Below are 57,142 nucleotides of genomic sequence, written 5' to 3'. Positions count from 1 at the left end.
GCTCGTCGCTGAGCTTGTCGAGGGTCTTTTCGCGGTTTTCGGTGTGGCCGACTTCGACGCGGGTTTTCCAGGTTTCGTTGACCCGGGCATCGACGTAACTGCTGACGCTGCTGACGTTGAAATCGCTGTAGGGCTGCTGCTGGACCGATTCGAAGGTGTTCATGTCGAAGCGGCCGAACGGGTTGTCGAACTCACTCTTGCCACGGTTATCCAGCAGATTGGCGCCGACTTCGATGTCATCGGTCAGCGCGTGGCTGAGGCTCAGGCTGACCGATTTATTGCGATAGGCATCGTGATCGCCATCGCTTGGATACGACTCGTGGGTACGGTCGATCCCGGCAGTTTCATCGAGGCTGGCGCCGAGGTTGAAGCGGGTTTTGTCATCGCCACCGGACAGCCCGATGCTGCGTTCCCACGTTTGGTTGCTGCCGAAGCCAACATGCATGCGTGGCTGCAAACCTTGCTCGGATCCGCGCCGGGTGAAAATCTGAATCACCCCGCCAATCGCGTCGCTGCCGTAAATCACCGAGCGCGAACCACGCAGTATTTCCACGCGTTCGATCTGATTGATGTTCAGGTGTTGCAGATTGCTGTCGCCGGAAGTCGAACTGCCGATGCGCTGGCCGTCGACCAACACCAGACTCTGCGCCGATTGCGTGCCGCGAATGTAGATCCCCGGCAGGCTGCCGCGCCCACCAGCCTGCGCCACTTGCACGCCTGGCACGCGCCGCAGCAGATCCGGTACGTCGCTCGGTTGCAGGCGATCGATGTCTTCACGGGTGAACACGGTGTTGGCGGCGCTGCTGTCGTTGCGCGCTTCGACCTGACGGTTGGCGGAGATCAGCATGTCCGGCAGCTTCAACGCCTGGTCACGTTCAAATGTGTCGGCGAAAGCGTTGGCAGCAGGCAGCAGAATAAGGGGCAGGGCGAGGCGCGAGAGTTTCATGGACAGTCCACTGGTGCTTCAGGTGTACACAAATCAAATGTGGGAGCGAGCCTGCTCGCGAATGCGCTGGGTCAGTCAGCAGTGATTTGACTGACAGTCCGCATTCGCGAGCAGGCTCGCTCCCACAAGGGTATTGCGTTTATTTGTCGAGTAAGGCCAGACGCTGACGAATCGACGCTTCGATCCCTGCTTCATCCAGTCCGCACTCGGCCAGCATTTGCGCCGGTTTCGCGTGCTCGACGTAGATATCCGGCAAGCCCAGATGCAGCATCGACTTGAGGATGTTCTCGCGGGCCAGGAATTCGCTGACCGCGCCACCGGCGCCGCCCATGATCGCGTTCTCTTCGATGGTCACGAGCAATTCGTGGCTGCCGGCAATCTCGCGTACCAATGCTTCGTCGAGGGGTTTGACGAAGCGCATGTCGACCACAGTCGCATCGAGCTTCTCGGCGACTTTCAGCGCTTCGGCCAGTTGTACACCGAACACCAGCAAAGCGACTTTGCTGCCTTGGCGACGGACGATGCCTTTGCCGATTTCAATCGGCTGAAGATCTTTCTCAATGGTCGCATTCGGGCCGTTACCGCGCGGGTAACGCACAGCCGCCGGGCCGTTGTAGAGGTGGCCGGTGGTGAGCATTTTGCGCAGTTCGTTTTCATCGCTCGGGGTCATGATGAGCATGCCCGGGATGCAGCGCAGATAGGACAGATCGAAACTGCCGGCGTGGGTCGGGCCGTCTTCACCGACCAGACCTGCGCGGTCGATGGCGAACAATACGTCGAGGTTTTGTACTGCGACGTCATGCACCAACTGGTCGTAACCACGCTGGAGGAACGTCGAGTAGATCGCCACCACTGGTTTCGCGCCCTCGCAGGCCATGCCGGCGGCGAACGTCACCGCGTGTTGCTCGGCAATCGCCACGTCGAAGTAGCGCAGCGGGAAACGTTCGCTGAACGCCACCAGATCCGAGCCTTCCTTCATTGCTGGCGTAATACCGACCAAACGTGGATCAGCCGCCGCCATGTCGCACAGCCATTCGCCAAACACTGCCGAATACTTGGGGCCGCCAGCCTTTTTCGGCGCAGCAGCCGGAGCGTCGACAGGTTCCAGTTTGGTGATCGCGTGGTAACCGATCGGATCGACTTCCGCCGGAGCGAAGCCTTTGCCTTTCTTGGTGACGATGTGCAGGAACTGCGGGCCTTTCAGATCGCGCATGTTGCGCAGCGTGGCGATCAGGGTTGGCAGGTCGTGGCCGTCGATCGGGCCGATGTAGTTCCAGCCCAGCTCTTCGAAAAGGGTGCCGGGGACCAGCATGCCTTTGGCGTACTCTTCGGTGCGACGGGCGATTTCCCAGGCGCCGGGCAGGCGCGACAGGACTTTCTTGCTGCCTTCACGCATGCTCGCGTAAGTGCGGCTGGAGAGGATCTTCGCCAGATAATTCGACAGACCGCCGACGTTGCGCGAGATCGACATGTCGTTGTCGTTGAGGATCACCAGCATGTTGGCGTTGACTTCCGGCGCATGGTTCAGCGCCTCGAACGCCATGCCCGCGGTCAGTGCACCGTCGCCGATCACCGCAATCGCCTTGCGATCACTGTTCTGCAGGCGGGCGGCAATCGCCATGCCCAGCGCAGCGCTGATCGAGGTGCTGGAGTGGCCGACGCCAAAGGTGTCGTATTCGCTCTCGGCGCGGCGCGGGAAGGCAGCGATGCCGTCCTTCTGGCGCAGCGTACCCATGCGCTCGCGGCGACCGGTGAGGATCTTGTGCGGATACGCCTGATGACCGACGTCCCACAGCAACCGGTCGTCCGGCGTGTCGAAGACGTAATGCAACGCGATGGTCAGCTCGATCACGCCCAGGCCAGCACCGAAGTGCCCACCGGTCTGACCGACCGTGTAGAGCAATTCCAGGCGCAACTCATCGGCCAGGGTTTCCAGCTCGGCTTCGCCTAACCGGCGCAGGCCGTCCGGCGTATTCGCGCGGTCGAGCAGGGGCGTGGTCGGGCGCTTGCGGGGAATCTCATGAAACGTCGTGGGCATCAGGCGAATCGTTATAGGTATAGAAGAGGCGGCAGTTTACCTGATGCATCGGCCCCTGCCCACGCGTTGGTTTTTTTTGGCTGATACGCCGTCAGCTGCGGCGCTCGACGATATACCGGGCCAGCTCGCGCAACGGCTCGGCCGCCGCGTCAAACGGTCGCAGGGCCTGCAGGGCCTGATCACGCAGTTCCAGCGCGTAAGCCTTGGCGGCGTCGAGACCAAGCAGGGCCGGGTAGGTTGGCTTGTCACGGGCAATATCGGCGCCCTGGCGTTTGCCGAGGGTTTCGGTATCGCTTTCGACGTCGAGAATGTCGTCCTGCACCTGGAAGGCGAGGCCGATGGCCTGTGCATAAGTCTGCAAGGCTTTGAGTTCGTCCAGCTCGGCGCGGCCGCTGGCGAGTGCACCGAGTTTGACGCTGACCTCGATCAGCGCGCCGGTTTTGTGCCGGTGCATCTGCTCAAGGGCTTTTTGATCAAGCTTGAGGCCGACCGACCCGAGGTCGATGGCTTGACCGCCGACCATGCCGGCCGGGCCTGCGGCATGCGCCAGTGCAGTGACCATTTGCAGGCGAATGTCGCTGGTGCAATCACTCAGGCGCGGGTCGAGCAGGGCGCTGAAGGCCAGGCTCTGCAAGCCGTCGCCAGCGAGAATCGCGCAGGCTTCATCGAATTTTTTATGAGTGGTTGGCTGGCCGCGACGCAGATCGTCGTCGTCCATTGCCGGCAGATCGTCGTGCACCAGCGAGTAAGCGTGGATCAGCTCAACCGCACACGCGGCGCCGTTAGCCTGCTCAGCCTTGCCACCGAGCGCTTCACACGCGGCGTAAGCCAGCAGCGGACGCACGCGTTTGCCGCCGTTCATCACGCTGTAGCGCATGGCCTCATACAGACGCGCCAGTTCCGGCAGCGGCGCGTTGAACAGGGTTTCCAGCGCCGCGTTGACCCGGGCCTGGCTGGACGCTGTATACGCTGCAATCATTCTGGCTGTTCCGCGTCGAAGGGTTCCTCGGCGAGTTCGCCATCGCGCTCCAGCAGCACTTGCACCTTCTGCTCGGCCTGCGCCAGCGCTGCCTGGCAATCACGGGTCAGGCCGATGCCCTGCTCGAAAGCGGTCAGCGAGTCTTCCAGCGACAATTCACCGTTCTCCAGACGCTCGACCAGTGTTTGCAGGTCGGCGAGGGACTGTTCGAAATCCAGTGCAGCTTTTTTGCGGGCCATGGCGGCGATTTCCGGTTGACGTTAAACCGGCGCGACACTAGCAGATAGGGGGGTTGTGGGCAAATGAGGTGGCTGGTTCAAAGACCATATGTATATCTTTGTGGCGAGGGGATTTATCCCCGTTGGGTTGCGCAGCAACCCCAAAAACAGCCGACCGGTTTTTTCAGGGAAAACCGTGGGTAACGGTTTACGACTGCTTCGCAGCCGAACGGGGATAAATCCCCTCGCCACAGTGATCTTCTTATTGCTCTAGGTTGGGTAGCTGATCTGATACCGCGTACTGCGGCCGCCTCCCGGCAATCGTTGCAGGCAACCCTTCTCCAGCAACTCCGCCAGATGCCGGGTCGCGGTGGCTTTAGATACCTTGGCCACAGCCTGATATTGAGCCGCACTGATGCCGTGCTCACCGCCGTCAAGCAGGCGATTGAGCACTTTGATCTGTTCCACCGACAGTTCGGACTCACGATGCGTATGCCAGAAACGTGTCTTTCCCAGCACGCTTTCAATCCGTGCGATGGCTTGTCGAAAGCTGCGCAATAAAGTCTGCAGGAACCACGTCAGCCATTCGCTGATGTCCAGCGTAGCTTTCTGACTCGACTCCAACGCCCGATAGTACCCGGCGCGATCGTCGAGAATGCTGGCCGACATGGCATAAAGACGGATTGCCCGGGCTTCACCCTGGGCTAGTGCCAGATCGGTAATGGAACGGGTGAGTCGGCCGTTGCCATCGTCGAAGGGGTGCAGTGTGACAAACCAGAAGTGCGCGATGCCGGCGCGCAGCAGAGGATCGAGTCCAGCTTCATGCTGACTGGTCTCGAACCACTTGAGGAAACGCTCGAGTTGCTGCTCAAGGCCTTGCCTTGGCGGGGCCTCGAAGTGCACGGTCGGCCGCTCGATCCGTCCGGAAACCACTTGCATCGGCTCATCACCGCGCAGCGCAGCGACATTGATTGCGCGTGAGGAAAGACCATTTTCCTGTTCTGGAAACAGCAGCGAATGCCATTCCAGCAAACGCTCCAGCGTCAACGGCTCTGCGAAACGCCGGGTGGCGTCGAGCATCAGTCGCGCAAGGCCTTCACTGCGTGGACTGACGTTATCGTCATCAGCCGTTTCCAGCCCGAGGCGCCGCGCCAATGACGAGCGCACGGAGCCGACATTCAATTGCTCACCCTCAATGGCCGAGGAGGTCACGATGTTTTGCAGCAAGGCATCAAGTTCGGACTGAACGCTCAGGGAATTGCTCACTGAGCCGGCCATGCCCAGCAATTGGCCTTGCGCCTGCACACACTCGCGCAGCAACAGCGTGAGGCGGTCTGCCTGCCAGTTGAAGTCGGGCCAATCGGGTTGCTGCCAGATCCAGAGAGTCGCCATGAGGTGTGTTTCCTGAGCGCGTGAGCCGAATAGAAAAGCTATTCGGCTCATTTTGTGAGCCGAATATGATGCCTATTCGGCTCACCGTCTACCGGGGCCGTGATTCCCACAACAAATCCAGATGTATCCGATTGTTAAAAAACTGCCGAATGGCTAATCTTCGCGCCTTCTACGACCCGGCAGTCACGGGTATTTCAGACGAAACGCAGTTTTCACCGCTGTGAAGTACCGAGGATCGGGTGCAAGGTTTCGTTCAGGCATGGCAGGAGGCATCACATGCGTTCATTTCTTATGCTGCTGATCGGGTTGGCCTGCGCGCCTGCGCTGCTGGCGGCGCCGACGGCGGAAATGTCGGAACCGGTGGGCGGCTGGCGCTATCACGGTTTGCTCGACCGCACGGAAAACCCGCAAGTCGCCTATCCCACGCCGCCAATCGATCGCGGCATCCAGCGCAATCGCACGATGATCCAGGGCCAACTCAAGGCTATTGGCAATCAGCGTGGGCCGCATACGCTGGCGGTCAACGGCAACCCATTGAATCTGTACACCGACGATGACGGGCGTTTCGCCCGGCCCTACGCGTTCGGCGCCGGTTCCAACAGTGTCGAAGTGCGCAGCGCCGAAGGTCAGTCGCTCAAACGCGTGCAGTTCTATGAAGCCAACAACCTGCGCACGCCGGCGAAAATTCGCGTGGTGCTCGGCTGGGACGATCCCAAAGCCGAACTCGACTTGCACATCATTACCCCGGACGGCCAACACGCGTTCTTCGCGCATACCGCGTTGACCAACGGCGGCGGTCTGGACCCGGATGGCGTCGATGGCCCCGGCCCGGAAATGTTCACCATGACTGCGCCGTTGCATGGCACCTATCTGGTTTACGTCAACTATTGGGGCAACTTTGGCGATGGCGGCTATAACTTCGAGGAGACCAGCAACCAGAACGAGGTAATTACTTCGCAAATCACGCTGGTACTCAACGAGAACACCGTCGACGAAAAACGCGAGACCTTCATCGTGCCCCTGCGGGCGATCGGTGATCTGCTGCTGGTAAAGACTTTCAACTATTAAGCATCCCGCACCACGGATGAACTTCGGGTTTTGTGAACATGAGTGATAACACTGTTACTCCGGCCGTTGAAACGCCTGCCGGCAAACCTTCCCGGCGCTGGCCACTGCTGCTGGTCGGGCTGTGCCTGGTGGCCGGCGTGGCGGGTGGTTTTGGCTGGCTGCTGCTCAAGCCCAAGGCACCGCCGACGGAATTGGCCGGCGACAAGCTTGGCCTGAGCCGTCCGGACGCGTTGCTGGAAACCCGCTCCCTGAGCCAGTTGCCCAAGGACCTGCTGACGGTGCCGTTCCTCAAGGTCACGCTCACCGAAGATTTCGTTTTCTATTACGAAACCCATGCCGATCGTCTCGGCTTGATCGGCAGCCTGCGCCGGATCATCTACGAGCATGATCTGAAGTTGCAGGACAGCTTGATCGAGCAGCTTTTCGACCAGCCGGCGGATGTGGCGTTGTGGCGCGGGGCTGATGGCCGCCTGAAGGATTTCCTGCTGGTGATGGATCGTGGTGGTCTGGCCAAACTGCTGGAGCCGCTGGCAAAAGTAGCGCTGGATGACACGCAGCTCAGCCAGATTGCAGAAATAAAGGTCGGTGGCGACACCGTGCCGTTGTACCAACTCACCTACAACGCCAGCAAAGCGCTGCTGTTCGCCTCGCATGGCGACAAACTGGTGGTGCTGTCCAATCCGGCCAAGTATTACGACCCGCAAAGCGGCGCGTCCGAAGAGTCGGGGCACGTCTCGCCGCAAGCGTTGGCGGCTCTGCTGAACGGCGAAAAACTGTTCCCTGAAGCCTTTGGTCTGCCGGCCAAGACACCAGAAACCAAGCAACGTCTGTCGGTGAACTCCAGTGTTCTCGCCATGGGTTACCAGCGATTCATCCCGAATTTCGCCGGGCTGCGCTTCGACATGGACGATAAGGGCTGGCACAGCTACCTGGCCATGGACGAATTGGAAAACCAGCCTGACTTCGATTTCAAACCGGTCTGGAAAGCCATGCCGCTGGGCGCGAGCGCCTGCGTGACTCTGCCAGTGGCCGCTGAACCGCAAAAACCATTGCTGGTGAAACTCGGCGCCGAAGAAGCCGTGGCGCAGACCCTCACCGAACACGTGGCCGGCGCGGCGGGCCTGTGCTGGTACGCCGACTCACGCTTGTACACGCCACTGTTGGTCGCCAGTCTGAAAGACGAGGACAGCAGCAAACTCGATGGTGATCTCGGCAAATTGTTCGGTTCGATGGTCGGCGCGTTCGAATCCAACGTCGAAGAAAGTGTGTTCCCGGTGATCGAGAAGCAGGAAGGCCAGAGCCACGTCTGGCAGCGTCAGGTCAGCTCCAACTTCGGCCCCTACGCGGCCAAGGATGCTGAGAACCCGGACGCGATCAGCGGCAAGGCGTTCATGAAAGTCAGTCTCGCGCGCCACGGCTCGACGCTGCTGTTTTCCCTCGACGACAAACTGGTCGACAAAGCCCTCGGTACCCTCGACAAACGCTTCCCGCCGATGGCTGATGTGCTGCCGAAAGATGTGCTGATGCCGATCTACTTCGGCCCGGATTCGATGGCGCAACTGATGCAGCAGGAAACCCTCGACAGCCTGCCGCAGGACATGGAGCCAGTGTTCTACAACGCCGCGCAGACTTACCTGATTCCGAAACTGCGGACCCTTGGCGGCTACGGCAAATATGCCCTGACGTTGCCCGAAGGCAGTGAGCCCGACGGCCACTGGCAATGGCTGCCGCTGGAATGGAAAGCGCTGTGACGGCACTGATTCGCAGCCTCGGCCTGCTCGCGCTGTTACTGAGCGCGGGCGCCCGAGCCGTCGAGGCACCGGCTCTCGATCCGGCGCAATCCCAGGTATTCCGTGCCTGGTTCGTGCGCATCGCTCAGGAGCAACTGAGCCAGGGCCCGAGCCCGCGCTGGTATCAGCAGGATTGCGCGGGACTGGTGCGTTTTGCCGCCAACGAAGCGCTGAAAGTCCACGACGACAAATGGCTGCGCAGCAATGGTTTGTCCAATCGCTATCTGCCGCCGGAACTGTCGCTCAGCGATGACCAGCGCAAGCTCGCCCAGCAATGGCAACAGGGTGGCGGCAAGGTCGGGCCGTACGTCAACGCGATCAAACTGATTCAGTTCAACAGTCATCTGGTCAGCCGCGATGTGTCGCAGGCAAGGCCCGGTGACCTGATGTTTTTCGATCAGGGCGACGACCAGCACCTGATGATCTGGATGGGCCGCTACATCGCCTATCACACCGGCACCACCACCCCCACTGACAACGGCATGCGTTCGGCAAGCCTGCAGCAACTCATGACATGGAAGGACACCCGATGGATACCCGACGCAGCCAACCCCAACTTCATCGGCGTCTATCGACTGAACTTTCTCTCCCAATGACCGGTGCCCGCATGTTGCGTATCTGCTCCCGAGTTTCCTTGCTGCTGGCGCTGTTGCTGCCGGTGGCGACTGTAAATGCCGAAGACTCGGTTGAGCCGAGCAACTACACGCCGGTATCCGGTGAAAGCTTTTTCCTGCTGGCCGATAGCAGTTTCGCCGCCGACGAGCAGGCGATGGTGCGCCTTGAAGCGCCGGGCCGTGATTACCGTCGGTTTCGCATGGAACCTTACGGCGGCGCCGACATTCGCGTGTACCGCATCGACAAGCCGCTGGACTTCCTCAAGCGCCAGAAGAACCTGCATCGCGTAGTCAGCGACGGTCAGTTCAAGGGTGAAGGCCTGTCCAACACCCTCGCGTATCTGTGGGACAACTGGTATCGCAAATCCCGGCGAGTGATGCAGCGCGCGTTCTCCTATGAATCGCGCAAACAGGTCACCGAAGAAGTGCCGGAACTGAAGATGGGCAATGCCATCGCAGCGCCGACACCGTATGACGCACAGCCGCAATTTGCGCTGATTCCGGGTCTGCCAGTTGTCAGCCAGTTCCGTTATCCGCTGTGGCAGGCGAAACCGATTCAACCACCTGCCGGGGTCAATCTGGCCGGCTCTTCCAGTGATTTCGTCAGCGTCGCGCCGGGCAACGTTTATATCCCGTTGGGCAACCTGAAACCGGGTCTGTATCTGGTCGAAGCGCTGATCGGCAAGTACCGCGCGACCACCATGGTTTTCGTCTCCAACACCGTCGCCGTGAGCAAGATTGCCGGTGATGAGTTGCTGGTCTGGGCGGCGCGCAAACACGAAGGCAGTTCGGTGCCGAAGGTTAATGTGCTGTGGACTGACGGCCTCGGCGTGATGAGCAGTGGTGCTACCGATGCCGATGGTTTGCTGCGCCTGAAACACGTCAGTCCCGAGCGTTCGTTTGTGATTGGCGAGGACGAGGAGGGCGGTGTATTCGTCTCCGAGAACTTCTATTACGACAGCGAAATCTACGACACCAAACTCTACGCCTTCACCGACCGGCCGCTATATCGCCCGGGGGATTGGGTGTCGCTGAAGATCGTTGGCCGCGAGTTCAAGAACGCGCGGGATTCGGTGTTGCCGGGAGCGGCTGACGTCACTGTCAGCGTGCTTGATGCGACGGGCACCGAATTGCAGCATCTCGATTTGAAACTCGATTCGAAGGCCGGCACTCAGGGGCGCTTCCAGTTGCCGGACAATGCCGTCGCCGGCGGCTACGAGATTCGCTTCAACTACAAGGATCAGGCCTACAGCAGCGCCTTTCGTGTGGCCGAATACATCAAACCGCACTTCGAAATTTCGCTGAACCTGGCCAAGCAGGATTACCGTACCGGCGAGCCAGTCAAAGGCAGCCTGGTGCTGCTCTATCCGGACGGCAAACCGGTGGCCAACGCCAAACTGACCCTGAGCCTGCGCGCCCAGCAACTGTCGATGGTCGATAACGAGCTGCAGTACCTCGGGCAATTCCCGGTGGAACTGACCAGCACCGAACTGACCACCGACAGCAAAGGCAACGCGACCCTCGACCTGCCGGCCGCCGACAAGCCGAGCCGCTACATGCTCACCGTGTTTGCCAGTGACGGCGCGGCGTACCGGGTCAAGACCACCAAGGAAATCCTCATCGACCGTGGCGCCGCAAGCTTCCGCTTGAGCGCGCCGCAACGCTTCAGCGCCGTCGGCGACAAAGTCGCATTCAGCTACGCCAACGAAGGCGGCAGCGAGCAAGGCAAAGCGGTGACGCCGAGCACCTATGGCTGGGTGCGTCTGGAAGATCAGAGCACGGGCGAAGGCAAACTCGCCTCGACGGATAAAGGTTTCAGCCTCGCGTTCGAGCGTCCGGGCACTTACAACCTGACCCTGAAAGATCAGCACGGTCGCGTGCTCGGCGCCACCGGCCACTCGGTCACTGGCGACGGCGTCAAAGCGGTGCCGGGCACCGTCGAAATCGTCCTCGACAAACCCGAGTACAAGGCCGGCGATGAAGCGCTGGCGTTGATCACGTTCCCGGAACCTGTGAGCGATGCCTTGTTGTCGCTGGAGCGCGACAAGGTCGAAGCCACCGCGCTGCTGGCGAAGGGTGGTGACTGGCTGAAACTGGAAAAACTCAGCGATACCCAATACCGCGCGCGCATTCCAGTAAAAGAAAACTTCGCGCCGAACCTGACCTTTTCCGTGCTGTACACCAAGGGCGGTCAGTACAGCTTCCAGAACGCCGGGATCAAGGTTGTCGCGCCGCAAATCGACGTGGCGATCAGCACCGACAAACAGGTCTATCTGCCGGGCGATACCGTTACGGTTGACCTGACTACTCAGTTCGCCGGCAAAGCAGTTCCTGCGCATCTGACCGTCAGCGTCGTCGACGAAATGGTTTATGCGCTGCAACCAGAAGTCGCGCCAACCATCGACCAGTTCTTCTACCACCCGCGCCGCAACAACGTGCGGACCAGCGCCAGCCTGTCGTTCATCAGTTACGACGTGGCGTTGCCGGGCTGCCCGGGTGCGCCGGGCAAGGCCAACCGTAGCGAGCGAGGGGTGAAAGTGTTGGAGCGGCCGCGTCGTGAAGACGTCGACACCGCCGCATGGCAGCCGGAATTGTTGACCGGTGCTGACGGCAAAACCCGTTTCACCTTCAAGATGCCGGACTCGCTGACCCGCTGGCGCATCACCGCTCGCGCCATCGCCGATGACGGTCAGGTCGGGCAGAAGAAGCAGTTCGTCCGTTCGGAAAAACCGCTGTACCTGAAATGGAGCGGGCCGAGCAAATTCCGCAAAGGCGATCAGCCGCAGTTGGGTGTGTTCGCGTTCAGTCAGGCCGAGAAACCGGTGAAAGCAGAACTGGTGACTCATTACGCCGGGGCCGAACAGCGCCTCCCGGTGACCCTGAACAACGGCATCAACTACCTGCCGCTGCCGGCATTCGCGCTGGCTTCGGGTGAGTGGACGGCCGAGCTGGTACAGGACGGCAAAACTGCGGATTCCCTCGCTGTGCGCCTGAGTGCGACGGGCGACGGCTGGCAAGTCACGCAAACGCAAAGCCTCGACGTGGCCAGCGGCGACACCGCGCTGAGCCTGCCGGCGGATGCTACGGATATTCGCCTGCGTCTGGATGACAGTCCGCAAGCGCTGTTCCGTTCCGCACTCGATGATCTGCTCAGCTACCCGTATGGCGGCGTCGAGCAGACCGCCAGTCGTTTGCTGCCGCTGAGCATCGCCTATCCATCACTGGCGTCGAGCCCGCAGACCCGCGACCGCTTGCGCCTGATCATGCAAAACAGCCGTTTGCGTCTGGTGCAAATGGCCGGGCCATCGGCGAGCTTCACTTGGTGGGGCTACGACGGCGAGCCGGATGCATTCCTCACGGCCTACGCCTATTACGCCGACTGGAACGCCAGCCAGGTGCTGGAACTGACCTTGCCGCCGGAGCATTGGCAGCGGGTGCTGGAGGTTTACGCCAAGCAGGCGCCGAACACGCCGTTGCTGCAACGGGCGCTGATTCTGTCGTTCGCCAAGCAGATGCATTTGCCGGTCAATACGCTGCTCAGCGGCTTGATGGACGATCTGGCCAAGGCCGGTGAAGGCAACGCCGAAACGCTGCTGGACGATGGTGAAGACAGTCTGGTGATGGGCGATCCGGATTCGGCGCTCGGTCTGGCGGCAGCGCGAGTCTTGACCGCAACGCTGGCCACACAGTCGAAAGTGGCATTGCCCGACGTGTTCAATCGTCAGGTGGGCGCGGCGCAACAACGTCTGTCGGTCAGCTCGCAACCATTTGCCGAAGCGCTGAATCTGTCCCTGCAACCGTTCGATCAGGCGCGTGCGACGGCGTTGCTGCAACGCTTGTTGCCACAGCAATCGACCCTCGAACGTGCACTGGCGCTGACCTGGCTGCAACGCAGCATCGCCCAGGCTTCGCCGACCATCGCGCTGACGCCGGGCGAAGGCTGGAAGAAAAATTACGGTGCGACGGGTGAGATGTTCTGGACCTGGCAAGGCGCGACGCCGGTGCCGAGCGTGTTGACGGTGTCCGGAACGCAGGAACGTCCGTTGCGCGCAGCGTTGAGCTTCCAGACGCAGCAGCCCGCCGTCGATCCAATGGCCGTGACCATCACCCGTCGCCTGTCGCGATTGGTGCCGGGCGACGAAGCGTTCACCTTCAAACTGGAGCCGGTTGGCACCAAGCCGCTGTCCAGCGACAGCCTGTATCTGGACGAAGTGATCCTCACCAGCAAAGCGCCGAAACCGCTGCGCTACGGCATGCTCGAAGTGCCGCTGCCACCGGGTGCCGATGTCGAACGCACCACGTGGGGAATCAAGTTGCAGGGCAAGGACGGCACCGAGCCGACCGCGTTGGAGAAGGCGCGTTTCGAGCCGGGGCAACTGGCTTACGCGGTGCCGGTGGATGCGCTGAGTGGCGAGTTGCGCCTGCGTCATCTGGTGCGCTTCTCGCAGAAGGGCCAGTTCACTCTGCCGCCGGTGCGCTTCACCCAGATTTACGCGCCGCAGCATCAGGCCCAGGAAGCGAAAGCCGCCCTCGGTCAGGTCACGGTCAACTGACATGACCCGGCCGCTGCTGTGGCTGCTGATATGTGTGATTCCTGCGCTGGCGACGGCGCAGGATGAGCCGTTGCGCGTGGCGTACAAGGGTGAGTTATTGTCGTTGAATCAGACGCAACTGGTCGCTCGTGAGCCGTTGTCGTCGTCGCTGGATACGCCGGTGGGCAGCCTGTGGAAGCTGTTTGTTTACGCGTGGCTGGTGGATACCGGCGCTCGCGAGCCGGCTTATGAATGTCGCGGGCAGTCGAAAGAGGAAGTCTACTGCTGCTCGGCCGGTGGCAAGATCGAGCGTGATCAGGCGTTGGTGAAATCCTGCGGGTTGTATTTCGAGCCAGCGCGGTTGGGTATTGCGGCTGCGGATTGGCGAACTTATTGGCAGGCGCGGCAGGCGCCTTCGTGGTTGCTGGAATTGCCTTCGGTGCAGCCAGCCACGCGAGTTTCCGTGGCTGACTTGCTCAAGGTGTTGGCTTCGCTGCCAGCGCAGGATCAGATGCGCCGGGTGTTGCTCGATGTGGTGCTGAATGCAGCGGACGGCAATGTCGTCGGTGAACTCGGCGGACGCCTGCGGGTGAAAACCTGGAGCTGGCTCGGCGATCAGGATCCTCATTCGCGGCAGGGTGGTTTTGCCGGTTGGACGGTCGATGGTTCGCCGATCTGGGCGGGCGGGCGTGGCACCAGTCAGATGGTTCTGCGCCATTACGGTCAGGCGTTGGCGACGGTGTTGCCAGCGGCGTGGCCGGCGGAGGCGGGGCGCTGTGTCGAGGTCGGGCTGTTCTCGCGCTACCCGGTCACCCGCGTTCTGGCAGGTGACCGGGTGGTAACTTCCGGCCCGTTACAGGGCGACTACCGCGTCGAATTCGCCAACGGCAACGCGCTGGATATCCACAGCGACGGCGAACTGTTTCTGCTCAACGACAAACTCGTCGCCAGGCTCGATCGCGAAGAATACGTCGCTCGTGTTCTTGAGCGCGAAGCCAAACCCGAGCCCGCCGAAGCCGCCAAGGCCCTGGCTGTGGCGATCCGCACTTATCTGCTGCAAAACGCCACGCGCAACGGTGACTGCCTGAGCATCGACGACAGCAGCACCCGTCAACGGGTCGCGCCACGTCCTGCTTCCGCCGAGTCGCGCAACATCGCCGCATGGACCGCTGATCTGGTACTGGCCGGCAGCATCGTCACCTATCATTCCGATCAACCCGGCCCGGACAAACTCGCTTGGCAACAAGCCGTTGAGCAAGCCAATTCCGGCCAGCGCTACGACGCCATTCTGCTGCATGCCTACCCGCGCGCCAGCCTCAGCCGTTGGGACAACCCGGTCGCCTCCTGCGAGGCATTGCCCGCCGCGCAAGACTGGCTGCAAAAGCAGCGACGCGGCTGGCGTCCGAAGCTGGAGAGCGAAACCGGCTACAACGAAGTCAGCACGTTCGCCGTGTGCAAACTCGCTTTCGGTCGCCCGTTCGTTGATCGCGAACGCCAGCGTATCTATGTGCGCGGCGTCCTGACTTTGCAGGATCGCCTCGACCTGACTCACGAATATCTGCACCTGGCCTTTGAAGCACATCCCAATGGCCAGGATGAAACCTACATCGAAGGGCTCGCCCGTCACCTTTTGCTGGAATAGACCATGACACTTCGTTATCCACAGGTCTTGCTGCTGCTCTGCACGTTGACCGCGCTATCGCCGGCGATGGCCGCCGACAGCGTCAAACTCGACACGCCGATCGGCGGCTGGCGCAGCGGCGCACCGGAAGGCGAGGGCGAAAGCTTCCGTCAGACCGTCAACTACCCGGCCTCCTCGGTGAACACTCCGATTGGTCAAGCCAACACCGCCCGCATCAGCGGCCAGATCAGAGCCACACCGAAGAGCAACGAGCCGGGCCGGCTGATCGTCAACGGCGTCAGCATGCCGCTGAAAATCGACGACAGCGGCCGCTTCGACCGTCCGTTCTCTTTCCCCAACGGTAGCAACAGCGTTGAAGTGCGCAGCCCCGACGGCCAGCAACGCCGCCGCACGCAATTCCTCAACACCAGCGGCGGCGCCACCCCGGCGAAACTGCGCGTGCTGCTGGCGTGGGACAGCGACGGCACCGACCTCGACTTGCACCTCGTCACCCCTGACGGAGCGCACATCTGGTACGGCAACCGCAGCGCCGCCAACGGCGCCGCCCTCGACGTCGATGTCACCACTGGCTATGGCCCGGAAATATTCGCCATGCCGGCGCCCATCAAGGGCCAATACCTGGTGTATGTGAATTATTACGGCGGCGGGTATCGCGGGGATGACGAGGGCGGGGATGAAGCAGTGCAGGCGCTGACCACGGCGCAGGTGACAGTGATTACTGAAGAAGGCACGCCGAGCGAGAAGATGGAGACGTTTTTGATCCCGATGCGCGCAGTCGGCGAACTGACGCTGGTGAAGTCGTTCAGTTATCCGTGAGTCATCTGTTCATTGTTATTGATGGCGAGGTTGTTCAGCGTTGAGGCGAAAGTCGATCTTGCGCGACATCGTAAGCAGCCTCTCGCTCTCGCTTCCCGATAGCGACAACGAACACCAGAACTTCCTGATCAAGTACTTGATAAATCAAGCGGTAGCCTGCGCTTTTGAGCTTCACTTTGTAACAGTCCGGGAGCTCGCGAAGCCGGTTGGCATCTACTCGAGGGTTTTTGAGAACCTCTGCGAGCTTCTTTTTAAACTGCTGGCGAATTGTGTCGCCCAGCTTGTCCCATTCCTTTAAAGCACGACGATCAAACTCGAGACTATAGGTCATCCAGACTGACCTTGACTCGCTGCGGTGCAGCGAGGCGTTCCGTGACTACGGCGATGAGTGCTTCATCTTCATCACTGATCAACGCAGTCTTGAACGGCAATTTGCCTCGCTCGGCGACGTATTGAAGCGTTTGGCGCAATAGCTCGGAGGGCGTTACACCGAGCTTTTCCAACTGTTCGAAGGATCGCTGCTTGAGTTCGTCATCAATTCGAATATTGATGGAGGCCATGATGAAATTCCTGTAATGACAATTGTCTTTACGGTATCAACTGGAGCCTGTGCGGGACAAGAGGTGATTTGAGTTCTAGACGGGAGGGCGGCATTTCCCAGGCATTAAAAAGCCGGCTTGTGGCCGGCTTCTCGGGGACTGGCTTGGCCTATTTTTGGTAAGCCTTGCCAGCCTTCAAAACGTACACCCGGATCTGCGTCCGGCTGTGGGACTTGGTCAGACGTTGGTCTGCCGCGTCGGGCGCTCTCTGAGCCGCGGGGGCGGGTCGATGCGCAAATGTGGGGCGCAGGATACTGAGTTTTGCTTGGAATTCCCAGTCTGAAGTGCGGGTTAGAGCGACTGCTGCAGTAGAAACTCAGGATTTGTACCGCTTTTCAGGGCCTCATCGCGAGCAGGCTCACTCCTACAGGGGGAAGTGCTAGTCGTCAAATCAGAGAAACGGCACCACCGGTCTGCGTTTGCTCAGGGTCGACCACCAGAACACCCAGCCCAATATGTGAATCCTCTGTTCCTCAATCTGTGCCGGCCGGAAGATTTCGTCGGGGTATTCGGCGCTGTTGTGGCTGCGCAGGCGCAGGCCGTTGCCGGGCATGCGGTGCAGGTATTTGATGCGCAGCATGCCGTCGTGTTCGATGGCGTAGATTTCGCCGTCGACGACTTGGGTCAGGCCGCGGTCGATGGCGACGACGGAACCGTCTTCGATACGCTCGGCCATGCTGTTGCCGATCATGTGCGCGCAAATGGCGTCGGAGTGGCGGATGTCCAGTTGATCGAGGTGGGCACGCAGCAGGCGGATCGATTGGTCCGGGTCCTGGATGACGTGGGTTTTGCCGGAGCCGTTGTTGAGCGACGTCTCTTTGAAGAACGCCAGATTGATGTCGTTGGGGTCGATGACGGTGTAGACGCCGCAGATGGCCTGAGCGTCGAAGGTGTCGCCGTTGCTGGCCGGCGTGTTCAGGCTCGGCGACTCTTTGATGCCTTCGCCGGTTTTCAGCCATTCGCTGTTGACGGACAGCAGGCGTGAGACTTCTTCCATGCGATACGCCGGGACGCCCCGGGTGTACCAGTTGTGGACATTTTGGGCTTCCGTGCCCCAGAACTTTGCGAAATCCGTGGTCGAGATGTTCGCTGCTCCCAGGAGTGCCCTGAATCTTGGACCGCTAGTGTTCTTTCTCATAAACACGGAGTCTACGGCCGTGCCAGAGCGGTTTGAATAAACCGGGCGTTCAAAAACGAGCTGAATTTTGCGACCGGATGTAAGACGCTCTTGTGGGAAATTACACAGATTAAAACTTTTCTGTAGTCCGTCATAAACACACTGTTTAAGACGGCTTTTACCGAGCATAAAAAACCCCGGATCAACCGGGGTTTTCTTCAGGCGTTACGCGAGTCGCAGATGCTTAGCCTTTGTAGGCAGCAACCGACTTGGTGATCGCGTCGCGAGCGGCGTCAGCACCGGCCCAGCCTTCGATCTTGACCCATTTGCCTTTTTCGAGATCTTTGTAGTTCGCAAAGAAGTGCTCGATCTGCTGGATCAGCAGTGGCGGCAGGTCAGTGTATTCCTTCACGTCGACGTACAGCTGGGACAGCTTGTCGTGTGGGACTGCGATGACTTTGGCATCGCCGCCGCCGTCGTCGGTCATGTTCAGGATGCCGACTGGACGCGCGCGGATCACCGAGCCTGGCGCAACCGGGTAAGGGGTCACAACCAGCACGTCGAGGGGATCACCGTCGTCAGCCAGGGTGTTCGGGATGTAACCGTAGTTGGCCGGGTAGAACATTGGGGTGGCCATGAAACGGTCAACGAACAGGCAATCGCTGTCTTTGTCGATTTCGTATTTGATCGGCGCGTGGTTGGCCGGGATCTCGATCGCGACGTAGATGTCGTTCGGCAGGTCTTTGCCAGCCGGAATCTTGCTGTAGCTCATTGGGCGTTGCCCCCGTAGTTGACCAAAAACACTTGGCCGGATTGACCAAAAAGTGGCGGCGATTATAGGCATATTCCTACGCCGACGCCACGTACCAGAAGTCGTGCAGCGCTTAGTGTTGCGACTGATAGACCGGGTCGCTGGCCTGAAGTTGCCGCAACCTGGCCAACGGATCCTGACGGTAGAAAAGCTTCAACTGCGCATAGACCTGTGGATAAGCCTCGTGCAGCAGATCCGGAGCACTGAAGAAGTATTCGCTGGTGACCGCAAAGAACTCCGCCGGGTTTTCGGCGGCGTAAGGATCGATGGCCGTTTCGGCATCGGGGTTACGCTCAAGCTGGCCATCAAGATCGTCATAAGCGGCCTGCATGACCTCGGCCCAGTCGCTGACGCGCATGTCGGCGTGCAGCGGCGGCAGTCCGTTGGCGTCGCCGTTGAGCATGTCGAGTTTGTGCGCCAGTTCGTGGATCACCAGGTTGTAACCTTCCCAGCCGCCGCTGGCCATCACGCCCGGCCAGGCGAGGATGATCGGCCCCTGCTGCCAGGCTTCACCGCTGTGCTCGCCGTCCCACTCATGCTCGACGCCACTGGCATCGCGATGACGCTGCGGGCTGAGAAAATCATCGGGATAGAGGACGATTTCGTGGAAACCCTGATACCAGTTCAGATCACCGAGGTTGAGCAGCGGCAATTGCGCCTGGGCCGCGAGCAACAGGCGTTGTTCCTGATGCAACTCGACGCCGGGCAGGGCGGTCAGGTGTTTTTCTTCGAGGAACAGCACGCTGGCTTCGCGCAGCCACTGGTCTTGCTCGGCCGTGATGCCGTCGAGAAAGCTCAGGTGATGGCGCACCCGTTGCCACATGTCGTCGGCAATCGGGTGTTTGGCCAAAATGCGCCGGCGTCGCCAGGCGCTCAGCGACCACATGGCTCAGCGAGTTTCGGCTTTGGCACCGCCGAAACGGCTGCGGACCACGCCGATGATCATCGGCACCAGCGACAGCAGAATGATTGCCACGACCAGCAACGACAGATTTTTCTTGATGAACGGGACGTTGCCGAAGAAGTAGCCCAGCGTCACCAGGCCACCCACCCAGAGGATGGTGCCCAGCACGCTGAAGCCGAAGAAGCGCGGGTAAGGCATTCTCGCCACACCCGCGACGAACGGGGCAAAGGTGCGAATGATTGGCAGAAAGCGCGCCAGGGTCACGGTCTTGCCACCGTGCTTGTCATAGAAGTCGTGGGTCTTTTGCAGGTAGTCGCGGCGGAAAATTTTCGAGTTCGGGTTGTTGAACAGTCTTTCCCCTGCCGTTCGTCCGATCACGTAGTTGGTGCTATCGCCGAGTATGGCCGCCAGCATCAGCAAACCGCCCAACAGTACCGGATCCATGCCGCCACCCGCCGCTACGGCGCCCGCAATGAACAGCAGCGAATCGCCCGGCAGGAATGGCATCACCACCAGACCGGTTTCGCAGAAAATCACCAGAAACAGAATGGCGTAGATCCACGGCCCGTAGTTGGTTACCAGCAAATCGAGGTAAACATCGAGATGCAGGATAAGGTCGAGCGGGTTGAAATCCATGGAGGCACCTGTGTGTCGGCCCGACTCAGCGGGTCTGTGCGGGTGAATCGGGTGTAAGCCTACAGCGAGGTGTAGTTTTTCTTACAAGCCGGAAAGATCGCGATTATACGGTCTGAAAGATGAAAAGCGCGTTGGTTTTGTAGCGGGGGATGTCGGGGTGTGAATATTTGTCAGGGACGCAGGAGTGTTGGGTAAGGCGAAAAGATCGCAGCCTTCGGCAGCCTCTACAGGCTGCGATCTTTTGATCTTAGAGCTCGTCGCTGATCGGCAGCACGTAGTTCTTGAATTCGGTGTCTTCCTTGAAGCCGATGGACTCATAGGTTTTCTGCGCGACTTCGTTATTGCTGCTGGTGGAAACGCGCATACGCACGGCTTGGGTTTCCTTGGCCATTTTCTTCGCGGTGCGGATCAGGTTGTCGGCGACCAGTTGGCGGCGGGCGTCTTCGGCAACATAAATGTCGTTGAGGATCCATACGCGCTTTAGCGATAGCGAGGAAAAGCTCGGATAGAGCTGGCAGAAACCCATCAGTTTCTTGTCGTCATCGTCGGCCAAGGCCAGATAGATCACCGATTCCTTGCGACGCAGACGTTTTTCCAGAAACGCGCGGGAGGAATCCGGGTAAGGCAGGGAACCGTAGAACTCGCGATATTTGACGAACAACGGAGTCAACAAATCCAGATGTTCGAGGGTCGCTTGAATAATCCGCATGATAGGTCTCGTCTTCAAGTGGCTGTCTTCAACTGCTCTGACGGCGATGGGAAACCCTGGCGGCCGTGCATCGATCCTGCCTGAAACCGGCGCAGAAACGCAATGCGGAAACGGTTCAGGTTGTGGGCGGATCGAGTAGGAAGTTTCCTTTAATGTCCGTTTTGGCGTCCGACTCAAGCGTCTGAACCTGCGCTTCGTCTTTCAGATTGACCCCTGACAGCTGCCGCCGACAGGCTTCGCGCATCAGGTACAGCAAGCGATGCGCCGCCATGCCGTAGCTCAAACCTTCCAGCCGGACATTGGAAATACAGTTGCGGTAGGCATCCGTCAGCCCTGTTTTTGGATTGTAGGTGAAATACAAACCCAGGCTGTCCGGCGAGCTGAGGCCCGGTCGTTCGCCAATCAGCATCACCAGCATTTTCGCACCGAGCAATTGGCCAATTTCATCACCGACGGCAACGCGCCCCTGTTCCACCAACACTATTGGCGCGATTGACCATTCATCACCGTCCATTTGCTCTTCCAGACGGCTGAGAAACGGCAGTGTGTGGCGATGCACCGCCAGCGCTGACAGGCCATCGGCCACAACAATTGCCAGATCGACGCCGCCCGGATGTGCCGCCGCGTAATCGCGCAGGTGTTGCGCCGACTCATCACTGAGCTTGCGCCCCAGATCCGGGCGTTGCAGGTAGCTATTGCGATCCGCTGCCGCGCTGTGCAGCAACAGGCTTTCGCGCCCGCGTTCACTCAATTGTGTGCTGAGCCCGACGTGATCGAACGGCAGGTGTACGGCGTCGCGCGCCTGGGCGTGGGCAAACTGGAAATCCAGTTGTGCGCGGGTCGGCAGGCTGGTGCCGGTGCGGCCGAGGGCGATTCGCGCCGGGGTCAGGCGGCGCAGTTCCAGCCAAGGGTTTTGCGGGTCGATGGGCGGTTTTTCCATGTGACTCATCCCAGTTGCGCCAACGCCTGGCGGAAGGCCGGCGGCAGGTTGTTACCGAAGCGAACCTTGCCGTCCGCCTGGGTGAAGATGCCCATATTGGCCAGCCACAGCTCGAACTCTGGCGCCGGTTTCAGCCCCAAAGTCTGCCTGGCGTAGAGCGCGTCGTGAAACGAGGTGGTCTGGTAATTGAGCATGATGTCGTCGGAGCCGGGGATGCCCATGATGAAGTTGATTCCGGCGACACCCAAGAGCGTCAGCAGGGTGTCCATGTCGTCCTGATCGGCTTCGGCGTGGTTGGTGTAACAGATGTCGCAGCCCATCGGCACACCGAGCAACTTGCCGCAGAAGTGGTCTTCGAGGCCGGCGCGGATGATCTGTTTGCCGTTGTAGAGGTATTCCGGGCCGATAAATCCTACGACGGTGTTCACCAGGAACGGCTTGAAATGTCGCGCCACGGCGTAGGCCCGGGTTTCGCAGGTCTGCTGGTCGACGCCATGGTGGGCGTTGGCCGACAGCGCACTGCCTTGGCCGGTTTCGAAATACATCAGGTTCTGTCCGAGGGTGCCACGATTCAGGCTCAGTCCGGCGTCATAGCCTTCCTGCAAGACATTCAGGTTGATGCCGAAACTGGCGTTGGCCGCTTCAGTGCCGGCGATGGACTGGAACACCAGATCCAGCGGCACGCCTCGGTTGATCGCTTCTATAGAAGTGGTGACGTGGGTGAGCACGCAGGCCTGGGTCGGAATGTCGTAGCGCTGGATGATCGCGTCGAGCATTTCCAGCATCGCGCAGATCGAGGCGATGCTGTCAGTGGCCGGGTTGATGCCAATCATCGCGTCACCGTTGCCATAGAGCAGACCGTCGAGAATGCTCGCGGCAATGCCCGACGGTTCGTCGGTGGGGTGATTGGGTTGTAGCCTTGTGGATAACCGTCCGCGTAGGCCGAGGGTGCTGCGAAACTTCGTCACCACGCGGATTTTTTGCGCGACCAGAACCAAATCCTGCACGCGCATGATCTTCGATACGGCGGCGACCATTTCCGGGGTCAGGCCGGGAGCCAGATCACGCAGACTGGTTTCATCGGCGGCGTCGCTGAGCAACCAGTCCCGAAAGCCGCCCACGGTGAGGTGACTGACGACGGCGAAGGCCTGTTTGTCGTGAGTGTCGATGATCAGTCGGGTGACTTCATCGGACTCGTAGGGAATCAGCGCTTCCTGTAGGAAATGCGTGAGCGGGATGTCGGCCAGCGCCATCTGCGCGGCCACGCGCTCGCCGTCGTTGAGTGCGGCGACACCGGCGAGAAAATCCCCGGACCGCGCCGGGCTGGCCTTGGCCATCACATCCTTGAGACTGTCGAAGCGAAAGGTCTGGGCGCCGACGGAATGGGCAAATGCGGCCATGGGGCGGTGTCCTCCGGTAATTACTGCAATCTGCTTTATATAGGAGTGAACCTTTGTGGGAGCGAGCCTGCTCGCGAATACGGACTGACATTCAAACAGTTGTCGACTGACACTCCGCCTTCGCGAGCAGGCTCGCTCCCACATTGGATCTGCATGCACTTCAATAATGCCGGCACCAGGCGAAAGGCCCGGTGCCGGTGCAACTAGATACCTTCGAGCATAGCGTCTGCCGGCGCTTCGGCGCGTTGCTTGGCGGTCAGCTGGAAATACAGGTAACCGGCGGCCATGAAACCCAGGAACACGCAACCGATCAGCGTGTTGAACCACGCCATCGCCACCAGGCATACCACGGCCAGAAACAGTGCAATCGCCGGCACTACCGGGTAGCCCGGCGCGCGGAAGGTGCGCTCCAGATTCGGTTCGGTTTTGCGCAACTTGAACAGGCTGAGCATGCTGATGATGTACATCACGATGGCGCCAAACACCGACATGGTGATCATCGCCGCCGTCAGGGTCATGCCTTGCAGATTGACCAGACCGTCGCTGTAGATCGCCGCGATGCCGATCACGCCGCCGGCCAGAATGGCGCGGTGCGGGGTCTGGAAGCGTGAAAGTTTGGCCAGGCCTTTCGGCAGATAACCGGCGCGGGCGAGGGCGAAGAACTGCCGTGAGTAGCCGAGAATAATCCCGTGGAAACTCGCCACCAGACCGAACAGGCCGATCCATACGAGCATGTGCATCCACGATGAGTTATTGCCAACCACGGCTTTCATTGCTTGCGGCAGTGGATCGTTGATATTCGACAGTTGGCGCCAGTCGCCAACGCCGCCAGCCATGACCATCACACCGATGGCGAGGAACACCAGGGTCAGGATGCCGCTGACGTAAGCCTTGGGAATCGTGCGTTTCGGGTCTTTGGCTTCTTCGGCCGCCATGGCCGCGCCTTCGATGGCGAGGAAAAACCAGATCGCGAACGGTATCGCCGCAAAGATCCCGGGAATCGAGGCCATGCTGAACTCGTTCGAGCCCGACCAGCCGTTGAGCACGAAATTGCTGAAGCTGAAGCCCGGCGCGACCACGCCCATGAACACCAGCAGTTCAGCGACGGCGAGCACGGTGACCACCAGTTCGAAGGTCGCGGCGATGCTGACGCCGAGGATGTTCAGCGTCATGAAGACGAAATAGGCGCCGACGGCGGCGATCTTCGGATCAAGCTCGGGATATTGCACGTTGAGATAAGCGCCGATGGCCATGGCAATCGCCGGTGGTGCAAAGACGAACTCGATCAGCGTGGCGATGCCGGCGATCAAACCGCCTTTCTCGCCGAATGCCCGGCGGCTGTAGGCAAATGGCCCGCCAGCGTGTGGGATCGCGGTAGTCAATTCGGTAAAGCTGAAGATGAAGCAGGTGTACATGGTCGCGACCATCAAGGCTGTGACCAGAAAACCCAGGGTGCCCGCAGTGCCCCAGCCGTAACTCCAGCCGAAGTATTCGCCGGAAATCACCAGGCCGACGGCAATGCCCCATAGGTGCAGGGTGCCGAGTGTGGGTTTGAGCTGTGTGGTGGAAGTCATAAGTCCTCGCTGTCTTTTTTATTGTTTGATTTGTTGGACTTTCAGGTGCGGCGGTTCGGGTGGATGAATGCTGTTCACGCAGCGGCAGTCTTGGTGCAAAACCTGAATGACGGGTACGCAAGGGCCGTGCCAGAGCGGCCAGACCTTGGGTTGGTGGTGTCATTGGGGGCGCCTTCGCTGGCAAGCCATACTCCTACAGATCCTGCGTAATCCTGTAGGAGCAAAGCTTGCTCGCGAACGCCGTTACACGATCAAAAGTCGAACTTAGAAAAAGCCCAACGGATTGATGTCGTAGCTCACCAGCAGGTTTTTGGTCTGCTGATAGTGGTCGAGCATCATTTTGTGAGTTTCACGCCCAACGCCGGACTTTTTGTACCCGCCAAACGCGGCATGCGCCGGGTACAGGTGGTAGCAGTTGGTCCACACACGACCGGCCTTGATGGCGCGGCCCATGCGGTAGGCTCGGTTGATGTCGCGGGTCCACAGGCCGGCGCCGAGGCCGAACTCGGTGTCGTTGGCGATGGCCAGGGCTTCAGCTTCGTCCTTGAACGTGGTGATGCTCACCACCGGCCCGAAGATTTCCTCCTGGAACACGCGCATCTTGTTGGTGCCCTTGAGCAGGGTCGGCTGGATGTAATAACCGGTCGACAGATTGCCCTCGAGTTTTTCCACCTTGCCGCCGGTCAGCAGTTCGGCGCCTTCACCCTTGGCGATTTCCAGGTAAGACAGAATCTTGTCGAACTGCTGCTCGGATGCCTGCGCGCCGACCATGGTGTCGGTGTCCAGTGGGTCGCCACGTTTGATTTGCAGAACTTTCTTCATCACGACGGCCATGAACTCGTCGTAGATCGATTCCTGCACCAGTGCACGGGAAGGGCAGGTGCAGACTTCGCCCTGGTTGAAGAAGGCCAGCACCAGACCCTCGGCGGCTTTTTCGATGAAGGTCGGCTCGGCCTGCATGATGTCTTCGAAGAAGATGTTCGGCGACTTGCCGCCCAGTTCCACGGTCGACGGAATGATGTTTTCGGCAGCGCATTTCATGATGTGCGAACCGACCGGGGTCGAGCCGGTGAAGGCGATCTTGGCGATGCGTTTGCTGGTCGCCAGCGCTTCGCCGGCTTCTTTGCCGAAGCCTTGCACCACGTTAAGCACGCCAGGTGGCAGCAAGTCGCCGATCAGTTCCATCAGCACGGTGATGCCCAGCGGGGTTTGTTCGGCCGGCTTGAGCACCACGCAGTTACCGGCGGCCAGCGCTGGCGCGAGTTTCCACGCGGCCATCAGGATCGGGAAGTTCCACGGAATGATCTGGCCGACCACGCCCAGTGGTTCATGGATGTGATAGGCCACGGTGTTGCCGTCGATTTCGGCCGCGCTGCCTTCCTGGGCGCGCAGGCACCCGGCGAAGTAGCGGAAATGGTCGGCGGCCAGCGGGATATCGGCGTTGAGGGTTTCGCGGATGGCTTTGCCGTTGTCCCAGGTTTCGGTGATCGCCAGCAGTTCGAGGTTCTGTTCGATGCGGTCGGCGATCTTCAGCAAAATCAGCGAGCGCGCCTGCACGGACGTCGAGCCCCATGCATCGGCAGCGGCGTGGGCGGCGTCCAGTGCCTTGTCGATGTCTTCGGCAGTGGAGCGCGGGAATTCGGCAATCGGCTGGCCATTTACTGGCGAAGTGTTGATGAAGTACTGACCTTTGACAGGCGCGACGAACTCGCCGCCGATGTAGTTACCGTACTTGCTCTTGAACGAGACTTTGGCGCCTTCAGTACCGGGGTGAGCATAAAGCATGATTGTTCTCCTTGGCTTTGTACTTATTAGAGAAACGCGCAGGTGCGCTTGCTATAAGCGTAGAGCAAAGGTCGGGCCACTGCCGTGCAGGTCAGGTAAATCAAGGCGTTGCGTGGTTTGTGTCGGACGAGCGGATTGCCGCTGTGACGGTTTCGGTACAGTCGGAGTGACAGTTTGTACCGTTTTCGGCACAGCCAGTGACCGGGTAGTCTTGCCAGCATTGCAATGCCGTAGCGGCTGGAGGATGCTGGGCGTCACCTCAAGCATTGGGCCGCCGAGCCTCGGGGAGAACAATAAGAAATGCACGACAACCATTTGAGTCGCCATGCCCAACAGGTTCTCACCGTTACCCAGGGCAAACCGCACCTGCACGGGCCCGGTGCCGATCCGTCGATTGCCCGGTCGTGGCTGCGTTGCCTTGAGGACTATCACCTCGACCCGGCGCTGAGCATGGCACCGACCGTGCTCGAACACGGACGTGTGCTGGAAAGTCGCGAACGTCTGCAACAGGTTCTGCAGATCGCCGGCACTGAAATGAGCAGCCTGCATCAGCAACTCTCCGGCGCCGGCCACGCGGTGTTGCTGACCGATGCGCGCGGGGTGATCCTCAACTGCGTTACCGCACCCGCCGAACGCAAGATCTTCGAACGCGCCGGCCTCTGGCTCGGTGCCGACTGGAGCGAAGCCTGTGAAGGCACCAACGGCATCGGCACCTGCCTGGTCGAGCGCCAGTCGCTGACCATCCATCAAGATGAACACTTTCGCGGCCGTCACACGGGCCTGACCTGCTCGGCAAGCCCGGTGTTCGACCCGCATGGCGAACTGCTCGCGGTGCTCGACGTGTCCTCGGCACGCCACGACGTCTCGCGTCAGAGCCAGTTCCACACCATGGCGCTGGTCAATCTGTCGGCGAAGATGATCGAGAGCTGCTACTTCCTGCGCTGTTTCGATAACCAATGGTTGCTGCGCTTTCATCTGCAGGCTGAATCTGTCGGCCTGTTCAGTGAGGGCTTGTTGGCGTTCGACGGGGAAGGGCGGATCAGCGCGGTCAACCAGAGTGCGCTGAACCTGCTCGGGCATATTCGCGGTGGCTTGCTGGGGAAACCGGTGGAGGCGTTTTTCGATTGTTCGCTGGGTGAATTGCTTGGCCGCGCGAGTGCCAATGCCAGCGCCAGTTGGCCGCTGCGTACCCGTGACGGGCGGCATTTGTTTGCCGTGTTGCGCGGTGAGTCGCGCAAGCCGTCGCCGATCACCCCGGCAGCAAAAACAATCGAAGCTCCGCGCCTTTCCGGCATCTGCCTGGGGGACGCTGCACTGCAGGCCGATTTCCGCAAAGCGCTGCGCGTGTTCGAGCGCGACGTGCCGCTGCTGATCAATGGTGAGACCGGCTCCGGCAAGGAAGCCTTCGCCAAGGCTGTGCATCTGGCCAGTCAGCGCTCGGGTAAAGCCTTCGTCGCGCTCAATTGCGCAGCCATCCCGGAAAGCCTGATCGAAAGCGAACTGTTCGGCTATCGCGGCGGCAGTTTCACCGGCGCGCGCAAGGACGGCATGCGCGGCAAGTTGCAGCAGGCCGATGGCGGCACGTTGTTCCTTGATGAAATCGGTGACATGCCGCTGGCCTTGCAGACGCGTTTGTTGCGGGTGCTTGAGGATCGGCAAGTGGTGCCGATCGGCGGTGAGCCGGAAGCAGTCAACGTGCGAATCATCAGTGCGACCCACCGCAATTTGCTCGGGCGGGTCGAGGACGGTAGTTTTCGTGAGGATTTGTATTACCGGCTCAATGGGCTGGAAGTCGCGCTGCCGGCATTGCGCGAGCGCAGTGATAAATCGCAGTTGCTGGATTTTCTGCTGGCCGAGGAGGCGGGCGGCGATACGATCCTGATCGAAGAGCCGGCGCGTCAGGCGTTGCTGGCGTTCAACTGGCCGGGGAATGTGCGGCAGTTGCGCAATGTCCTGCGCACGCTGGCGGCGTTGTGTGATGAAGGGCGGATCGGGCTGGAGGATTTGCCGGCGATGATTCGGCAGGGGCGTCCAGTCCTTCCGCCAGCCGAGTCTGGCGAACACCCACTGGCAGACGCAGAGCGGATTGCCCTGCTTAAAACGTTGGAGCAGACGCGGTGGCATATGACGCATACGGCTGAGCAGCTTGGGGTTAGCCGCAATACCCTTTATAGAAAGCTGCGTAAGCATGGCATTGAGCGGCGAGTCAGTTAGAAGGCCCTCACCCTAGCCCTCTCCCACGGGGAGAGGGGACTGACCGAGTCGGTCTGATGATCTACGCCGACCTGAACTATCGAGTCGAACTCAGGATTTGAAGGCAACACAGATCGGCTCCCTCTCCCTCTGGGATAGGGCTGGGGTGAGGGTGGCAGTCTGCAGTCGATCCGAGATGTTAAGACCCACCCACCCGGCCCAATCACCTAAAGAGTGCGATTTCCCCCTCCCTACGCTAACCTGCGGCCATGTTTTACGAGGTCGACTATGCACATTCATATTCTGGGTATCTGCGGGACTTTCATGGGCTCGATGGCGGTGTTGGCCAAAGAGCTGGGCCATCACGTGACCGGCTCCGACGCCAACGTCTATCCACCAATGAGCACGCAGCTTGAAGCCCAGGGCATTCAGCTGACGCAGGGTTACGATCCGGCGCAGCTCGATCCGGCACCGGATCTGGTGGTCATCGGCAACGCCATGTCCCGCGGCAACCCGGCGGTGGAATATGTGCTGAACAAAGGCCTGCCGTACGTTTCCGGCCCGCAGTGGCTGGCTGATCATGTGCTGCAAGGACGTTGGGTGCTGGCGGTTGCCGGCACGCATGGTAAAACCACCACCAGCAGCATGCTTGCCTGGGTGCTGGAGCACGCCGGCATGAGCCCGGGCTTCCTCATCGGTGGTGTGCCGCAGAATTTCTCGGTGTCGGCCCGTCTGGGTGGCACGCCGTTCTTCGTGATCGAAGCTGATGAATACGACAGCGCGTTCTTCGACAAGCGCTCGAAATTCGTTCACTACCGTCCGCGCACCGCAATCCTCAACAATCTAGAGTTCGATCACGCCGACATCTTCCCGGATCTGCCGGCAATCGAGCGGCAATTCCATCACTTGGTGCGTACTATCCCGAGCGAAGGCCTGGTGATCCATCCGACCACCGAGCCTGCCTTGCAGCGTGTGATCGAAATGGGTTGCTGGACCCCGGTGCAAACCACCGGTGCGGGCGGTCAGTGGCAAGTCAAATTGTTGAGCGAGGACGGCTCGGCCTTCGAAGTGATGTTTGAAGGCGTGTCCCAAGGCACCGTCGAGTGGGAGCTGACCGGTCAGCACAACGTCGCCAACGCCTTGGCTGCTTTGGCGGCTGCGCGTCATGTTGGTGTGGTGCCGTCGATGGGCATTGCCGGGTTGAGCGCGTTCAAGAACGTCAAACGCCGTATGGAGAAAGTCGCCGAAGTACGCGGCATCACTATTTACGACGACTTCGCTCATCACCCGACCGCGATTGCCACCACGCTCGACGGTTTGCGCAAGCGTATCGGCGATGCGCCGTTGATTGCGATTATCGAACCGCGTTCCAACTCAATGAAGCTCGGCGCGCACCGTGACGGTTTGCCGGAGAGCGTGAACGATGCCGATCAAGTGATCTGGTACGCCCCGGCGAACCTCGGCTGGGATCTGGCGGGCACGGCTGCACTGTGCACCGTGCCATCGATTGTCAGCGATTCGCTGGAAGGCATCATCGAACGCGTGAAAAGCCAGGCCCAGCCCGGCACTCATGTGGTGATCATGAGCAACGGCGGCTTCGGCGGCCTGCACGGCAAACTCGCCGAGGCGCTGCAATGAACACTCGTTTGCAGAGCAATGGCCCCGAACGCATCACGCTGGCGATGACCGGCGCGTCCGGCGCGCAGTATGGCTTGCGCCTGCTCGATTGCCTGGTGCGTGAAGATCGCGAAGTTCACTTCCTGATCTCCAAGGCTGCGCAACTGGTGATGGCCACCGAGACCGATGTGACGCTGCCACCCAAGCCGCAGACGATGCAGGCGTTTCTGACTGAATACACCGGGGCCGCAGCCGGGCAGATTCGCGTGTATGGCAAGGAAGACTGGATGTCGCCGGTGGCCTCGGGTTCCGGCGCGCCAGCAGCGATGGTCGTGGTGCCGTGTTCCACCGGGACGCTGTCGGCGATTGCCACGGGTGCCTGCAACAACCTGATCGAACGTGCCGCGGACGTGACGCTGAAAGAACGCCGCCAGTTGATTCTGGTGCCGCGCGAGGCGCCGTATTCGAGCATTCATCTGGAACACATGCTCAAGCTGTCGAACATGGGCGTGACCATCCTGCCTGCCTCGCCAGGCTTTTATCACCAGCCGCAGACCATCGATGACCTGATCGATTTCGTCGTGGCGCGGATTCTCAATCTGCTGGGGATTCCTCAGGACATGCTGCCGCGTTGGGGTGAACATCATCTGAGCAGCGATGAATAAGCGGCTGGCGTCTCTGTTGGTGATAGTGCTGGCGCTGCATCTGACGGGTTGCGCCACGGCGCGAACGCTCGATGCGGCCAAGCCCGGGGCGCCGGTGGTGTATTCGGGGACGCGGCTGGATTTGTATGCAATGAATGGCGGGTGTTGCGCGATGGATCGGTTTGGCGCTGAGGCGCCAAGCTATCCGGGGGTGGATCTGCCGGCGAGTGCTTTGTTGGATACGCTGCTTTTGCCGTTGTCTTTGCTCACCGTCATTGGCGTGGGGTTTCAGGCGACTGGCGGATTGTAGGGGAGTGCTTTGCACTCCATTCGCGAGCAGGCTCGCTCCCACAGGGGATACGCGAAACTGTGGGAGCGAGCCTGCTCGCGAAAGCGTCCTCAAAAACGCTGGGGGTTATTTGCCGAGCTTCCTCAGATCATCCGACTCAATCACCCGCACGCCATCCTGTTCTTCCAGCGCCAGTCGCCACATCGCTCGCGCCAGTTGGCACGCCTCGATGCCACGGTATTTACCCGGAATCAGCTTCGACAGCGGCCCGGCCAACTGTTCGGCGAGGCGCGGCTCCGTGCGTTCACCCAACAACAGCGAGGGCCGGCAAATAGTCAGTTGCGGCCAGTCCTGCGCACGCAGTGCCTGCTCCATTTCGCCTTTGACCCGATTGTAGAAAACCGATGATTTCGGATCGGCGCCAATTGCACTGATCACAATCAGATGCCGCGCGCCCATTTCCCGTGCGCGTTTGGCAAACGCCACGACCATGTCCAGATCCACCGCGCGAAACGCCGCTTCCGAGCCCGCTTGCTTGATGGTCGTACCAAGACAGCAATAGGCGATGTCGACGCGCCCCGAAAGCTGCGGCAGAAATACCTGCGGATCACCGACCGGGTTTTCCAGGTGCGGATGCTCGGCCAATGGCCGACGCGAAGGGGCGAGCACGCGGGTGATCGTTGGCTCGTTGAGCAAACGGTCGAGTAGATGTTCACCGGTCAAACCGGTGGCTCCGGCTAGCAAAACGTGCTGAGGCGTCAAGTACATAGTGTCTCTCCCTTGATACTGTTCAGCTTAGTTGCTCTTTATCGCTCCGTCGTTCAATGCAGCACTTTGCAACGCTTTTCTGGCTTGCTGTTTACGCAGCAGTTGCCAGTGCGACAGCACAGTTTTCGGCGCCCAGATTTGCGGCTCGGACGCTTCGAAATTATCCGCCAGTTCTCGCTCGGCGACAGTGGCCTTGGCCAGTTTGAATGCTTGCTCGAGATCGTCGGTCTGGTTCAGCGCCTGGGCGAACAGCGCGTCGCCGAAGTAGGTGAAGTTGGCTTCTTCGGAGCAGCCGAACGAAACGCGATCAGCGCGTGATGCGGTCATGATCAGCGTGCGCTCGTCTTTCAGGGCAGGAATGAAACCGCCTGAGTAGCACGAAGAGATCACGATGATCTTGTCGCGGTTTTTCAGCGGCGCCAGCACGGCGGCGAGTTCGTCGGCGGGCAGATCGGCGAGTTCCATGCGCGGCTGGTCGAGCACCAGTTCATGCTCGGCGGTGCCGTGGCTGGTCAGGTAGATGAACAGCAAGTCTTCCGGGCCACTGCGTTCAGCGAGGGTCTGTGCCGCTCGCCGCAGATTCTCGCGGGTGGCCATCGGCCGGTCGCCGAGGTGGTCACGGTGGTTGACCAGACGGATCTGGCCATACGCGCCAAAACGCGTGGAAAGCATGTTGGCGACGTAGTCGGATTCACGCAGAAACACGCTCTGCTTGCCGTCGCCGCCCAGTGTCAGGGTGTACAGCTCGACCGCTGGCGTCGAGGCCGGAACGGCGGCCAGTGCATCGTTGAGCAGTCGGCCCTGGGCGAGCAGGCCGAGTTCGAGGGTGTCGGGCAGCAACTTGCCATCGGCATCGCGCACGCGCTGGCCGTTGATCCAGGTGCCGCTCATCACGCTGCCATCGGTGAGCACCAGCGTGCCGCGCCCGGAGTAACTGTCGTTGTCGAAACCGCCGATATAAAAGCTGCCGTCGGACAGATTCAGTCGGCCCTGACCGCTGAAGCGCCAGTCGCTGAACTCGCCAACGTAATGGCTGCCGTCGGCACCGATCAATTCGCCCTTGCCGGTCAGCGCGCCTTCCTTGAACTGGCCGAGCCAGACATCGCCGTCGGCATTTTCGTAGCGGCCCTTGCCGTGCAATTGATTGTTCTTGAAGCCGCCGACATAGATGTCACCGTCGGCGCTGTTGAACGTGCCGTTGCCTTCCAGCTGACCGTTGACGAAATGCCCGGTGAACGAGTTGCCGCTGGCGTCGCCACGCTGGCCTTCACCGTTGGGTTTGCCGTGGGCGAACTGGCCTTGATAGGAGCTGCCGTCGTCCATTTCGAGACGGCCGAGCCCGGAATACTGGTCAGCCTTGAATTCGCCACGGTAGGTCATGGCGTTTTCTTTCAGCGTACCTTCGCCATCGCGCCGGCCTTGTTTGAAGCCGCCGGTGTAACTGCTGGCATTGGTGGTCAGGCTGCCCTGGCCGTCGAACAGGCCTTGCTGGAACTGGCCGCGATAGACCTCGCCATTGCTGCCGTGCCATTCGCCCTGACCGTGCCACTGGCCCTTGTCGAACTGCCCGGCGTACCAACTGCCGTTGGGGTAGTCGACGCGTCCCTGACCTTGCAACAAGCCATCGACCAGTTCACCGCGATAGCGTCCGCCATCCGGCAGGCGCGCATCGGGAGGCAACAGCGATTCGCCGTCGCCGCAAGCGGCAAGCAAAAGGGTCATGGCAAGCGGTGCTAGAGAAGCGAGTGGGCGCATAGCGGGATCCGGGCAATTAGGCGACCGAGTATGCCGCAGCTGTGTGACCTAATGCAGCCGGTAAAAACAGTGTTGACGCGAAACAGCGTGCGCTGCTTCGCATCCGGAACGTTTAGACGAAGCAGAGCGACAGTGGCTCGGCGATATAGGCCGGTTTGTCCGAGCCTTCTATCTCAAGCGTTGCGGTGGCTTTGAGCAGCCACTGGCCAGGTTTTTTCTCGGTGACTTCAACCATATCCACCTTCAGGCGGACTTTCGAATTGACCTTGACCGGCTGGATGAAGCGCACGCTGTCCAGACCATAGTTGACCACCATCTTCACGCCTTGCGGCAGGACGAGGATGTCTTCCATCAGTTTCGGCATCAGCGACAACGACAGGAAGCCGTGGGCTATGGTGCTGCCAAATGGCGTTTGCGCGGCTTTGACCGGGTCGACGTGAATGAACTGATAATCCCCGGTGGCTTCGGCGAACAGGTTGATGCGTTCCTGATCGATGGTGAGCCATTCGGAACGTCCGAGTTCCTTGCCGACATAATCTTTGAGCTCTGCAACGGGAACATAGGGCATTGAGACTCTCCTTGGGTTCATCGGTTTTATAGTTTTTTGGGTGGGGGATTTGACCGCCCTGCGAACCACTGTAGATCATCATGGCGATTTGCTCCGGTCAACCGACCATGCTTTTGGCGAATGCCGATCCATAGCGCAGGCGTGCTTATAATGCCGAGCCCCCGCTGGGTGAAAAGTAAGACGGAGATGTCGGATGTTGCTACGTGGCCTGACCCTGCTGGTGCTGTTCCAATTGCTCGGCACGGCGATCAATCATTTGCTGTTGCCGGTGCTGCCGGGGCCGATCATCGGCCTGCTGCTGTTGCTGATATTCCTGATCATTCGCGGTGAAGTCGGCGAGCCACTGAACCTGGCGGCCGGCAGTCTGCTGCGTTATCTGCCTTTGTTGCTGGTGCCGCCGGCGGTGGGTGTAATGGTTTACGCCACGGCAATTGCCGCGGATTTCTGGGCGATTGTCGGCGCCCTGGTGGTGTCGCTGATCCTGTCGATGGCCTTTGCCGGCGTGCTGATGCAACGCATGGTCAAGCGGCACGCGCACCGCTCGGAGGAGTCCTGATGCTCTTTGATTGGCAGGGTGCCTGGGCTTCGGTCATTCATCACCCGTTGTTCGGCATAGGCATCACGCTCGGCGCCTATCAACTGGTGCTGGCGGCGTTCGAGAAAACCCGCTGGATCTTTCTGCAACCGGTGCTGGTCTCCATGCTGTTGGTGATCGGCGTGCTGGTCGGCTGTGGCCTGACTTATGCCGAGTACCGCAAGAGCACCGAGATCCTCAGCATTCTGCTCGGCCCGGCAACGGTGGCGCTGGCGGTGCCGTTGTATTTGAACCTCAAACGCATCCGCCAATTGTTCTGGCCGATTTTTACTACGCTGGTGATAGGCGGGGTGGTTGCGACGGGCATGGGCGTTTTGCTCGGTTGGTGGTTCGGCGCCGAACACATGATCCTGATGACCATGGCGCCGAAGTCGGTCACTTCGCCGATTGCGATGTTGGTGGCGGAGCAGATCGGTGGCGTCGCAGCACTGGCTGCGGTGTTCGTGCTGATTACCGGGGTGATCGGCGCGATCTTCGGCCCGACGCTGTTGAACCGTCTCGGTGTGCACAGCCCCGAGGCGCGCGGCATGGCGCTGGGCATGACCGCGCACGCGGTCGGCACGGCGGTGGCGATGCAGGAAAGTGATGAGTGCGGCGCCTTCGCGGCGCTGGCGATGAGTCTGATGGGCGTGGCCACGGCGGTGTTCCTGCCGTTGGCGGTGTCGATGGTAGTGTAAGGAAATGTCTATGAGTCTGCCGCTTTTCCCGCTGAACACAGTGCTGTTTCCCGGCTGCAACCTCGATTTGCAGATCTTCGAGGCGCGCTATCTCGACATGATCGGCCGCTGCATGAAACAGAGCGGTGGTTTTGGCGTGGTGTGCATTCTTGAGGGCGACGAAGTTGGCCTGGCGCCGGAAGGTTTTGCGCTGGTTGGTTGCGAGGCACGGATCACCGACTTCCAGCAACAGGACAACGGCTTGTTGGGAATTCGCGTGCAGGGTGGGCGCCGCTTCAATGTATTGCGCACTGAAGTGCAGCGCGATCAGTTGATCCTCGCCGACGTCGAATGGCTGGACGATGAACCCGAGCAACCGTTGCAGGACGAAGACGCCGATCTGGTGGCGTTGCTCAAGGCCTTGGCCGAACACCCGATGGTCGAGGCGTTGAACATGGGCACTGACGCGCTTGGCCAGCAGTCGCTGGCCAATCAGTTGGCGTATCTGTTGCCGTTCGCCGAAGAAGACAAGATCGACCTGCTGCAACTCGACGATCCACAGCAGCGGCTGGATGCGATCCAGGCGTTGCTCGATGAGTTGCAGGGCGAGTTGTTTGCCTGACTGACTGCAAAAGATCGCAGCCTGCGGCAATTCCTACATGACAAACACTCAGCTCATGTAGGAGCTGCCGCAGGCAGCGATCTTTTGATCTTCAATAGGCGTAGCGCAGCATCGTGTTCGGCAAATGCCGAAACACAAACAGACTGAACAACACCAGCAAGGCCGGCAAAATCAACCACCAGACCTTGACCGGCATGGCATTGAGCGGCTCTTTACGCTGGCTCAACCACAGTCCCGCCGCACACACGCACGCCGCCAACATCGCCCCGGCGAGGATGTCCGTCGGCCAATGCGCCCCCAGGTAAACCCGCGATAACGCAATCGACAACGCCGGAATGCAACCGAGCAGCAGCCAGGTCAGGCGCATGCGCGGCGGTTGTCCCCGGCCTGCCAGAACGGCCAGCACCAGGAACAGCGCAAACGAGCCGGATGCGTGGCCGCTGGGCATGCTGTAACTGGTCAGCGGATCACTCAACACTTCCGGGCGTACCCGAGCGAAAAACATTTTGGTGCCGGTGTTCAGCAACGCTGTGCAGAGCAACACGCCGCCGGCAAAGATTGCCTGACGCCATTGTCGACACAGCAGCAACAGGCCGGTAAGCAGGGCGCTGAACATCAGCATGTTGCGGAATTCGCCGATCAGGGTAAACGTCACCGCGATCTCATCGAGCATCGGTTGACGATGCTCCTGCACCAGGGTCATCACGCCTTGATCGAGCGCCGTCAGGTACGGATAACCGATGAACAGGCCAATCAGGATCAACAGGCTCATGCTGCTGATCCAGATCGTCGCGCGGCGATGGCGGCGCAGGCTGCTGTTGACGCTGAGGCCGACCATTACCGCAATGCTTGCTGCAACAATCCCCGCTTCCAGCCAGAAGCCCTCCGGCAGTGGCAAGCGAATCGCCGCGCCGGTTGCCCAGCCCGGCAGCAGGTAAGCGAGGCTCCAGCCGGCGGCGGCCAACAGGCTGACGGCGGCAAAACGCGGGAAGGGCATGTCGCACATCCCGGCAACCATTGGCAGCATCGGACGCAAAGGGCCGATGAAGCGACCGACCAACAGGCTCGCGATGCCGTAGCGCTGGAAATAGCTTTCGGCGCCGGCCATCCATTCCGGATGATGGCGCAGCCCCGGCAAGCGGCGGATGTTCTGGTGGAAGTGGCGGCCGAGGAAATACGAAATCAAGTCGCCGAGAATCCCGCCGAGGAAACCCAGCAGCAAGGTCTCGCTCAACGACAGCGCGCCGCTGCCGGCCAATACGGCGATGGCAAACAGCAGCACCGTGCCGGGCACGATCAAACCGGCAATCGCCAGGCACTCCACGCAAGCAACGATGAACACCGCTGCGGCCAGCCACTGCGGATTGGCCGCCAGCCAACCGGTCACGCTATCGAGCCATGGCCCCATACAAACAACTCCAAATCATTAGTGGCCTCCTGTAGGAGCTGCCGCAGGCTGCGATCTTTGCTTTGCAAAAGATCAAAAGATCGCAGCCTTCGGCGGCTCCTGCAGGAGTGTGTATTTACAGCAGAAAATAGTCGCGGCCTTCGACCTGACCCCGGCGCAACGGGTTCCGCGTGCACCATTGCGCGTAGGTCGCGTCGACGAAGCGGTACATCAAGTGTTCGTCGCGGCCGTGGGGGATGCCCAAACGGGTGGTCTGGATAATGTGCGAAGGTGCGGGCCCGGTGTCTTCTACCAGAAGTACTTCGTGATCGAAACGTTTGGCGTCCCACATCGGCACTTTCAGCCCGAGTGCCTTGCACAGCAAGGTCTGCCCGGCGCAGAGCTTCTGCGAAGGGCGGGCACGCCCCTGAGCATCGGGATTGTTCAACAGCATCTGCGCCAGACTCGCCGGACCACTGATGTCATCGACCCACGGATAAGCGGATTTGATCAGTACGGCGTTGCCCGGACCCTGCGCGCTGAAGTTCAGCGAATCGCCGCCACGGGCGTAATACATATAGATGTGGCCGCCATCCAGAAACAAAGCCTTACGCTTTTCCGTATAGCCAAGGGAGGCATGACTGCCTTTTTCCGCGCAGTAATACGCTTCGGTTTCGATGATCCGCGCGCTCAGCCATAAGTCGCCAACCCGATGGCGGATGACTTTGCCGAGCAGATCTTGCGCGAGCACTTGCGCGTCGCGGTCGAAAAAAGCGTCCGGGAGCCCCAGCGGCAGGCGCTCGGCGTGGGAGCGAACGGTCAGGTTGGACATGGCAGGCAAGGTTTATCCAGGCTGAAGAGGTCGTGATGATAACAATGCGCGGCTTAATTACGGCTGAACGTCGGCGATTCAAGGCTCATTTCGACCATCCGCCCGTCACCGCTGTTAGTCCCGAGACGCGACAGCTATAATCTGCCGCTTTCCTCTTTGCCAAGACCCCAGCAGACCATGACTGAGTCCGTTCTTGACTATATGACCCGATTGGGTCGCGCCGCCCGCGAAGCTTCCCGGGTCATCGGCCGTGCCAGCACCGCGCAGAAAAACCGCGCCTTGCAGGCTGCTGCCAATGCGTTGGACGCTGCGCGCGCCGAACTGGCTGCAGCCAATGAACAGGATCTGGCCGCCGGTCGCGCCAACGGTCTGGAACCCGCGCTGCTGGAGCGCCTGGAACTGACCCCGGCACGCATCGACGGCATGATCGTCGGCCTGCGTCAGGTCGCAGCGTTGCCGGACCCAGTTGGCGCGATCCGTGACATGAGCTTCCGTCCGTCGGGCATTCAGGTCGGTAAAATGCGCGTGCCACTGGGCGTGATCGGGATCATTTACGAATCCCGACCGAACGTGACCATCGATGCCGCAAGCCTGTGCCTGAAGTCGGGCAACGCAACCATCCTGCGCGGTGGCTCCGAAGCGATCCATTCCAACCGTGCCATCGCTGCCTGCATTCAACGCGGTCTGGCCGAGGCAGAATTGCCCGCCGCCGTGGTGCAAGTGGTCGAAACCACCGACCGCGCCGCCGTCGGCGCGATGATCACCATGCCCGAGTACGTCGACGTGATCGTGCCGCGCGGTGGTCGTGGCCTGATCGAGCGCATCAGCCGCGATGCCCGCGTGCCGGTGATCAAGCATCTGGACGGCATCTGCCACGTTTACGTCAGTGCCCACGCCGATCTGCCGAAAGCCCAGCGTATCGCTTTCAACGCCAAGACCTATCGGTATGGCATCTGCGGTGCGATGGAGACCTTGCTCGTCGATCAAACCGTTGCCAAGGATTTCCTGCCGTCGATGGCTGCCCAGTTCCGCGAAAAAGGCGTCGAGCTGCGCGGTTGCGCGCGCACCCGGGCGATCATCGAGGCCGTGGCGGCCAGCGAAGACGACTGGAACACCGAATATCTGGCGCCGATCCTGTCGATCCGTGTGGTCGACGGTCTGGATCAAGCCATCGAACACATCAACCATTACGGCTCGCACCATACCGACTCGATCGTCAGCGAAAACCTCGCCGACACCCGCCGTTTTGTGGCGGAAGTCGACTCGGCGTCGGTGATGATCAACACCCCGACCTGCTTTGCCGATGGATTTGAATACGGATTGGGTGCCGAGATCGGCATTTCTACTGATAAGCTGCACGCCCGTGGCCCGGTGGGCCTCGAAGGACTGACCTGCGAGAAGTACATCGTCGTTGGTGATGGCCAGTTGCGCGGCCAGGCGACGGTCTGACTTGACCGACCTCGACCTGACAGCGCCGCGTACCGGCAGCGAGCCCCGGCCCCGTCGCATCGGCGTACTGGGCGGAACGTTCGATCCGGTGCACATCGGTCATTTGCGTGGTGGCCTGGAAGTCGCAGAAGCGCTTGCGCTCGACGAATTACGCCTGACGCCGAGCGCCCGCCCGCCGCATCGCAATACGCCGCAAGTGTCGGCGCAGGATCGGCTGGCGATGGTCGAGTGCGCGGTGGCCGGAGTGCCGCCGCTGGTGGTGGACGCCCGCGAATTGCAGCGGGATAAACCGTCCTACACCATTGATACCCTGGAGTTGATGCGCGCCGAAATGCCCGCCGAGACCCAGGTTTTTCTGCTTTTGGGCTGGGACGCATTTTGCGGCCTGCCCACTTGGCACCGCTGGGAAGAGTTGCTCCAGCATTGCCACATCCTGGTGCTACAGCGCCCGGACGCCGACAGCGAACCGCCGGATGCCTTGCGCAACCTGCTGGCAGCGCGTTCGGTGAGCGACCCGCTGGCCCTGAAAGGGCCGAGCGGACAGATTGCATTCGTCTGGCAGACACCGCTCGCGGTTTCCGCCACCCAGATCCGTCAACTGCTGGCCAGCGGTAAGTCGGTACGTTTCCTGGTGCCCGACGCGGTCCTGGCCTACATCGATGCGCACGGTCTGTATCGTGCGTCGAACTGAACAAGGCGTGCTTCACTGATACGAATCCACGTGTCGCCAAGCCGCCGAATATATGAGCAAAACGAGTTTTATATGACTGACAAAGACCAAACCAAAGTAAAGCGCAAAGGCACATTCAAGAGCGCCCCGCTGCCAGAGCCGGTCAACACCAATGAGCCGCTCAAAGGCGACGAACTGGTCAAACTGGCCGTAGCTGCCCTGGAAGACGTCAAGGCACAAGACATCCAGATCATCGATGTTCGCGACAAGCAGAGCATCACTGACTACATGATCATCGCCACTGGTACGTCCAATCGCCAGATCAACGCGATGCTCGACAAGGTTCGCGAAGAAGTCAAAAAGCAGGGCGCCAAGCCGCTGGGCGAAGAAGGCAAGGGCGACAGCGACTGGGTGCTGTTGGACCTGGACCTGGTGATCGTGCACATGATGACTGCCTCGGCACGTCAGTTCTACGACCTGGAACGCCTGTGGGCTGGTGCTGAGCAAAGCCGTGCGGCAGACGCCAAGCACCACAGCCCGGAAAACACCCACGAGCATTTCACCAAGCTCAATAAAGACCAGCTGTAAGGGATTGCTGTGCGACTGCGCCTGATCGCCGTCGGTTCACGCATGCCCAAGTGGGTGGAAGAAGGCTGGCATGAATATGCCAAGCGTCTTCCGTCCGAGCTGGCGCTGGAACTGGTGGAAATTCCGCTCAATACCCGTGGCAAGAATGCCGACGTGGCCCGTTTCATCCGCCAGGAAGGCGAAGCCATGCTGGCCAAGGTCGGGCCGAACGAGCGGATTGTCACGCTGGAAGTCCACGGTAAACCCTGGAGCACCGAACAGTTGGCGGTCGAACTCGACCGCTGGCGGCTGGATTCGCGCACGGTCAATTTCATGGTCGGTGGCCCGGAAGGGCTGGCGCCGGAAGTCTGTGCCCGCGCCGATCAGCGCTGGTCGTTGTCGCCGTTGACGTTGCCGCACCCGCTGGTGCGGATCCTGATCGGCGAACAGTTGTATCGTGCCTGGACCGTGCTGTCCGGTCACCCTTACCACAAGTAATCCTGCCCTCATGTCTCAGCCGATCCGCATCAAGGACCACGAAAAAGACGCACGCTTAGTGCGTAGCCGCGTCGTGTTCGGGGCCATTGCGATCGTGTTGCTGATCGGTGTGTTGATCGCGCGGCTGTATTTCCTGCAGGTGATCCAGTACGAGTACCACTCGACCCTTTCGGAAAACAACCGCGTCCACGTGCAGCCGATTCCGCCGACGCGCGGGCTGATTTTCGACCGTAACGGCGTGGTGGTGGCGGACAACCGTCCAAGCTTCAGTCTGAGCATGACCCGCGAGCGCTCCGGCGACTGGCAGCAAGTGCTCGATGTGATTGTCGAAGTGCTGGAGCTGACGCCCGAGGATCGGGTGATCTTCGAGAAACGCATGCGTCAGGGGCGCCGGCCGTTCGAGCCGGTGCCAATCCTGTTCGAGCTGACCGAAGAGCAGATCGCCCGCATCGCGGTGAATCAGTTCCGTCTGCCCGGCGTCGAAGTGGTTGCGCAACTGGTTCGTCACTACCCGCAGGGCGCGCACTTTGCGCACTCGGTGGGTTACATGGGGCGGATCAACGAGAAAGAGCTTAAAACCCTCGATCCGGTCAACTACAGCGGCACCCATCACATCGGCAAGACCGGCATCGAGCGTTTCTACGAGCCGGAATTGCACGGTCAGGTCGGTTACGAAGAGGTCGAGACCAACGCCCGTGGCCGTGTTCTGCGCGTGCTCAAGCGTACCGATCCGATTCCCGGCAAAGACATCGTCCTCAGCCTCGACATCAAATTGCAGGAGGCGGCCGAAGCCGCGCTCGGCGGGCGTCGTGGCGCGGTGGTGGCGCTGGATCCGAAGACCGGCGAAGTGCTGGCGATGGTCAGCCAGCCGAGTTTCGACCCGAACCTGTTCGTCACCGGGATCAGCTTCAAGGCCTATGCCGAGTTGCGCGATTCCATTGACCGGCCGCTGTTCAACCGTGTGCTGCGCGGTCTGTACCCGCCGGGCTCGACGATCAAACCGGCGGTGGCGATTGCCGGTCTCGATTCGGGTGTGGTGACGGCGTCGAGCCGAGTGTTCGACCCGGGCTATTACATGCTGCCCAACTACGACCACAAGTACCGTAACTGGAACCGCACCGGTGATGGCTTCGTCGACCTCGACACGGCGATCATGCGTTCCAACGACACCTACTTCTATGACCTGGCGCACAAGCTGGGCATCGATCGGCTGTCGGCTTATATGAACAAGTTCGGCATCGGCCAGAAGGTCTCGCTGGACATGTTCGAAGAATCCCCCGGCCTGATGCCGTCCCGCGAATGGAAACGTGCGACGCGCAAACAGGCGTGGTTCCCCGGCGAAACCCTGATCCTCGGGATCGGCCAGGGCTACATGCAATCGACGCCACTGCAATTGGCCCAGGCCACAGCGCTGGTCGCCAACAAAGGCGTGTGGAACCGTCCGCACCTGGCCAAATCCCTCGAAGGGGTGAAGCCGATCGACGAAAACCCGATACCGGACATTGTCCTGCGCGACCCGTCGGACTGGACCAAGGTCAACCACGGTATGCAGCAGGTCATGCACGGCGCCCGTGGTACCGCGCGTAAAGCCGCCATTGGCGCGCAATACCGTATCGCCGGTAAATCGGGTACGGCCCAGGTCGTTGCGATCAAGCAAGGCGAGAAGTACGACCGTTCCAAGGTTCAGGAGCGCCACCGCGACCACGCCTTGTTCGTCGGCTTCGCCCCGGCCGATGATCCACGCATTGTGGTGTCGGTGATGGTCGAGAACGGTGAGTCCGGCTCCGGCGTCGCCGCGCCGGTAGTACGTCAGGTCATGGACGCCTGGCTGCTCGATCAGGACGGACGTTTGAAGGCCGAATACGCCAGCCCAATCAGTGCGGAGGCTACGGCCCGTGATGAATAATTTTGATCGCATGCTCTCCAGTGAGGATGTGATGCGTCGCCGCGCGACGTTGCTGCAAAGACTGCATATCGATGGCCCGTTATTGATTCTGTTGCTGATCCTCGCCGCCGGCAGTCTGTTCGTGCTGTATTCGGCGAGTGGCAAGAGCTGGGATCTGCTGGCCAAACAGGCCACTTCGTTTGGCATCGGTCTGGTATCGATGATTGTCATTGCCCAGTTCGAACCGCGCTTCATGGCGCGCTGGGTGCCGCTCGGTTACGTGATCGGGGTGGTGCTGCTGATGGTGGTGGACATCATGGGCCACAACGCCATGGGCGCTACACGCTGGATCAACATTCCCGGGGTGATCCGCTTTCAGCCCTCGGAATTCATGAAGATCCTGATGCCGGCGACCATCGCCTGGTACCTGTCGAAACGCACGTTGCCGCCGCAGCTCAAGCATGTCGGCATCAGTTTGATGCTGATCGGTGTGCCGTTCATTCTGATCGTGCGCCAGCCCGACCTTGGTACGTCGCTGCTGATTCTCGCTGGCGGTGCGTTCGTGCTGTTCATGGGCGGGTTGCGCTGGCGCTGGATCCTCAGCGTGCTGGCCGCTGCCGTACCCGTGGCCGTCGCCATGTGGTTCTTCATCATGCACGACTACCAGAAGCAACGAATCCTGACGTTCCTCGACCCGGAAAGCGATCCGTTGGGCACGGGCTGGAACATCATTCAGTCGAAAGCCGCCATCGGTTCCGGTGGCGTGTTCGGCAAAGGCTGGCTGCTCGGCACCCAGTCGCACCTGGACTTCCTGCCGGAAAGCCACACCGACTTCATCATTGCGGTACTGGGCGAAGAATTCGGTCTGGTGGGCATTTGTGCGCTGCTGTTGATCTATCTGCTGTTGATTGGCCGGGGCCTGGTGATCACCGCTCAGGCACAGACGCTGTTCGGCAAATTGCTCGCTGGCGCGTTGACCATGACGTTTTTTGTTTACGTTTTCGTCAACATCGGTATGGTCAGTGGCCTGTTGCCGGTCGTAGGGGTGCCGTTGCCGTTCATTAGCTACGGAGGAACTTCGCTGGTGACGCTGCTGTCAGCGTTTGGGGTTTTGATGTCGATCCATACCCATCGCAAGTGGATCGCACAGGTTTGAATAAGGTGAAGAGTTCAATGCAAGTAATGCGTGGCTGGGCGACTCGATGCGCGCCGCTGGTTGGCCTGATGGGCCTGCTGGGGAGCGTGCAGGAAGCGCTGGCCGGCGAATACGAAGGCTCGCCGCAGGTGGCCGAGTTCGTCGGTGAAATGACCCGCGACTACGGTTTCGCCGGTGAGCAACTGATGGGGGTTTTCCGCGAGGCTCAGCGCAAGCAGGCGATTCTCGACGCCATCTCCAGACCTGCAGAGCGGGTCAAGCAGTGGAAAGAATACCGCCCGATGTTCATCACTGACGCGCGTATTGCGCGAGGTGTGGACTTCTGGCGTCAGCACGAGGCGACACTGGCCCGTGCCGAGCAGGAATACGGCGTACCGGCACAAGTCATCGTGTCGATCATCGGCGTTGAAACCTTTTTCGGACGTAATACCGGTAATTACCGGGTGATCGATGCCTTGTCCACGCTCGGTTTCGACTATCCTCCGCGTGCCGAATTTTTCCGCAAGGAATTGCGTGAGTTTCTGCTGCTGGCCCGTGAAGAGCAGGTCGATCCGCTGACCCTCAAAGGCTCCTACGCCGGGGCCATGGGCTTGCCGCAGTTCATGCCGAGCAGCTTTCGCGCCTATGCGGTGGATTTCGACGGTGACGGCCACATCAATATCTGGAACAACCCGGACGATGCGATCGGCAGCGTCGCGAGTTATTTCAAGCGTCACGGCTGGGTGGCGGGCGAGCCTGTGGTCAGCCGCGCCGATGTGCGTGGCGATCAGGTCGATGCCGGCCTGACCACGGGCATCGAGCCGACAAAGACCGTCGGAGAGTTGCGGGCGCTGGGCTGGTCGAGTCATGATGCGCTGCGCGATGATATGCCGGTGACTGCATTTCGCCTCGAAGGCGAAAATGGCCCTGAATACTGGATGGGCCTGAAGAATTTCTACGCGATCACGCGTTATAACCGCAGCGTGATGTACGCCATGGCCGTACATCAACTGTCTGAACAGCTGGTACAAGCACGGGGCGTCAAGTAATGCGGGCATTGCCTAACAATAAACCCCTGAAGCTGGTGGCATTCGCTGCGTTGGCGGTGCTGGTCGCCAGCTGCACGACCAGCCGTTCGCCGACGCCGAAAACCTCCAATACCGCTGTGCGAGCGCAGCCGGGTCTGGACATCAACCGCGCGCACAAAGACGGCGCGCCGTGGTGGGACGTCGATGTTTCGCGCATCCCTGATGCCACACCGACCCTGCACACTGGCCCGTACAAGGCCAACCCGTACACCGTGCTGGGCAAAACCTATTTCCCGTTGCAGGAATCCAAGACCTACGTTGCCTCGGGCACGGCGTCCTGGTACGGCACCAAGTTTCACGGTCAGAACACCGCCAATGGCGAGGTCTACGACCTGTACGGCATGAGTGCTGCCCACAAGACATTGCCACTGCCAAGTTACGTTCGGGTGACCAACCTGGACAACAACCGCACGGTGATCCTGCGGGTCAATGACCGTGGGCCGTTCTATTCCGATCGCATCATCGACTTGTCGTACGCCGCCGCGAAAAAACTCGGTTACGCCGAAACCGGCACCGCGCGCGTCAAGGTTGAAGGCATCGATCCGCAGCAGTATTGGGCAGCCAAGGGCCGTCCGGCACCGTTGATGCTCAACGAGCCGCAGGTCGCGCAGAACAGCGCGCCGGTGATCACGGCGTCGGCCGGCACCGTCGAGCAGTGGACGCCGCCACCGCAGCAACATGCCTCTGACACCGTCCCGGTGCCGATGAGTGCAAAAAAAAACGCTTCTGCAACAGCAACTGGCCAGTATCTGCAGGTGGGCGCGTTCGCCAACCCGGACGCTGCAGAACTCCTGAGGTCGAAGCTCAGCGGGATGGTGAGCGCTCCGGTGTTCATCAGCTCGATCGTGCGCAATCAGCAGACCCTGCATCGGGTGCGTCTGGGGCCGATCGGTTCGCCGGGTGAAATTGCCCAGGTGCAGAACAGCGTGCGCCTGGCCAACCTTGGTTCGCCAAGTGTGGTCACGGAATAAGCAATACGTAGGACTTGATTGACGATTCACCAGCGATTGGGGGGTGAATCAGGTTGTTGGCTCGTCGAAGAACAAAAGCCCGGCAAGGGTGACTGGAGTGAGCAACTGAATACGCGATGGCTCGTTAGAAAGTCATCTGATTAAATTTTGCCTTAGGGCAGTTTCCATTAGCGATTTCGAGAGACGGATGAACATCACCACCTTTGCCAAACGCCTGTGTCTGCTAGTCCCGCTGCTCCTCTCGCCAGCCGCCTTCGCGGCCGAGATGATGCCGTCGCCACCACAACTGGCCGCCAAAGCCTACGTCCTCATGGATGCCGCCAGCGGCAACGTGCTGGTAGAAAGCAACGGTGACCAGCGTCTGCCGCCGGCCAGCCTGACCAAGCTGATGACCGCGTACATTGCGACCCTGGAAATCCGTCGTGGCCAGATCGGTGAAAACGACCCGGTGACCGTCAGCGAAAACGCCTGGCGTACCGGCGGTTCGCGGATGTTCATCAAAGTCGGCTCGCAGGTGACGGTCAGCGACCTGCTGCACGGCATCATCATCCAGTCCGGCAACGACGCCAGCGTGGCACTGTCCGAGCACATCGCCGGCAGCGAAGACGCTTTCGCCGACCTGATGAACAAAACCGTGACTGATCTGGGCATGAGCAACACCCACTTCATGAACCCGACCGGTCTGCCAAATCCTGAGCACTACTCGTCGGCTCACGACATGGCGATCCTGGCGCGCGCGATCATCCACGAAGACCCGGCTCACTACGCGATCTACTCGCAGAAAGAGTTCTTCTGGAACGGCATCAAGCAGCCTAACCGCAACCTGCTGCTGTGGCGTGACAAGACCGTTGACGGTCTGAAAACCGGTCACACCGACGAAGCCGGCTACTGCATGGTGTCCTCGGCTGTACGTGATGGCCAGCGCCTGATTGCTGTGGTGTTCGGCACCAACAGCGAAGTGGCTCGCGCCGCTGAGACCCAGAAGTTGCTGACCTACGGCTTCCGCTTCTTCGAAACCCAGACCTTCTATCAGAAGGGCACCGAACTGGCTCAGGCCCCGGTGTGGAAAGGCACCACCAATCAAGTCAAGGCCGGCCTGGCTGAAGACCTGACCATGACCCTGCCAAAAGGCCAGCTGAAAAAGCTCGCAGCCAGCATGACCATGAACCCGCAACTGACCGCGCCAATCGCCAAGGGCGACGTGATCGGTAAAGTCGAAGTGAAACTGGAAGACAAGGTTGTGCACAGCGCCGACCTGATCGCTCTGGACGCTGTCGAGGAGGGTGGTATCTTCCGCCGCATGTGGGATAGCATCCGTCTATTCTTCTACGGCTTGTTCAACTGATTTGTGTTGACCTGCATGGCCCCGCCCCGATCCGGTGCGGGGCCATGCGCGTTACCACGGCTTAAGAGGCCGTTACGCCATGACCGATACCGAAGTAAAGGCGCCAAAGATCGAATTCCCGGTGACTGATTATCCCGTTAAGGTGATCAGCGATACCGGAGTGGGCAACAAAGACAAGATCATCGACATCGTCAAAAAACACGCGACCATCAATGATGAGCGTATCGACGAACGTCAAAGCACCAACGGCAAATACACCACGATTCAGTTGCACATCGTCGCGACCGACCAGGATCAGCTGTACAACATCAACAGCGAACTGCGGGCGACCGGCTTCGTGCATATGGTGTTGTGATGCCGGGCACGCTGGGCTTTCGTGAGCTCGGCCAGATGGCGTACGAGCCGGTCTGGCATGCCATGCAACGCTTTACCAACGAACGCGGCAGCGATGCCGCCGACGAAATCTGGCTCGTCGAACACCCGCCGGTGTTCACTCAGGGCCAGGCCGGCAAGGCCGAACACCTGTTGCTGCCGGGCGATATCCCGGTGGTGCAGGTCGATCGCGGCGGCCAGGTGACTTATCATGGCCCCGGCCAATTGGTGGCTTACTTGCTGCTGGATGTGCGCAAGCTGGGTTTCGGCGTGCGCGATCTGGTCAGTCGCATGGAGCTTTGCCTGATTGAACTGCTGGCCAGCTACGGGGTAACCGCAGCGGCCAAGCCAGACGCTCCCGGCGTATACGTCGATGGCGCGAAAATCGCTTCTCTGGGTTTGCGGATTCGCCACGGTTGTTCCTTTCATGGCCTGGCCCTGAACGTGGATATGAACCTGGAACCGTTTCGACGGATTAATCCCTGCGGCTATGCCGGGCTGGCGATGACCCAGCTGAGCGATCACGCAGGATCGATTGAATTTGCCGAGGTAAGTGCCCGGCTGCGTGCGCAGCTCGTCAAACACCTCGACTATGCTGAGCAGACGACCCTGACGGGCGGAATCGACTGATATGACTACTGATGCAGTGCAAACCATGATCCCGACGCTCGACGTGACCGAGCGCCCGGCCCCGCGTCCCAAGGTAGAAGCCGGCGTCAAGCTGCGCGGCGCCGAGAAGGTTGCACGCATCCCGGTAAAGATCATTCCGACTACCGAACTGCCGAAGAAACCTGACTGGATTCGCGTGCGCATCCCGGTTTCGCCGGAAGTCGACCGTATCAAAAGCCTGCTGCGCAAACACAAGCTGCACAGCGTTTGCGAAGAAGCGTCCTGCCCGAACCTCGGTGAGTGCTTCTCCGGCGGCACCGCGACCTTCATGATCATGGGCGACATCTGCACCCGTCGCTGCCCGTTCTGCGACGTTGGCCACGGTCGTCCGAAGCCACTGGACGTCAATGAGCCGCAAAGCCTGGCCATCGCCATCGCTGACCTCAAGCTCAAGTACGTGGTGATCACCTCGGTTGACCGCGATGACTTGCGTGACGGCGGTGCCCAGCACTTTGCCGACTGCATCCGCGAAATCCGCAAGCTGTCGCCGAACGTGCAGCTGGAAACCCTGGTCCCGGATTACCGTGGCCGCATGGACGTCGCCCTGGAAATCACTGCCGCCGAGCCGCCGGATGTGTTCAATCACAACCTGGAAACCGTGCCGCGCCTGTACAAGGCTGCGCGTCCGGGTTCGGATTACCAGTGGTCGCTGACCCTGCTGCAACGCTTCAAGCAGATGATGCCGCACATTCCAACCAAGTCCGGCCTGATGCTGGGTCTGGGTGAGACCGACGAGGAAGTCATCGAAGTCATGAAGCGCATGCGCGAACACGACATCGACATGCTGACCCTGGGCCAATACCTGCAACCTTCGCGCAGCCACTTGCCGGTGCAGCGTTTCGTCCACCCGGACACTTTCGCCTGGTTCGCCGAAGAAGGTTACAAGATGGGCTTCAAGAACGTTGCCTCGGGCCCGCTGGTGCGTTCTTCGTACCACGCCGATGAGCAAGCGAAGCTGGTCAAGGCTGAGTTGATGGGTTCCTGATTCAGCGCTGAATAAAAATGCCCGCCGCGGCTTTAAACCCGGCGGGCTTTTTTTTGCGCGCTTTCCTGACTACTGTGTGCGCATGACTTCACACTGGGAGCCCCAAGGATGACCGTTCGACCGACCCACAGCCTTTTTCCGCATAAACCGGTGCCGGCGCTGCCGTCAGAGGGCGTGATCGGCGTTATTGCGCCTGCCGGGCCCGGCGCGCTGGACACCGACAAGGCTGTGCAATGGATGCGCGCCCGCGGTTACGCACTGAAGGTGTTCCCCGGCGTCTATGAAAAGGATGGCTATCTGGCCGGCAGCGATGATGTTCGTCTCAACGACCTGCACGCTGCGTTCGCCGACCCGGAAGTCGACGCAATCATCTGTCTGCGCGGCGGCTACGGCACGCCGCGCCTGCTGGATCGCATCGACTACGACCTGCTCAGTCGTAACGCCAAGCCCTTTGTCGGCTACAGCGACATCACCGCGCTGCACCTGGCGATCAGCCGGTACGCCGGGTTTGTGACCTTCCACGGGCCGCTGCTCAACGCTGACCTGCTCGGCGACAAGGAGCCGCCGACCGTGACTTCGTTCTTCGCCATGCTGCGCGGCCAGTTGAAAGCGGGGAGTGTGCTGAGTCATCCGGTGGCGTATCCGTTGACCACCGTTGAGCCCGGAGTTGCCCACGGGCGTTTGCTCGGCGGCAATCTGGCAATGATCGCTTCGACATTGGGCACGCCTTACGAAATCGATGTCGAAGGGGTGATTCTGCTGATCGAAGACATCAACGAACCGCTGTATCGCATCGACCGGTTACTGACCCAGATGCGTCTGGCCGGCAAACTGGCGAAGTTGCGCGGTGTCTTGGTCGGGGATGTGGCTGGGGTGGATGTCGCGGCACTGAATCGCTTGCTCAAGCAGACCTTCGAGCCGCTACGGATTCCAGTGCTGTCGGGATGGCGCAGCGGACACTGCGATCCGAACCTGACGTTGCCGATGGGCGCGTTGGTAAGGCTGGATGCCGGCAAGAAAGAGTTGATGCTCGAGCAGGACGTCGTTACCCGATAAAACAAAAAGATCGCAGCCTGCGGCAGCGCCTACATCGACCCTTGTAGGCGCTGCCGCAGGCTGCGATCTTTTGATCTTGCTTTACTGAGTACGCAGGCTCTCAAGCAGCTTGTGCGTCGGATACCCGTCCGCCGGCCAGCCAAACGACTGCTGCGCACTGCGAATCGCCTTGCGCGTGTTGGCGCCGATAATCCCGTCCGCTGTGCCCGCATCGTAGTTGCGTGCGCTCAGCAGGTTCTGCAATTCGATCCGCTCGGAGCGGCTCAGCGGCAGATCATCTTTTGGCCACGTGCCATTGATCAAACCACCGCCATTGAAGCGTTCCGACAACAGGCTCACCGCCAAGGCATACGACGACGAGTTGTTGTACTTGAGGATTGCGCGGAAGTTGTCGAGGATCAGGAACGCCGGGCCACGATAACCGGCCGGCAGCAGCAGGGCGGCCGAGAGCTGTTCGGAACCGGCAGGTACTTGACCGCCGTTGGGCAGGGTCACGCCCAACTGACGCCATTCGGCGACGCTTTTGCGCATCGCACCGTCAGCCAGGGTGTAATCGAAACTGCTCGGCAATTGCACTTCGAAGCCCCATGGCTGACCACGCTGCCAGCCCGAGCTTTGCAGGTAGTGCGCAGTCGATGCCAGAGCGTCGGCCGGGCTGCCCCAGATGTCGCGGCGACCGTCACCGTCGAAATCCACGGCGTGGGTGTTGTAGGTGGTCGGAATGAACTGGGTCTGGCCCATCGCACCGGCCCACGAGCCCAACATTTTCTCCGGGGTGATATCGCCCTGTTGCAGGATTTGCAGCGCGGCAATCAATTGCGCATGGGCAAAGCCCGGACGCCGGCCTTCATAAGCGAGGGTCGCCAGCGAGTTGATCACCGACTTGCTGCCCTGGAACTGGCCGAAGTTGCTCTCCATGCCCCACACCGAGACCAATGCCTGGCGATCAACGCCATAGCGCTGCTCGATGCTTTGCAGAATGTCGGCGTACTGGTTGATCAGCGCCTGACCTTTGCGCACACGCAGCGGCGACAGCGCGCCGTCGAGGTATTCCCACACCGGGCGCGAGAACTCTGGCTGGCTGCGGTCGGCGCGAATCACGCTGGCGTCGAAGCTGACATTGGCAAACGCCCGGTCAAACAGATCAGGACGAATCCCGGCGGCCAGCGCGTCCTTGCGGAAACCCGCCTGCCATTCGGCAAAGGTCTGGGTCGGCTGAAGGTCGAGAGGGTCGGCGGACGGCACTACCGGCGGGATAATCGCTGGGGCCGTGGCGACAGGGGGGGCTTGAAGAGGTTGCGCGTCGGCGGCGGTGGGTTTTTCCGCACAGGCGACAAGCAGAACGAAGCTTGCTGCAGCGATCGAATGGCGAACAGGCCAACGACGGGAAAGACTTGGGGGCATGCACAGTTCCAAGGGAAACGAATCAGGTGCAGACCTTAACATGACCGGGGGGTACTGCGCTTCAGGCAGCCAGAAAGTAAGAAGCCTCCCAGCTGTCAGACTGGAAGGCTTCGCGGCGGTAGCTGCCTTTACCCTTGGTTGGTCGTTCCTGACGACTGCGGAACAGGGGTTGGGCGACGATGGATTTGGCCTTGTTGGGGCCATGTTTCGATGGCTTTTTGCTCATGAGGAGTCTCTTCAGTGAGTGGGTTTTGCGCGGCAAATAATCTGCCGATGTCGGGCATCTGTCTATAGGGCAAATGCGGGTGTTTTTGTAGGAAAACAAGATCAAAGGATCGCAGCGTGCCGCAGCTCCTACACCGATCCATGTAGGAGCTGCGGCACGCTGCGATCTTTTGATCTTATTCAGCAGGCAAAGACAGTCGCTGGCCAGACATCAACAAAGCCAGTCGGCTCAGACTCATCCACGGCGAACCTGCAGCCTGACCCTTGATCTGCGCGTCGATGCGCTGCGCTTCGAGCAACAACTGCGCCCAGCGTTGCGCCGAGTAGCGTTGCAGGGCTTTGCTCATCAGCGGTTTGCGTTTGTCCCAGACCGGCGGCTTCGCCTGGCTGAAACACTTGTCCAGCGGCGTGCCCTGGCTGTACTGCAACGAGATGTTGGCCAGCAGGCGCAACTCCCGCGCCAGTGCCCAGAGAATCACCGGTGGCTCGACGCCTTCACCGCGCAGCCCTTCGAGCATGCGCAGTGCATGGGCCGGTTCACCGTTGAGCACGGCATCGGTCAAGCCAAACACGTCGAATCGCGCACTGTCCGCCACAGCGGCCTGCACGGTTTCAACGGTGATCTGCCCGCCTTCGGCCATCAGCTTGAGCTTCTCGATTTCTTGCGCGGCGGCGAGCAGGTTGCCCTCGACACGTGCAGCAATCAATTCGACTGCGTCCTGGCTGGCCGACAAACCGGCCTGTGACAAGCGCTGACGAATCCAGCTCGGCAACTGATTGGCATCCACCGGCCAGATCTGGATGAACTGAGTTTGCTGACCTTCGACCAGCGCCTTGCCCCACTTGGTCTTCTGCGCACTGCCATCGAGCTTGGGCAGGCTGATCAGCAGCACCGTGTCTTCAGCGGGGCGTGAGCAGTATTCGATAAACGCGGCGGCACCCTTGTCACCGGGTTTGCCCGAAGGCAAGCGCAGTTCCAGCAGGCGTTTTTCGGCGAACAACGACATGCTCGCGCCGGCCTGCAACAACGTGCCCCAATCGAAATTGGCGTCGGCAGCAAAGACCTGGCGCTCGTCGAAACCTTGCTGGCGCGCAGCACGGCGGATGGCGTCGGCGGCTTCCTGACACAACAGCGGGTCATCGCCGCTGATGATGTAGACCGGCGCAAGGGCGCCTTGCAGGTGTTTAGCGAGTTGGGCGGGAGCGAGCTTCATAAGAAAGGTCGAACGGGGCGCCTGAGCGCCCCGAACGTCTTACTGCTGCGGTACTTCGAGCGGCGACTGGCGCGGGGTTTCCGCTTCAGCCTTTTGTGCCGCTTGCAGCGCATCGGCTTCAGCCTTGGCGCGGTCATTGGCGGCTTGCTGCAGTTGCTGCAGTTGCGCCGGGGTCAGTTGTTGCAGACGCAGCATCATGCGCTGAACCAGCTCACGACGGGTTTCGCGACGAGCGTCGTTGGCTTCCTGATCGGAGCCGACAAGGTTGTTGCCGTCGTGAATGAACACTTTCTGCACTTCAAGCTTGCTGCTCAGCAGGTTGAGGTTGTGTTCACCAATGATGTCGTAGTTCAGGACGGTGTTGACTTGATACTCGCCAGTACGGCCAGCACCGGCGTAGCTGAGGATGCGCTGGTTTTCCTGTTCGTCAGACAGGTACAGCTTGTACGGCGCGCCGCTGTAAACCTTGACGCCGCTGGACTCCAGCACCTGACGCAGCTCGGTGACGGTCTCGCCGTAGGCGTTACGCGCGCTCAGGTCGAGCTCTTTGATCGTCAGTTCGGTGGTGCCGGTGCCACGCAGCTGGAAACCGCAGGCGCTCAGCAGCACAGCGAGGCCCATCACCAGCAGATTGCGTTTGATCATTGTGTTGCTCCCCTTGAAACCATGTGGGCCGACCCTGCGGCCCGAAAGGTTTTACAGTGCGTCAGGCGAACCTGACGCCCAATCCAATTTAGCTGGCGACGATGTTGACCAGTTTCCCTGGTACAACGATCACTTTACGAATGGTCAGGCCGTCGACGAAACGCAGCACGTTTTCGTTGATGCGCGCGGCGGCTTCGACTTCTTCGCGCGTCGCGCTGGCCGGCATTTCGATCTGGCCGCGCAGCTTGCCGTTGACCTGGATGACCAGTGTCAGGCTGTCCTGCACCAGCGCACTTTCGTCCACTGCCGGCCAGCCGGCGTCGATGACCGCGTCGGCGTGGCCCAGTTGGTTCCACAGCTCGTGGCTGATGTGCGGGGTGATCGGAGCCAGCAGCAGCGTTACCGCTTCCAGACCTTCGTGAAGCAGCGCACGATCCTGTTCGGTGCCTTGCGCGGCTTTTTCCAGCACGTTCATCAGCGTCATCACTTGAGCGATGGCAGTGTTGAATTTGTGGTTCTGGCCGACGTCATGGCTGGCCTGTTTGATGGCCAGGTGGATCGAGCGGCGCACGGCTTTCTGCTCGTCGTTCAGCGCGGCAACGTCGAGTTTGCCCGGCAAGCCCTGAGTGACGTGGGCTTGCGCCAGGCGCCAGACGCGCTTGAGGAAACGGTGCGAGCCTTCAACGCCGGAGTCAGACCATTCGGCGCTCATGTCAGGCGGCGAAGCGAACATCATGAACAGGCGGCAAGTATCTGCGCCGAACTGATCGATCATCGACTGTGGGTCGACGCCGTTGTTCTTCGACTTGGCCATCTTCTCGGTGCCACCGATTTCCACCGGCAGGCCGTCGGATTTCAGCTTGGCGCTGATGACCTTGGCTTTGCTGTCACGCTCGAGTTCCACGTCTGCCGGGTTGAACCAGGTGTAAGCACCATTGGCTTCGCGACGGTAGTAAGTCTCGGCGATCACCATGCCTTGGGTCAGCAGGTTCTTGAACGGCTCGTTGGAGCTGACCAGGCCTTCGTCACGCATCAGCTTGTGGAAGAAACGCGCGTAGAGCAGGTGCAGAATCGCGTGCTCGATACCACCGATGTACTGATCGACCGGCAACCAGTGATCGGCTGCGGATTTTTCCACCAGACCACCTTCAAAATGCGGCGAGGCGTAGCGGGCGTAGTACCACGACGACTCGACGAAGGTATCCATGGTGTCGGTTTCACGCTTGGCAGGCTGGCCGCATTTAGGGCAGGTGCACTCGTAAAACTCAGGCATGCGTGCCAGCGGCGAACCGGCGCCGTCCGGCACGACGTCTTCCGGCAGGACGACAGGCAGTTGATCTTCCGGCACCGGTACGTCGCCGCACGCGTCGCAGTGGATGATCGGGATCGGGCAGCCCCAGTAGCGCTGACGGCTGATGCCCCAGTCGCGCAGGCGGAACTGGGTGCGCGAGGCGCCCAGCTCTTTCTTGATCAGGGCGACTTCCATGGCGTCGAACGCGCCAGCGAAGTCGAGACCGTCGAACTCGGCGGAATTGATCAGCGTGCCGTGTTCGCCGTAGGCGTCTTGCCACGGGGCCGGGTTGCTGTCGCCAGAGCTGGTGCGCACCACCGATTTGACCGGCAGGTTGTACTTGTGAGCGAATTCGAAATCGCGCTCGTCGTGCGCCGGCACTGCCATGACGGCGCCGTCGCCGTAGTGCATCAGCACGTAGTTGGCGACCCATACCGGGAGTTTTTCACCGGTCAGCGGGTGCTCGACGAACAGGCCGGTTGGCAGGCCTTTTTTCTCTTGAGTGGCGACGTCGGCTTCGGCAACGCTGCCGCCCTTGCATTCAGCGATGAACGCTTGCAGCTCGGAATTGTTCTTTGCCGCCAGAGTGGCCAGTGGATGTTCGGCGGCCACGGCGACGTAAGTCGCGCCCATCAGGGTGTCAGGACGGGTGGTGAAGACTTTCAGCGTGCCGGCTTCGCCGATAGAGTCGACGTTGTACGGGAACTGCACTTCCATGCCGCGGGATTTGCCGATCCAGTTGCGCTGCATGGTCTTGACCTGTTCAGGCCAGCCAGTCAGTTCGTCGAGGCTCTCCAGCAGCTCATCCGCGTAAGCGGTGATCTTGAAGTAGTACATCGGGATTTCGCGTTTTTCGATCAGCGCGCCGGAACGCCAGCCGCGACCGTCGATCACCTGTTCGTTGGCCAGAACGGTCTGGTCGACCGGGTCCCAGTTCACGGTGCCGTTTTTACGGTAGATCACACCTTTTTCGAACAGGCGAGTGAACAGCCATTGTTCCCAACGGTAGTAATCCGGCTTGCAGGTGGTCACTTCACGCGACCAGTCGACCGCCAGGCCCAGGCTGCGCAGCTGGGACTTCATGTAGGCAATGTTTTCGTAGGTCCACTTGGCGGGCGCTACGTTGTTTTTCATCGCGGCGTTTTCTGCCGGCATGCCGAAGGCGTCCCAACCCATCGGTTGCAGAACGTTCTTGCCTTGCATGCGCTGGTAGCGGGAGATCACGTCGCCGATGGTG

The 57,142-nt window shown here is 60.5% G+C and carries 52 protein-coding genes (2 of these 52 running past the window's edge); 26 read left to right on the top strand and 26 right to left on the bottom strand.

Features of this window, described 5'->3' with window-relative positions:
- The 5 genes from JFT81_RS20195 to JFT81_RS20175 form a co-directional block, all read right to left on the bottom strand.
- Positions 1-946, bottom strand: partial view of a TonB-dependent receptor gene (locus JFT81_RS20195; protein ID WP_201228659.1) — the 5' portion only. 938 nt of this gene lie to the left of the window's left edge; the window shows 946 of its 1,884 coding nt (coding positions 1-946); it begins with the start codon at positions 944-946; its stop codon lies beyond the left edge, outside the window.
- A 139-nt stretch (positions 947-1,085) separates the two neighbouring features.
- A complete protein-coding gene (gene dxs / locus JFT81_RS20190; protein WP_201228658.1) occupies positions 1,086-2,984 on the bottom strand; it encodes a 1-deoxy-D-xylulose-5-phosphate synthase in 1,899 nt (632 codons plus the stop codon).
- A gap of 91 nt (positions 2,985-3,075) precedes the next feature.
- Complete coding sequence (gene ispA / locus JFT81_RS20185) at positions 3,076-3,963, bottom strand: (2E,6E)-farnesyl diphosphate synthase (RefSeq protein WP_201228657.1); 888 nt, start codon at positions 3,961-3,963, stop codon at positions 3,076-3,078.
- Positions 3,960-4,202, bottom strand: coding sequence for an exodeoxyribonuclease VII small subunit (locus JFT81_RS20180; RefSeq protein WP_003228627.1), 243 nt, complete (start codon positions 4,200-4,202; stop codon positions 3,960-3,962). Before JFT81_RS20180 ends, ispA begins: the two co-directional genes overlap by 4 nt.
- A 249-nt stretch (positions 4,203-4,451) precedes the next feature.
- Positions 4,452-5,573, bottom strand: coding sequence for a Fic family protein (locus tag JFT81_RS20175; RefSeq protein ID WP_201228656.1), 1,122 nt, complete (start codon positions 5,571-5,573; stop codon positions 4,452-4,454).
- A 276-nt stretch (positions 5,574-5,849) separates the two neighbouring features.
- Here JFT81_RS20175 and JFT81_RS20170 point away from each other — a divergent pair, with 276 nt between their 5' ends.
- From JFT81_RS20170 to JFT81_RS20145, 6 genes are read left to right on the top strand one after another with little or no spacing between them, the layout of a single operon-like run.
- The gene (locus JFT81_RS20170; RefSeq protein ID WP_201228655.1) at positions 5,850-6,641 is read left to right on the top strand and encodes a DUF2135 domain-containing protein; all 792 of its coding nucleotides are present in this window, start codon (positions 5,850-5,852) and stop codon (positions 6,639-6,641) included.
- Positions 6,642-6,679: 38 nt separating this feature from the next.
- Positions 6,680-8,392 (top strand): DUF2138 domain-containing protein, encoded by a 1,713-nt coding sequence (locus JFT81_RS20165; RefSeq protein ID WP_201228654.1) that lies wholly within the window; start codon positions 6,680-6,682, stop codon positions 8,390-8,392.
- Complete coding sequence (locus tag JFT81_RS20160) at positions 8,377-9,027, top strand: DUF1175 family protein (protein WP_129395691.1); 651 nt, start codon at positions 8,377-8,379, stop codon at positions 9,025-9,027. The genes JFT81_RS20165 and JFT81_RS20160 overlap by 16 nt, the downstream gene beginning before the upstream one ends.
- Positions 9,024-13,598, top strand: coding sequence for an alpha-2-macroglobulin (locus tag JFT81_RS20155; RefSeq protein WP_201228653.1), 4,575 nt, complete (start codon positions 9,024-9,026; stop codon positions 13,596-13,598). Before JFT81_RS20160 ends, JFT81_RS20155 begins: the two co-directional genes overlap by 4 nt.
- 1 nt (position 13,599) lies before the next feature.
- Positions 13,600-15,219, top strand: coding sequence for a DUF2300 domain-containing protein (locus JFT81_RS20150; RefSeq protein WP_201228652.1), 1,620 nt, complete (start codon positions 13,600-13,602; stop codon positions 15,217-15,219).
- A 3-nt stretch (positions 15,220-15,222) separates the two neighbouring features.
- Positions 15,223-16,035, top strand: coding sequence for a DUF2135 domain-containing protein (locus JFT81_RS20145; RefSeq protein ID WP_201228651.1), 813 nt, complete (start codon positions 15,223-15,225; stop codon positions 16,033-16,035).
- Positions 16,036-16,069: 34 nt separating this feature from the next.
- On the opposite strand, the gene JFT81_RS20140 is transcribed toward JFT81_RS20145, so the two are convergent.
- From JFT81_RS20140 to JFT81_RS20090, 11 genes are all read right to left on the bottom strand, one after another.
- Entirely contained in the window at positions 16,070-16,366 is a 297-nt protein-coding gene (locus tag JFT81_RS20140) for a type II toxin-antitoxin system RelE/ParE family toxin (RefSeq protein ID WP_201198183.1), read from the bottom strand.
- Complete coding sequence (locus JFT81_RS20135) at positions 16,356-16,595, bottom strand: type II toxin-antitoxin system RelB/DinJ family antitoxin (RefSeq protein WP_201198182.1); 240 nt, start codon at positions 16,593-16,595, stop codon at positions 16,356-16,358. Before JFT81_RS20135 ends, JFT81_RS20140 begins: the two co-directional genes overlap by 11 nt.
- Positions 16,596-17,025: 430 nt before the next feature.
- Positions 17,026-17,772: a helix-turn-helix transcriptional regulator gene (locus JFT81_RS20130; RefSeq protein ID WP_201198175.1), complete on the bottom strand. Its 747-nt coding sequence runs from the start codon at positions 17,770-17,772 to the stop codon at positions 17,026-17,028.
- Between the two features lie 223 nt (positions 17,773-17,995).
- Positions 17,996-18,523 (bottom strand): inorganic diphosphatase, encoded by a 528-nt coding sequence (ppa, locus tag JFT81_RS20125; protein ID WP_008052339.1) that lies wholly within the window; start codon positions 18,521-18,523, stop codon positions 17,996-17,998.
- 112 nt (positions 18,524-18,635) lie between these two features.
- Entirely contained in the window at positions 18,636-19,448 is an 813-nt protein-coding gene (locus JFT81_RS20120) for a zinc-dependent peptidase (protein WP_201228650.1), read from the bottom strand.
- Positions 19,449-19,451: 3 nt separating this feature from the next.
- Positions 19,452-20,102: a DedA family protein gene (locus JFT81_RS20115; RefSeq protein WP_201228649.1), complete on the bottom strand. Its 651-nt coding sequence runs from the start codon at positions 20,100-20,102 to the stop codon at positions 19,452-19,454.
- 247 nt (positions 20,103-20,349) lie between these two features.
- Positions 20,350-20,811: a GNAT family N-acetyltransferase gene (locus tag JFT81_RS20110; RefSeq protein WP_003228592.1), complete on the bottom strand. Its 462-nt coding sequence runs from the start codon at positions 20,809-20,811 to the stop codon at positions 20,350-20,352.
- A gap of 115 nt (positions 20,812-20,926) precedes the next feature.
- Complete coding sequence (gene eutC / locus JFT81_RS20105) at positions 20,927-21,751, bottom strand: ethanolamine ammonia-lyase subunit EutC (RefSeq protein WP_201228648.1); 825 nt, start codon at positions 21,749-21,751, stop codon at positions 20,927-20,929.
- A 5-nt stretch (positions 21,752-21,756) separates the two neighbouring features.
- The gene (locus JFT81_RS20100) at positions 21,757-23,151 is read right to left on the bottom strand and encodes an ethanolamine ammonia-lyase subunit EutB (RefSeq protein WP_201228647.1); all 1,395 of its coding nucleotides are present in this window, start codon (positions 23,149-23,151) and stop codon (positions 21,757-21,759) included.
- Between the two features lie 203 nt (positions 23,152-23,354).
- A complete protein-coding gene (gene eat, locus JFT81_RS20095) occupies positions 23,355-24,725 on the bottom strand; it encodes an ethanolamine permease (protein ID WP_201228646.1) in 1,371 nt (456 codons plus the stop codon).
- A 264-nt stretch (positions 24,726-24,989) separates the two neighbouring features.
- Positions 24,990-26,510: an aldehyde dehydrogenase family protein gene (locus JFT81_RS20090; protein ID WP_201228645.1), complete on the bottom strand. Its 1,521-nt coding sequence runs from the start codon at positions 26,508-26,510 to the stop codon at positions 24,990-24,992.
- Positions 26,511-26,810: 300 nt separating this feature from the next.
- On the opposite strand from JFT81_RS20090, the gene JFT81_RS20085 reads away from it, so the two are divergent.
- The 4 genes from JFT81_RS20085 (at position 26,811) to JFT81_RS20070 (ending at position 31,274) form a co-directional block, all read left to right on the top strand.
- Positions 26,811-28,724, top strand: a complete 1,914-nt coding sequence (locus JFT81_RS20085; RefSeq protein ID WP_201228644.1) for a sigma-54-dependent Fis family transcriptional regulator — start codon at positions 26,811-26,813, stop codon at positions 28,722-28,724.
- A gap of 267 nt (positions 28,725-28,991) precedes the next feature.
- Positions 28,992-30,341 carry a UDP-N-acetylmuramate:L-alanyl-gamma-D-glutamyl-meso-diaminopimelate ligase gene (gene mpl / locus JFT81_RS20080; RefSeq protein ID WP_201228643.1) on the top strand — a complete coding sequence of 450 codons (1,350 nt, stop codon included), beginning with the start codon at positions 28,992-28,994 and terminating at the stop codon, positions 30,339-30,341.
- On the top strand, positions 30,338-30,985 hold the full coding sequence (gene ubiX / locus JFT81_RS20075; protein WP_201148822.1) for a flavin prenyltransferase UbiX: 648 nt from the start codon (positions 30,338-30,340) through the stop codon (positions 30,983-30,985). The genes mpl and ubiX overlap by 4 nt, the downstream gene beginning before the upstream one ends.
- A complete protein-coding gene (locus JFT81_RS20070; RefSeq protein ID WP_201228642.1) occupies positions 30,978-31,274 on the top strand; it encodes a YceK/YidQ family lipoprotein in 297 nt (98 codons plus the stop codon). The genes ubiX and JFT81_RS20070 overlap by 8 nt, the downstream gene beginning before the upstream one ends.
- Before the next feature lie 105 nt (positions 31,275-31,379).
- Here the strand turns inward: JFT81_RS20070 and JFT81_RS20065 are convergent, their stop codons facing one another.
- From JFT81_RS20065 to JFT81_RS20055, 3 genes are all read right to left on the bottom strand, one after another.
- Positions 31,380-32,021 (bottom strand): oxidoreductase, encoded by a 642-nt coding sequence (locus JFT81_RS20065; protein WP_201228641.1) that lies wholly within the window; start codon positions 32,019-32,021, stop codon positions 31,380-31,382.
- Positions 32,022-32,048: 27 nt separating this feature from the next.
- The gene (locus JFT81_RS20060) at positions 32,049-33,776 is read right to left on the bottom strand and encodes a C13 family peptidase (RefSeq protein ID WP_201228640.1); all 1,728 of its coding nucleotides are present in this window, start codon (positions 33,774-33,776) and stop codon (positions 32,049-32,051) included.
- A gap of 112 nt (positions 33,777-33,888) precedes the next feature.
- Entirely contained in the window at positions 33,889-34,344 is a 456-nt protein-coding gene (locus tag JFT81_RS20055; RefSeq protein ID WP_201148825.1) for a MaoC family dehydratase, read from the bottom strand.
- 193 nt (positions 34,345-34,537) lie between these two features.
- Between JFT81_RS20055 and JFT81_RS20050 the strand changes: the two genes are divergently transcribed.
- Genes JFT81_RS20050 through JFT81_RS20040 form a run of 3 tightly spaced genes read left to right on the top strand, consistent with a single transcriptional unit; the run spans position 34,538 to position 36,217 of the window.
- Positions 34,538-34,900, top strand: a complete 363-nt coding sequence (locus JFT81_RS20050; RefSeq protein ID WP_201228639.1) for a CidA/LrgA family protein — start codon at positions 34,538-34,540, stop codon at positions 34,898-34,900.
- Positions 34,900-35,616, top strand: a complete 717-nt coding sequence (locus tag JFT81_RS20045; RefSeq protein WP_201228638.1) for an LrgB family protein — start codon at positions 34,900-34,902, stop codon at positions 35,614-35,616. The genes JFT81_RS20050 and JFT81_RS20045 overlap by 1 nt, the downstream gene beginning before the upstream one ends.
- A 10-nt stretch (positions 35,617-35,626) precedes the next feature.
- Positions 35,627-36,217, top strand: coding sequence for an LON peptidase substrate-binding domain-containing protein (locus tag JFT81_RS20040; protein ID WP_201148827.1), 591 nt, complete (start codon positions 35,627-35,629; stop codon positions 36,215-36,217).
- A 91-nt stretch (positions 36,218-36,308) separates the two neighbouring features.
- Here JFT81_RS20040 and JFT81_RS20035 read toward each other — a convergent pair whose 3' ends face one another.
- A complete protein-coding gene (locus tag JFT81_RS20035; protein ID WP_201228637.1) occupies positions 36,309-37,625 on the bottom strand; it encodes a bifunctional DedA family/phosphatase PAP2 family protein in 1,317 nt (438 codons plus the stop codon).
- 115 nt (positions 37,626-37,740) lie between these two features.
- A complete protein-coding gene (locus tag JFT81_RS20030) occupies positions 37,741-38,436 on the bottom strand; it encodes a DNA-3-methyladenine glycosylase (RefSeq protein ID WP_201230598.1) in 696 nt (231 codons plus the stop codon).
- A 177-nt stretch (positions 38,437-38,613) separates the two neighbouring features.
- On the opposite strand from JFT81_RS20030, the gene JFT81_RS20025 reads away from it, so the two are divergent.
- The 13 genes from JFT81_RS20025 to JFT81_RS19965 all read left to right on the top strand — a co-directional run bounded on the left by JFT81_RS20025 (position 38,614) and on the right by JFT81_RS19965 (position 51,126).
- Positions 38,614-39,885, top strand: coding sequence for a glutamate-5-semialdehyde dehydrogenase (locus tag JFT81_RS20025; protein WP_201228636.1), 1,272 nt, complete (start codon positions 38,614-38,616; stop codon positions 39,883-39,885).
- Between the two features lies 1 nt (position 39,886).
- Positions 39,887-40,576 (top strand): nicotinate-nucleotide adenylyltransferase, encoded by a 690-nt coding sequence (gene nadD / locus JFT81_RS20020; protein WP_201147401.1) that lies wholly within the window; start codon positions 39,887-39,889, stop codon positions 40,574-40,576.
- A 72-nt stretch (positions 40,577-40,648) separates the two neighbouring features.
- Positions 40,649-41,143, top strand: a complete 495-nt coding sequence (gene rsfS, locus JFT81_RS20015) for a ribosome silencing factor (RefSeq protein ID WP_016986117.1) — start codon at positions 40,649-40,651, stop codon at positions 41,141-41,143.
- 9 nt (positions 41,144-41,152) lie between these two features.
- Complete coding sequence (gene rlmH / locus JFT81_RS20010; protein WP_003185785.1) at positions 41,153-41,620, top strand: 23S rRNA (pseudouridine(1915)-N(3))-methyltransferase RlmH; 468 nt, start codon at positions 41,153-41,155, stop codon at positions 41,618-41,620.
- Between the two features lie 10 nt (positions 41,621-41,630).
- Complete coding sequence (mrdA, locus tag JFT81_RS20005; RefSeq protein WP_201228635.1) at positions 41,631-43,526, top strand: penicillin-binding protein 2; 1,896 nt, start codon at positions 41,631-41,633, stop codon at positions 43,524-43,526.
- Between the two features lie 31 nt (positions 43,527-43,557).
- Positions 43,558-44,661 (top strand): rod shape-determining protein RodA, encoded by a 1,104-nt coding sequence (rodA, locus tag JFT81_RS20000; protein WP_177431391.1) that lies wholly within the window; start codon positions 43,558-43,560, stop codon positions 44,659-44,661.
- 17 nt (positions 44,662-44,678) lie between these two features.
- A complete protein-coding gene (gene mltB, locus JFT81_RS19995; protein WP_201228634.1) occupies positions 44,679-45,689 on the top strand; it encodes a lytic murein transglycosylase B in 1,011 nt (336 codons plus the stop codon).
- Positions 45,689-46,699, top strand: coding sequence for a septal ring lytic transglycosylase RlpA family protein (locus tag JFT81_RS19990; RefSeq protein ID WP_007909599.1), 1,011 nt, complete (start codon positions 45,689-45,691; stop codon positions 46,697-46,699). Before mltB ends, JFT81_RS19990 begins: the two co-directional genes overlap by 1 nt.
- A 187-nt stretch (positions 46,700-46,886) precedes the next feature.
- A complete protein-coding gene (locus JFT81_RS19985; protein WP_201147404.1) occupies positions 46,887-48,044 on the top strand; it encodes a D-alanyl-D-alanine carboxypeptidase family protein in 1,158 nt (385 codons plus the stop codon).
- Between the two features lie 79 nt (positions 48,045-48,123).
- Positions 48,124-48,399: a DUF493 domain-containing protein gene (locus JFT81_RS19980; protein WP_039761816.1), complete on the top strand. Its 276-nt coding sequence runs from the start codon at positions 48,124-48,126 to the stop codon at positions 48,397-48,399.
- A complete protein-coding gene (gene lipB / locus JFT81_RS19975; RefSeq protein ID WP_008087909.1) occupies positions 48,399-49,046 on the top strand; it encodes a lipoyl(octanoyl) transferase LipB in 648 nt (215 codons plus the stop codon). The genes JFT81_RS19980 and lipB overlap by 1 nt, the downstream gene beginning before the upstream one ends.
- Before the next feature lie 25 nt (positions 49,047-49,071).
- Positions 49,072-50,070 (top strand): lipoyl synthase, encoded by a 999-nt coding sequence (gene lipA, locus JFT81_RS19970; protein ID WP_162184605.1) that lies wholly within the window; start codon positions 49,072-49,074, stop codon positions 50,068-50,070.
- 108 nt (positions 50,071-50,178) lie between these two features.
- Positions 50,179-51,126 (top strand): LD-carboxypeptidase, encoded by a 948-nt coding sequence (locus tag JFT81_RS19965; protein WP_201228633.1) that lies wholly within the window; start codon positions 50,179-50,181, stop codon positions 51,124-51,126.
- 81 nt (positions 51,127-51,207) lie between these two features.
- Here the strand turns inward: JFT81_RS19965 and JFT81_RS19960 are convergent, their stop codons facing one another.
- The 5 genes from JFT81_RS19960 to leuS all read right to left on the bottom strand — a co-directional run.
- Complete coding sequence (locus tag JFT81_RS19960) at positions 51,208-52,530, bottom strand: lytic murein transglycosylase (protein WP_201228632.1); 1,323 nt, start codon at positions 52,528-52,530, stop codon at positions 51,208-51,210.
- Positions 52,531-52,591: 61 nt separating this feature from the next.
- Positions 52,592-52,756, bottom strand: coding sequence for an alternative ribosome rescue factor ArfA (gene arfA / locus JFT81_RS19955; protein ID WP_016986126.1), 165 nt, complete (start codon positions 52,754-52,756; stop codon positions 52,592-52,594).
- A gap of 175 nt (positions 52,757-52,931) precedes the next feature.
- Positions 52,932-53,969, bottom strand: coding sequence for a DNA polymerase III subunit delta (gene holA, locus JFT81_RS19950; protein ID WP_201228631.1), 1,038 nt, complete (start codon positions 53,967-53,969; stop codon positions 52,932-52,934).
- Between the two features lie 39 nt (positions 53,970-54,008).
- Positions 54,009-54,614, bottom strand: coding sequence for an LPS assembly lipoprotein LptE (gene lptE, locus JFT81_RS19945; RefSeq protein ID WP_201228630.1), 606 nt, complete (start codon positions 54,612-54,614; stop codon positions 54,009-54,011).
- 88 nt (positions 54,615-54,702) lie between these two features.
- Positions 54,703-57,142 carry the 3' portion of a leucine--tRNA ligase gene (gene leuS, locus JFT81_RS19940; RefSeq protein ID WP_201228629.1) on the bottom strand. The gene runs 167 nt beyond the window's last position, so 2,440 of the gene's 2,607 nt are visible here — the last part of the coding sequence; its start codon lies beyond the right edge, outside the window; its stop codon occupies positions 54,703-54,705.

The sequence above is a fragment of the Pseudomonas sp. TH43 genome, from assembly GCF_016650635.1.
Lineage (GTDB): Bacteria > Pseudomonadota > Gammaproteobacteria > Pseudomonadales > Pseudomonadaceae > Aquipseudomonas.
Note: the sequence above shows the minus strand (reverse complement) of the source record. Positions and strands in the feature narration are given on the sequence as shown.

Bases quoted from the DNA above. Each gene is read 5' to 3' on its own strand.
- dxs (WP_201228658.1), bottom strand. From the start codon at position 2,984: ATGCCCACGACGTTTCATGAGATTCCCCGCAAGCGCCCGACCACGCCC.
- ispA (WP_201228657.1), bottom strand. From the start codon at position 3,963: ATGATTGCAGCGTATACAGCGTCCAGCCAGGCCCGGGTCAACGCGGCG.
- JFT81_RS20180 (WP_003228627.1), bottom strand. From the start codon at position 4,202: ATGGCCCGCAAAAAAGCTGCACTGGATTTCGAACAGTCCCTCGCCGAC.
- JFT81_RS20175 (WP_201228656.1), bottom strand. From the start codon at position 5,573: ATGGCGACTCTCTGGATCTGGCAGCAACCCGATTGGCCCGACTTCAAC.
- JFT81_RS20170 (WP_201228655.1), top strand. From the start codon at position 5,850: ATGCGTTCATTTCTTATGCTGCTGATCGGGTTGGCCTGCGCGCCTGCG.
- JFT81_RS20165 (WP_201228654.1), top strand. From the start codon at position 6,680: ATGAGTGATAACACTGTTACTCCGGCCGTTGAAACGCCTGCCGGCAAA.
- JFT81_RS20160 (WP_129395691.1), top strand. From the start codon at position 8,377: ATGGAAAGCGCTGTGACGGCACTGATTCGCAGCCTCGGCCTGCTCGCG.
- JFT81_RS20155 (WP_201228653.1), top strand. From the start codon at position 9,024: ATGACCGGTGCCCGCATGTTGCGTATCTGCTCCCGAGTTTCCTTGCTG.
- JFT81_RS20150 (WP_201228652.1), top strand. From the start codon at position 13,600: ATGACCCGGCCGCTGCTGTGGCTGCTGATATGTGTGATTCCTGCGCTG.
- JFT81_RS20145 (WP_201228651.1), top strand. From the start codon at position 15,223: ATGACACTTCGTTATCCACAGGTCTTGCTGCTGCTCTGCACGTTGACC.
- JFT81_RS20140 (WP_201198183.1), bottom strand. From the start codon at position 16,366: ATGACCTATAGTCTCGAGTTTGATCGTCGTGCTTTAAAGGAATGGGAC.
- JFT81_RS20135 (WP_201198182.1), bottom strand. From the start codon at position 16,595: ATGGCCTCCATCAATATTCGAATTGATGACGAACTCAAGCAGCGATCC.
- JFT81_RS20130 (WP_201198175.1), bottom strand. From the start codon at position 17,772: ATGAGAAAGAACACTAGCGGTCCAAGATTCAGGGCACTCCTGGGAGCA.
- ppa (WP_008052339.1), bottom strand. From the start codon at position 18,523: ATGAGCTACAGCAAGATTCCGGCTGGCAAAGACCTGCCGAACGACATC.
- JFT81_RS20120 (WP_201228650.1), bottom strand. From the start codon at position 19,448: ATGTGGTCGCTGAGCGCCTGGCGACGCCGGCGCATTTTGGCCAAACAC.
- JFT81_RS20115 (WP_201228649.1), bottom strand. From the start codon at position 20,102: ATGGATTTCAACCCGCTCGACCTTATCCTGCATCTCGATGTTTACCTC.
- JFT81_RS20110 (WP_003228592.1), bottom strand. From the start codon at position 20,811: ATGCGGATTATTCAAGCGACCCTCGAACATCTGGATTTGTTGACTCCG.
- eutC (WP_201228648.1), bottom strand. From the start codon at position 21,751: ATGGAAAAACCGCCCATCGACCCGCAAAACCCTTGGCTGGAACTGCGC.
- JFT81_RS20100 (WP_201228647.1), bottom strand. From the start codon at position 23,151: ATGGCCGCATTTGCCCATTCCGTCGGCGCCCAGACCTTTCGCTTCGAC.
- eat (WP_201228646.1), bottom strand. From the start codon at position 24,725: ATGACTTCCACCACACAGCTCAAACCCACACTCGGCACCCTGCACCTA.
- JFT81_RS20090 (WP_201228645.1), bottom strand. From the start codon at position 26,510: ATGCTTTATGCTCACCCCGGTACTGAAGGCGCCAAAGTCTCGTTCAAG.
- JFT81_RS20085 (WP_201228644.1), top strand. From the start codon at position 26,811: ATGCACGACAACCATTTGAGTCGCCATGCCCAACAGGTTCTCACCGTT.
- mpl (WP_201228643.1), top strand. From the start codon at position 28,992: ATGCACATTCATATTCTGGGTATCTGCGGGACTTTCATGGGCTCGATG.
- ubiX (WP_201148822.1), top strand. From the start codon at position 30,338: ATGAACACTCGTTTGCAGAGCAATGGCCCCGAACGCATCACGCTGGCG.
- JFT81_RS20070 (WP_201228642.1), top strand. From the start codon at position 30,978: ATGAATAAGCGGCTGGCGTCTCTGTTGGTGATAGTGCTGGCGCTGCAT.
- JFT81_RS20065 (WP_201228641.1), bottom strand. From the start codon at position 32,021: ATGTACTTGACGCCTCAGCACGTTTTGCTAGCCGGAGCCACCGGTTTG.
- JFT81_RS20060 (WP_201228640.1), bottom strand. From the start codon at position 33,776: ATGCGCCCACTCGCTTCTCTAGCACCGCTTGCCATGACCCTTTTGCTT.
- JFT81_RS20055 (WP_201148825.1), bottom strand. From the start codon at position 34,344: ATGCCCTATGTTCCCGTTGCAGAGCTCAAAGATTATGTCGGCAAGGAA.
- JFT81_RS20050 (WP_201228639.1), top strand. From the start codon at position 34,538: ATGTTGCTACGTGGCCTGACCCTGCTGGTGCTGTTCCAATTGCTCGGC.
- JFT81_RS20045 (WP_201228638.1), top strand. From the start codon at position 34,900: ATGCTCTTTGATTGGCAGGGTGCCTGGGCTTCGGTCATTCATCACCCG.
- JFT81_RS20040 (WP_201148827.1), top strand. From the start codon at position 35,627: ATGAGTCTGCCGCTTTTCCCGCTGAACACAGTGCTGTTTCCCGGCTGC.
- JFT81_RS20035 (WP_201228637.1), bottom strand. From the start codon at position 37,625: ATGGGGCCATGGCTCGATAGCGTGACCGGTTGGCTGGCGGCCAATCCG.
- JFT81_RS20030 (WP_201230598.1), bottom strand. From the start codon at position 38,436: ATGTCCAACCTGACCGTTCGCTCCCACGCCGAGCGCCTGCCGCTGGGG.
- JFT81_RS20025 (WP_201228636.1), top strand. From the start codon at position 38,614: ATGACTGAGTCCGTTCTTGACTATATGACCCGATTGGGTCGCGCCGCC.
- rsfS (WP_016986117.1), top strand. From the start codon at position 40,649: ATGACTGACAAAGACCAAACCAAAGTAAAGCGCAAAGGCACATTCAAG.
- mrdA (WP_201228635.1), top strand. From the start codon at position 41,631: ATGTCTCAGCCGATCCGCATCAAGGACCACGAAAAAGACGCACGCTTA.
- rodA (WP_177431391.1), top strand. From the start codon at position 43,558: ATGCGTCGCCGCGCGACGTTGCTGCAAAGACTGCATATCGATGGCCCG.
- mltB (WP_201228634.1), top strand. From the start codon at position 44,679: ATGCAAGTAATGCGTGGCTGGGCGACTCGATGCGCGCCGCTGGTTGGC.
- JFT81_RS19990 (WP_007909599.1), top strand. From the start codon at position 45,689: ATGCGGGCATTGCCTAACAATAAACCCCTGAAGCTGGTGGCATTCGCT.
- JFT81_RS19985 (WP_201147404.1), top strand. From the start codon at position 46,887: ATGAACATCACCACCTTTGCCAAACGCCTGTGTCTGCTAGTCCCGCTG.
- JFT81_RS19980 (WP_039761816.1), top strand. From the start codon at position 48,124: ATGACCGATACCGAAGTAAAGGCGCCAAAGATCGAATTCCCGGTGACT.
- lipB (WP_008087909.1), top strand. From the start codon at position 48,399: ATGCCGGGCACGCTGGGCTTTCGTGAGCTCGGCCAGATGGCGTACGAG.
- lipA (WP_162184605.1), top strand. From the start codon at position 49,072: ATGATCCCGACGCTCGACGTGACCGAGCGCCCGGCCCCGCGTCCCAAG.
- JFT81_RS19965 (WP_201228633.1), top strand. From the start codon at position 50,179: ATGACCGTTCGACCGACCCACAGCCTTTTTCCGCATAAACCGGTGCCG.
- JFT81_RS19960 (WP_201228632.1), bottom strand. From the start codon at position 52,530: ATGCCCCCAAGTCTTTCCCGTCGTTGGCCTGTTCGCCATTCGATCGCT.
- arfA (WP_016986126.1), bottom strand. From the start codon at position 52,756: ATGAGCAAAAAGCCATCGAAACATGGCCCCAACAAGGCCAAATCCATC.
- holA (WP_201228631.1), bottom strand. From the start codon at position 53,969: ATGAAGCTCGCTCCCGCCCAACTCGCTAAACACCTGCAAGGCGCCCTT.
- lptE (WP_201228630.1), bottom strand. From the start codon at position 54,614: ATGATCAAACGCAATCTGCTGGTGATGGGCCTCGCTGTGCTGCTGAGC.